Raw genomic sequence first — 57,671 nt, 5'->3', positions numbered from 1 at the left:
TAGCCTCGGCCATCTGAGGGCTGGTTGGCTCAGTCTGGAAAGGAGTGGGATAGACGGTGAGGCCCTGAGCCTGGAAATAGCCTTTGTCGAGAGCGACGAAGTCGGGCAGGAAGGAGCTGGAGAAGGCGTCGATGGCCACCTTCAGCTTCATATCGTCCTGGCTGTTTGTAGCAGAACTGGTGCCAGAGCTGGAGCCACATGCTGTAACGCTGAGCAAAAGCAGCGTAAGAAACAGCATGAGCAGAGAATTCCTCAGCAGCTTCTGCGATCTGGGTTGCATGACTTTCCTCCCAAATCTCATTGAGAGAAATAGAAAATTGTCAATCCACTAAGGAGTGCTGCCGCTACAAAGATAGCGCGTAGTTAGGGCCAGAATATTCTTGGAGCGGCAGCCTCCAGAAAGATCTTCTCTACCACCTCACTGCCATTGGCCCGTATAAATAGCCCTCACTCATTAGCCCAAGCCTGGCCAATGAGGCTAGACGACAGGCGTGAAGCCCTGCATCGCTTGAGCAGCTGTATCTGTATCAACGATCGCATTGAAGGGTGGAACAGCTGATAGCAGACCTGCCTTAATGTCAAAGGCTGCAGTCACGTTATACGCCTGTTGATCAACGATAGGAGAAGATGGGTAGGAGCTGCGAAGATCCTGCATGACAGCGGTAGCGGCCTGATCGCTGATATGGGTATACTTTTGCAAGATCTTGGCAGCCTGGTCGGGATATTTCTGAATAAAGGCCAGAGCCATCGCGATGGCCCGCACGAGGGCCTTGAAGGTATTGGGCTTAGCGCGGATGAGGCTGGCCTTGGCGTAGAAGACGGAATTGAGATGGCCGGTCAGCTGAGGGACATCGCCGCGCAAGGGGCTGATCAGCATACGGCCTACTTTCTGGAGCTGGACGGCCTCGCCCGTGGGCTTGAAGAAGCTGAGAGCATCGACGCGGCCCGACTTGAGAGCGGCGATGGCGGAGGAGACATTATTGCCGACAGGGACGAGGGTAGCATCCTTGCTGGCGTTGAGGCCGAAGAGATAGAAGAGGTAGCTGACGAAGGCGCCAGTCTGGCCGGTGGTAGAGACGACGCCGATTTTCTTGCCGACGAGGGCCTTGACCTTGGCCTCCAGGGGGCTGCTCTCGGAGAGGCCGGTCTGCTGCAGGAACTTATTGCTGACGATGATATCGTTGGGGAAAGCCACCTGCAGCTGACCAATGACCTTGAGGTCGGCATCGATGCGTGAAACGAGGAAGGCTTCGGTAACCAGGCCGCCGATGGCGACGTCGATGGCGCCGGAGTGGATAGCCTCGGCCATCTGAGGGCTGGTTGGCTCAGTCTGGAAGGGAACAGGATAGACGGTGAGGCCCTGAGCCTGGAAATAGCCTTTGTCGAGAGCGACGAAGTCGGGCAGGAAGGAGCTGGAGAAGGCGTCGATGGCCACCTTCAGCTTCATATCGTCGCTGGCGCTACTAGCTCCCAAATTCAGGTTGCAGCCACTGAGCATGACGCTTATCAAAATGAGCAGGCTCAAGACGGACCAGAAAAATCTGGTTCCAAGGGATTGCATAACTCTCTTTATCCTCCGGTATCAGGATTCCCGAGTTTGACCTCGGCTATGGGTTAATGAAGTGAGCAAAGTCTAGCCCAAGCCTATCTTGACCTGCCGGTCTAAGAAACCGACTTGTCCAGACCTTGCTCCCAGCCCTGGACTGTATGCTCACGGCCAGGTAACAGGCTGTTTCAGCTGCCTGCTCCAACTGGAAGACTCGCTCCGCTCGTCAAGCGGGCTGGCTGCCTGATTTGGAGCTAGTCTCCAGGTCTGCCTTACTCTCCGGTGCGAGTACCTTCTTTCCTCGCAGTAACAAATAGATGATAAAGGTTCAGCAGCTCGGGTGTCAGTTCTTCTTTGGGAATAAAAGGAAAGACAGGTCGATCGTACTCGAGCGCTTTGTAGACGCTATAGACGACGGTCGCCTGCCAGCCATAAGAGCCAAGCAGAGATACAGGGTCGTCGATAGCGCCGAGCCAGGGAGAGCCTAGGCTGGCGACCAGCTTCGTGCGTACCTCCAGCAAAGGAGACTTGAGCATAGCGCTGTGTACGGAATCGAAGCCAAGCCAGCTGCCGGGGGCTGCCAGATTGCTAACCTGGCTAAGGAAGTTCCTGATTTGTTCTTCTGAGAGGTAGAACAGTAACCCTTCTACCAGCCAAATCGCGGGGAGGCTGGGATCATAGCCGGCCTGCAGGAGAGCGTCCGGCCATTCTGAAGCTGCCAGATCAACGGCCAGGCTACGTCGATCGCACAGGGGGCGGGCACCGTGCCTCTGTAAGACCTCCTCTTTGTACTCAAGGACCATTGGCTGATCCAGCTCGAAGAAGCGTGTCCCCTCTGGCCATTCCATACGGAAGGCACGGGTATCCAGCCCTGCGGCAGGGAGGACGATCTGCTTGATGTCTTCTTCATGTACCAGCTGATCTAAGCAGTCGTCGAAGAAGCGTGTGCGGACAATAATGGGGGCCCCGTGATCCTTAATCAGGAGCCGACGTCTTTCCCCTTCCTCGGTAGCCAAGGCGGCAGCCCAGGGGTCATTGAAGAGGCGATCCGGTCGTCGGCTCTCGAAAGCGCGGACGGCGGCGGTCATAAAAGCGCTTGGACCAATAAGCTCCTTGGGCGTTGACGAATAAGCTGTCTCGGACATCAATGAGTCTCCTTTTCTCCTCAAGAAAAATTCAGGCGCTCGAACGCCGGCAGAGGACGATTGCCTACCATCCGATCAACCACTCAGCCGGACATAAGCAGCTCGCAAATAGATCCTCAACCCTTCATCTGCAGCCTTTGGTCATGGTGTCCTGCTCTGGCAGAAGAGCAACTTCTGGATGAGTGTTTCGCGCAAGACAGGCTGAAAGATGAAACTGAGTCACTTCAGATCGAACAGCAGAACCGTAGCGATGAGCGGTCAAGACCTGCTCCTCACGCTGGATCTGAAACCTTGCAGTGCCTGGACAGCAGTCTGAGTATCTACCAGCTGCTGATAAGGCGGAGCGCTAGTAATCAGACCTGCTTTGATATCGAAAGCTACCGCTACGTCATAGGCATGTTCATCTGCAACTGGCGTAGCTGGATAAGCATGTTGCAGAACCTCCTTGGCCGCTGCTATTGTCTTAGCATCAACCTGGGTATACTTTTGCAAAATCCGCATCGCCTGATCCGGGTACTTTTGCATAAAGGCCAGAGCCATTGCGATCGAGCGCACAAGCGCTCTGATAATCTTGGGCTTGGCGCGAATGAGACTGGTCTTAGCATAGAAGACAGGCTTCAGCTGGCCGGCCAGGCCAGCTCAGGAACTGCCCCTTTCAGCGGACTGATCCAGATATGTCCCGGGGCCTGAGACCCGATGGTTTCGCCAACAGGCTCGAAGAAACTCAGTGCATCGACGTCTCCAGCCTGCAGCGCGGTGACCGACCGCACTGGCCACCGTTGGGTCGAGTGTAACCAGCGTTGCCTCCTTTTTGAAATCGAGACCAAACTGGTGGAGAAGGTAGGCGACAAATGCCCCGGTGAGTCCCGTAGTGGAGACGACACCGATTTTCTTGCCGACGAGAGCTTTCGCCTTAGCCGCCAGCGGGCTACTTTCGGTTAAGCCTGTCTCCTGCTGCAGCTTGTTACTGCCAGTAATCGCGCCGGCCAAACCGACCTGGAGCTGACCGATCACCCTAATATCAGGATCAACCTGAGAGGCCAGAATGGCCGCGGTGAGTAGACGGCCGAGCCACCTCACCTCGATGGCCCCAGAACACACAGCCTCCGAGATCGCTTCATTGCCTCTCTCCGATCGGCAGGGAGGCGTGCTCAGCAGCTCCCGGGAGAAAAGCAACGTCTTCCTCCACGCTGTTTCTCAGGATTGATCAGCGCTGCTGAGCTTGAGGCCAGCCTTCCAATGGGAAGTCTTTCGATCGATAAGGTTCACGATCGCATTCAGCAATCCTGCAATGAGTGTCAGGACCAGCAGCGCGGCAAAGATGCCGGCGGCATTAAAGGATTCACCAGACGACTGGATCAGATAGCCGATGCCGTGGTTGGCCCCGATCTGCTCCGCCACAATAGCCCCGATCAAGGCATAGGGGATGGCCACATGCAGACCGGTCAGCACCGAACCAGTAGCCGAAGGAAGGATCACCTTGAAGATCACATCACGCTGCCGTCCTCCCATCAGGCGCACCGCATCGACCAGGTGCTGATCGACATTGCGCACGCCGTTGAGCGTATTCAGGAAAATCAGGAAAAAGACTGTCACAGCTGCCAGCACGACCTTCATCGGAATCTCGATCCCCAGCCAGAGAATAAAGAGCGGTGCCAGGGCAATCTTCGGGATGCTGTTCAAAGCAATGATGAACGGGTTAAAGATCCGCTCCAGTGTCGGCTGTAGACCGAAAAGAAATCCCAAGAGCAAACCACTCGCGACGCCGAAGAACAAGCCGAGCAGCGTTTCCTCCAGAGTCACCGCGGTATTAATGATGAGCGTACTCTCATACCAGGGGTCCCCGTCGCTGAGCCAGGTGATGGTCTGGCGGAGAATGGCTAACGGGTTGCTTAGAAAGGAAGAATCAAGAATCGTCCCCGAGGCGAATTGCCAGAAGAGCAGCACACCTACCACTAGCAGCAGGCGGGACCCGTAGATCAACCATTGCTGACGCTGCTTGCGCTGCTGGGCCTGTCTGACCAAAGCGGAGGGCCCAACAAGAACAGGCCTCGACGGCTCTGACCTGAACTGGTTCACCAGGCTCATAGCCTTACCTCCTGCCTCTGCACTTGCAGACGGGACTCCATGAGGGCATCCCAGAGACGCCGGTGCAGGTTGGTAAACTCCGGACGAAAGCGGATATGGAAGGCATCCCGTGGGCGCGGCAAGGCAATCGGCTCGTCTGCGATGATGTGGCCTCCTGTGCCGAGGACCACCACACGATCACCCAAGATAATGGCCTCCTCCAGATCATGCGTCACAAAAAGCACGCTGGAGCGCTGCCTGGACCAGAGCGAGAGCAGCTCATTCTGCAGCTCTAGACGCAACTGAGCATCGAGCGCGCCGAAAGGCTCATCCATCAGAAGCGTTTCAGGCAGGGTCACCAGCATCCGAGCCAGACTGGCCCGGCGCAACATGCCGCCCGAAAGCTCGTGAGGATAGAGCTTCTCGAAACCCTCCAGTCCGACCAGGCGAATGAACTCGGCAGCGCGCCGGCGTCGCTCCGAAGCAGCGATTCCCCTGATCTCCAGAGGCATCTCGACATTACGCTCGACCGTTCTCCAGGGCATCAGGGTGTCTTTCTGAGTCAAGTAACCGACTTCCAGTCGGGGCCCACTGATGGGAACCCCCTTGTAGTAGACCGTTCCGGAGTCGGGGGGCAGCAGGCCAGCGACGATATTGAGGAGCGTCGTCTTGCCGCAGCCGCTTGGGCCAGCGAGCACGACAAAGCTCCCGCTCTCGATTTCAAGGTTCACATTGTGCAAAACTACTATCTCTCGATCATTCCGAATGAATGACTTACTAATCTGTTCTATATGTATGACAGTGCTCATTGAGCTACTCCTTTAGAACCTGGAAGAGTGGCAAGTATTGTCAGCGTTCACTCTCCAGGCCAGGCACCCTTGTGCCCTTGCATGACCCTTGGCCACAACGGTCGACATCTAGGGCCAGCATCCTGATAAGTCGCTAAGCCTGCGACAGAGCAGACCGGTGGCTGTCGATCTCATCCTGTCTATCTGGTCTGGACTGATGGCATGGCACCCCTTGGCCAATGACAGGGCAAGCAGTAACGCGAGCTTTTCCTCATGAAGTGCAGTTCCAGTCTTCTGCTGGACCGTGTCCTCTGGCCACTCGTAGAGGCTAAGCAGAGGTTGGCGAGCGAGCTTACTACTCCTTCCTTGCGTATCCTTTCTTTATAGTCTTGGTGGCTCCTCTAAAGGCAAGCGTTTGGCGGTAACGAGCATGTGATACAGCTTCTCGGTCTCAGCGTTGAGGACCGCGGGGGCAATGAAAGGAAAGATCGCTCGTCCATACTCGTACCCTGTGCGTGCGTTGGGCACAAAGCTGGCCTGCCAGCCCAAGGAGGCCAGGAGTGCGACCGGGTCATCGATGGCGCCGATCCAGGGAGCCCCATTCTTCTTTGTGAGCTGGATGCGAGAGCTGGTCAGAGGAGAAGGGAGCATCGCGCTCTGGATCGCATCGAAGCCGAGCCAGCTCCCTGGGGCTGCCAGGCGGCTCAGGCGGGCGAGCAGCTGGCGAGTCTGCTCCAGGGGAAGGTAGAAGAAGAGTCCTTCCACGAGCCAGACCGAAGGAAGCGCCGGCTGGAAGCCAGCCTGCTGCAGCTGGTTTTCCCAATTGGAGGAGGTCAGGTCGACGGCCAGAATCGTGCGTTGGCAGCGTGGCTGAGCCTGATGGACCTGAAGCCGGGCCTCCTTATAAAGGACCACTGCGGGTAAGTCAAGCTCGAAGAAACGGGTAGCTGGGGGCCAGCTGAGGCGAAAAGCTCGCCTATCGAGTTCGGCGGCGGGGAGCACGATCTGGCGCAGACCCTCCTCGTGGGTCAAGCGTTGTAGCCACTCATCGAAATAGTGTGTACGTACAACGATCGAAGCGCCCCGATCTTCCCCTTTTTCGAGAATGCTGAATCCCTCACGGCTGGCCAACAAAGCGGCCCAAGGATCGTCGAAGAGACGATCTGGTCGCTGGCTCTCGACGGCGCGTGCTGCCGCTTTCAAGAAGGCGGTCACGCTGATGCGCTGGTGTGTCGAATCAAGCATATCTATCACAGGGTTCTCCCAGTGTGTCGTTTCTGTCACAATCTAGAGCTAATCGCCTCTATTGTCAGAAACAAGGAAAATTATATAGTGAGAAAGGCTTAATAAGCGCTGTCACATATTTAGCCGTTAGCATCACCGGGAGGCCCTCAATGGAAGAGCTTATTATGACTGAAGAGCTTGACTTATATCTTTCACTGGATCTATGATATAAAGCCCTGTCAATACCTCACTGGGTAGAAGGCCCTAAAGAACCGGGCATCTCTATCTATGAAAGGATAGTACCTTCTAAGGATTTATGCAATATTTGCCCGGCATTTTTATATAATCTTAATATTTGAGGATGCCATCATCTGTTAAAATAACTAAGCGAGGAGTCGGCTCTGTGGGAAGAACCCTATAAGCAGCACCAGGAAGCGGTTACCGTCTTTCCCCGAATTGTGGAGCTCTGTGAATCGAAGAAGGTCAGGAGCCTGATTGTGCCAGGCTCCTGGCTCCTTGTTTGCAACAGGAAGAGCCTTGATCGATGTATCGCCTGGACTTTGAGACGATGAAACAGGTCATGCGCGAACATCGCAAAACCGGACTCCTCTATGCCGATCTCCCCTCGGGAGTCCCGGGGATGCCGGAGCCATGCCGTGTTGAGATCATTCTACGTGCAGGGCAGATTGTTTCCTGCTTCTTCGTTGGCAAGAGTGGGCGGCGTCTGAAAGAGGAGGACGCTTCGCCAAAGCTCGCACGCCTGGGGAAGCTCGACTGGACTTTTATCCCTCAAGAGGAAGTTCCGATTGAGTCGCATGCTGTGCCCGGGCAGGTGAGAAACACGCCCACAGGGCCCTCAGCTTTCCCGCAGCGCCTGCTGCATCTGGAACAGTGGCAGATGGTTGGCTGGTCGCGCATGCATCGCATGGTCTTTGCTCTAGCTGACGGAACCCGTTCTGTCGAGAAAATCGCTGAGATTCTCTCGACCTCTCCCGAGGCGGTGCGTGCTGTTCTGCGTGATCTCCAGGCGATCGGCGTGATCCGTCTGTAGCGCCGTGAGAGGGAGATCTCGCGATCAGCTGAGCTGGCACTGCCAGGACAAAGACGCAGCTTCCTAAGCAGAGATGGCTTTCTGGGAGAAAGGTGTCTGATGCGCTTTTCTTTCCCAATGCATATTTCCTTGCTGGTTGCCCAGCTATTCAGTTCTACCTGTCTTGCGAAAACAAGGAAGGAAAGGCTTCCCTATGAAAAGGATCACCGTTGCTGATCTCGATACCCAGAGTACTGATGCGGAAGTGCCCAGTTATCTGGCCTCCGACCACCGTGAGAACCGCTGGCTGCGTTGGTGGTATCGGCTGGCCTCTCCTGCGACGCCGCCGGCCTCGGCCTCCTTCCAGCGTCGCGAACTCTTTCGGCGCGGGCGGACTGGCAGTCAGATCCTGCCTGCCCTCTACCTCCTGCTTATTGTAGCTCTTCCTGCCGGCTTTCTCGGCACCAATTTCTACCTGGTGCCCATTGTCATCGCCTGTTTCTTTATGCTGGTTATTGCGACGGTTCTGAACCGTCTCGGCTTTGTCAATGCTGCCGGCTTCATTGTGGTTTTGACCTTTATGTTCTTCCCCATCGCCGATATTGTGACCACCCCTGGCGGCATCAATATGATGGATCTGCCGGTTTTTGGCATGCTGATCCTGCCATTGGTCTGTGCCGTCTCCTTCCTGGCCCCCTGGTGGGTGTTCGTAGTCGCTCTGATCAACTGTCTCTTTACCTTCTTGGCCCTGACTCAGCTCCCCCAAACACCCGAGCTGATGGGTATGCTTGAAATCAACTTCACCGGCATCATTAGCCCTATCCTCATCAGCCAGATAATCATCTCGGTCGTGGCCTATGTCTGGGTTAGCAGCACAGTACACGCTCTAGCACGTGCCGACCGCGCGGAAGAGATCGCTCGTCTGGAGCATGATCTGGCTCTGCAGGCTGAGGCTGCTGCCCGGCAGAAGGAGCAGCTGGAAAACAGCATTCAGAAAATCGTGGAGACCCATACCCGGGTGGCCAACGGTGACTACAGCGCTCGCGTTCCGCTCACAGGCGACAATGTACTCTGGCAGATCTCTGGCTCACTCAATAACTTGCTGGCTCGCATGCAACGCTTGCATCAAGACTCTGCTGAACTACAGAAGATGAAGCAGGGCTTCTATCAGCTGCGCGAGGAAAACAGACGTTTGCGGGAGACCGTGCTGGCCCTTCAGCAGCTGCGCGAGGATGAGGGTCGCTCGCGGGGAACCTCGTCCCCTCTCTCGCAGTTTTCGCCTGACGATCCCAGAAAGCTGATGTGGAACACCGGCGAAGAGCGCTTCTGAAGACTGCCTTGCACCTGACCAGGACTGGATTCTCCTCCAGTTGCTTACCTGTTGTCTCTTGCGGCCCCTGGTCCAGTGCCACCTGAAGCGGCATGACGACCGGCTTGATAGCGCCTGCGCGGCTGATGCTCGTTGGACGCCACTGTGCTCAGATCCTCTCTGGGCCAGGTCGGTCTCCTGGAACTGAAACAAAGGCATGGCTCATGCGTATCTTCTCTGTGGTATCATACGTACCGTTAGAAAAAAACCGGGCGGCATGCTCCACGAGCTGGATGCTGAGATGGGCACCCGATGAGTTCTTTTGTCGACTACTATGCTGTGTTGGGGGTAGAGGCCGGCGCCTCTCCTGCTGAGATCAAGGCTGCTTTCAAAAAGTTGGCGCTTCGCTATCACCCTGATGTCTATAAGGGCGAGGATGCTGAGGAGCGCATGCGTCTGATTCTGGAGGCCTATCAGACGCTCAGCGATGCTGAACTAAGACGAGCCTACGATGAGCGTCGCCGGCAGCAGCTTGGCTTGGCAAGAGCCGATCACTCTCCGCATGCGGAGGGTAAAGGCTCCACCTCTACCAAAGCGACTAAAGCTGAGGTTTCTCCGCAGGCCCGTCGCGATCGCCAACGCCATTATGATTTCCCCGCGCTGGATGGCCCGGCGACCATCTATCTAGGCCAGATCATCTATAGTCTGGACGCTAAGCAGGCGGCCACCTTGAGAGAGCAGGGGCTGCTGCGCGGCAGCGTCAGCGGTGGCCAGGCTCGCAAAGATGGGGCGCTCCACTTGCGGCTCTCGACGGCTGTAGGGACACCAGAGGGTGATGTTTGCTATTGCCATCGCTGCCACCATCGCTGGTCTGCGCCCGCGGGAACAGTATTGGCTCCCACGCAGAGAGTGGCCTGCCCACGTTGTCAAGCCTATGACTGGACGGAATATCTGCTGTTGCGCTGTGTTCACTGTCGGGCTGTCTTCGAGAGTGAGCAGATTCGCTATGAGATCGGCGGCTATCGCTATGGTGGGGGCAGACTCTGTCAACCCTACGAGCTTTTTCCGCTCTGTCCTTATTGCGCCCGTCCTCAATGGTGCCCTGCTGAGGATGCGCGTCTTGAGCGGGAGCGCGCAGCGGCAGCGCGGCGGCGTGGTCTCTCTTTTCTCCTGGCGCTGGTCTTCCTTCTCGCGGTGGTTGCGGCACTGAGCTTCATGGCGCTGACCACTCTCATCCACTAAGGGAGGGAGGCCGACCTGGCTCTGGTGGCTGCACGCTCCGGGCCTCTTCCTCGCCGCCTCGCCGCCCAAGGGATTCGGCCAGTAGTGTATGTATGGCCTAGCAGAGGGAAAGAAGAGACATGTCTGCCTTGCATTTACAGGGGATTTATCCGCCGGTTCCGACGTTCTTCACTCCCGACGAAGAGCTTGACCTGGCGACGCTGGAGGACCACCTCCGCTGGCTGGCCGAGAGCGATATCGCCGGTTATGTGGTTCTTGGCTCGAATGGCGAAGCGCCCCATTTGACCAGCGAGGAGCGCGAACAGGTCATTCGCACGGCACGTCAAGTCATTGACCAGCTGGACCACCCAAAAGAGAAAGCACGTTTCCGACTTCAGTTGCTCGCCGGCTGTGGTGAGCAGTCGACGCGGGCTACTATCGCTGGCTGCGAGCGAGCGGCTCGCGCGGGGGCCGATGCTGTACTAGTGCTACCCCCCTTCTATTTCCGTGGGCGGATGACTGGGGCAGCGCTGCTGGCACATTATCGGGCAGTCGCTAACTATTCTCCTCTGCCCGTTGTGATTTACAATATGCCAGCCAATACGGCAGGTCTGGACATGGAGGCGTCGCTGATTTGCCGCCTGGCCGAGGAGCACCCCAATATCATCGGCCTCAAAGATAGCGCTGGCAACATTGCCAAGCTGGCCCAGATCGTGGGCCAGCTGGACGCCAGCCGTCCCGATTTCGCTGTGCTAGCTGGCAGTGCTGGCTTTCTGCTACCGGCGCTGGCGGTCGGAGCGCGGGGAGGAGTACCTGCCTTGGCCAACGTTCTGCCACAGCAGGTTTGTCGCGTCCAGACTCTTTTTGCCTCCGGCTGTCTCGAAGAGGCCCGCCGCCTACAAGCTCGCCTGGTAGCACTCAATACTCTACTGACCACGACCTACAGTGTAGCCGGGCTCAAGGCCGCCCTGCAGCTGCTCCGAGGCTATGGAGGGCCGCCGCGCTCGCCGGTCTTGCCCTTGGACGGACAGGAACTCGCCCAGCTGAGGGCCGCCCTGGCTCCTTTTGTCAGCGAAGGCCTATCCAACGACTAGCCCTCCTCCTCTCCGGGCTCAGGTTGAGGAGAGGAGCCACAAGCATACACTCCTCCACTGCTGCTGATTGGCTGAACAGAGCTGCCAGGCTCACGGGCGTGAGGTGCGCTACTCGCTCGGCAGATCGAGCGCTGTAGTGGCCCACGCCCGTCTGAGCCCGGGTTAGCTGCTCTCCTCGACAGTGAAGGTGGCCACCTGGGCTAGTTGAGCGTCGCTGCAGTCAGAGGTAGTGCACCAGTAGATCTCGACCGCTCCCTGACCAGCCAGGTTGTAATAGCCGGCGAAGTAACCTGCGTCGTAGCCTGGTTTCACCTGCAATACTTTGTTATCAAATGCATGTACATTGTTAAGATACCATTTGGCTACCATATATCCACTGTTGCCACTCTTTATCTCAAAAGTGGCATAAATGGTTTGGTGCGTTTTAAAGGTTGAGGTTAGATGGGTTGGCGTCACATCGTTCACCTGATCGGCCATCTGTACCTTAGTGACGATGGCACTTGCCGAAGTAGCAATGGGCGAACCGGATGGTGAGGGGCCTTGCTGGTTAGAGGGGGCCGAGGTGGTAGGAGCCACGGTGGTCGTTGGGGTCAGCAGGCTACTGGCTGTGCCCTCCTCTGCCGAAGCTGTCGCGGCAATAGCGGTGGCAGTCGCATTAATGCTGCTAACTACATTATTAGAGGCATTGCGTGCTATAATGAAGAAACCGCCACAGCAGGCTGCGACGATAACCAGCAGCACTGCGCCGACGATGAGCAGCACCTTGCCGAGGTTGCTCTTGCGTGGTGGGGTAGGGGGTGGGCCGTAGGGGCCTGGGCCGCCAGGTACATAGGGTCCTACGGGGGAGGGGCTATAGGGATCGGTAGGCATGCTTGGCGGGCCATAGGGAGAACTCCCCTGGGGGCCGTAGTTAGTAGCCGGCGGCGGAGGGGGAGTCCCCTGGGATGGAATAGCGGCCACAGTAGGGTCATAGGGGGTCTGGCTAGCAAGGTTATAGGGTGTAGGATTGCCGCAGACCGGGCACGAGGCGGCTCCTGTAGGGAGCGCTGCCCCGCAACGATTGCATTGCATGGGAAAACCTCCTCACTCAAGTAGACCAGCAGCCGGTGGGCGTTCGTCAGAACCAAAGCTGTGCCGTGGTCCAGAACCTTCTGAGACGCTGGAGACGCCCGCCTGGGGCATTCCTTCTACCGACTTAGCTTGACCCTAGCCTGCTTCTCTGCTAACCCCCCTGCCACTTTCCCTTTTCAGCTCACCCCCGGCCTGGCTTGCTGCTCTCTCAATATAGCACGCGTCATCGCGGCTGCCAGGTGGCTGCTTCTAGCCACCTTTAGAGAAAACGCTGGCAAGGGGATCATTTTGCGACAGATTTACTCCTTGCCGAATCAGAAGCGGGTGAGAGACCGGCCACCACACCAGGTTACCGGGGCAAGGCTTCCGAGCAAAGCAACCAGTCATCCAGCCACAACCGTAAAGGTAACGTGCTGGGCCAGGACGCGGTCCGTACATTGCGTTGTGCTTGCCCAGTAGAGATCGACGCTTCCTGTCCCGGGCTGACCATAAATGGCATAGGAGTAGCCAGTTTGGCTGTAGGGCCTGACAGGGAAAGCAAAGTTAGTCACACTATTGCCGTTGAGATACCAGTAAACGCAGACAGCACCTGCCTGCCCATGTGGATGGAGAGCAAAAGTGACGTAGATGGCTTGATTGGTCTTAAAAGTTGTTGTCACCTGGCTAGGCTGGCCTGTCTGTGTATTGACGGCGCTGGCCAGCTGGGGCTGATCAATATAAGCCTGGCCGGGCAGCGCTGTCGTGGAAGGGGAGGCGGTAGCGCTAGCCAGCGGTGTAGCCGGGCCGTTATGGCTTGCCGTGGCGGTCACTGCGTTCTGCAAGCTGGCGCTGCCCCCGGTGGGGTTTACCACCATATTGGTGGCCATGAACCAGACAAAGAGCAGGATAATGGCAGCCGTCACCAGGCAAGCGGCTGAAGTGAAGAAGCCCAGGCGCACATGGCTGGGACGATAAGAAGGAGCAGTGAAGGCTGTGCCCGCAGTGGCTGGAGTAGCAGGCGAGAACTCCTGCGGGGACGCACCTGGCTGAGGTGGAGACCCGGGGAGCCAGAGCGGCGTTTGTGGTTGGGGCGGTTGTTGTACCAGCTGGGGCTGGAAGACAGTGGTTGGGCTGGCGGGATCGACGTCGTTCCAGTCTCCACCTCCTAGCGGCAGCGGAGTTGGCTGAGGAGCCGGCCCGGACTGAGGCCAGCTCGGGAAAGGCATTTGTTGAACAGAAGTTGGGACTGACCCTGCGCTGCCAGGCTGGGCCTGGGGCATAGGGGTCGGGACGGCTCCCCATTGGTATTCAAAAGGCGCTGCCCAATCAGGGGCCAGGGACGGTGATGATGGGGGGACCTGGCCCAGGACAGAGCCACAGCGGGGGCAGCGGCTATCTGTCCAGGTTGGCGAGAGCGACAGGCCGCAGTGCGAGCACCTTCTCATCGGTTGTTTCTCCCATACATGCTCACGAGTGATCTCAGCGTTATTTCCCGTTACTTTTTTAGTAACGGTCGAAGGATGAACCAGCGGGCGGCTCTTCCCCTGAAAAGGCTATCAAAGACAGGCCGTGGGAAGGCCCGCTGGAGGGAAAAGCCTGGAGAAGACCAGACAGCTATATACTGGCCGCTATCTATGATATAATGTGGTTCAAGTTCGTAGCGGTCGCTGCTGAAGTACCACGGGCAGAGGATAGCACATCTCTCTGAAGCAGAAAGGTCGGATAAGACATCTGGCCTGGTTGACCTGAGAATATCTGGTCCTCGCCCTCAGAGGAAAAGGCGCATCTTCCATCCGTGGCTTGCAAGAGAGGCAGTAACCAGAACAGGGTGACAGGACGTGTCGCAACAGTGTGAAGTGGAGCAGGTGCTTGGCCAACACCTCTCACGGTTACAGATATGCTTACAACGGGCCTCCGGCGCAAGCTCTGGTCCCGAAGAAGGGAGCGATGCCTGGCTGTTCTTGCAGGCGCTAGTAGGAGAAGATGAGGCCGGGCTGCAGAGTCGCTTTGAGCGCTCGGGGCGCTGGCTGGCGGAGCAGGGGGGGAGATTAGACGCCCGCCTGGAAGCCATGCAGGTCTATATCGATGCCCTCAGCGAGGAGTTGCAGGCTATTTTTACTGACCAGCCCCAGTGGCTGGCCGCAGCGCTTGCTCGCCTCTACCGGCTCCAGTCGGCCTGCTCGCTGGCGCTGACTCACGGCTATCAGGAGGCGGTGAGCCGGATCGCTGATGAACAGCGGCGCGCGTTGGAACGCAACAGCCGGCGTCTCCTGGCTCTGCAGCGCATCAACGGCATTAACAACTCCAGCATGGACCTTGATCAGACGCTGGAAGTGACGGCGCGCATTGTGGCGGAGGAGCTGCAGGTCTCGCTGTGCGCGATCTTCTTTTACGACGAGTTGCAGCGCTTGCTAACGCTGCGGGCGACCAATGGCCCGCGCCCGCTTGGGGGCATGCATTTCACCTTACGTCTGGGTGAGGGATACAGTGGCTGGGTGGCTGATAAAGGCCATCCCCTGTTGGTTCGCGACGTCATGGGCGACCCGAACTTTGCAGCTGAGGCCACCACCTACGATACAGAGTATCACGGCTTGATGGCGCTCCCGATCATCTTCTTTGGCTCAGTCGAGCGCCTGATTGGGGTCATCAGCGTGCAGTCGGAGGAGCCGCGCGACTTCACGCCCGACGAGATCAACTTTCTAGAGGTGGTAGCGGGGATCATTGCCATCAATGTCGAAAACGGGCGCCTCTACGAGCAAACCGATGAGCAGCTGCGGCGCAAGGTTCACGAGCTGGCGACTATTCACCGTGTCACCACTGTCATTGCGCGCACCTTGAATCTCGACGAAGTGTTGCAAATGATCACCACTCAGGCGGTGCATCTCAGCGGCGCCGAGCGCTCATGTATCTTTGAGCTGGATGCCGAGACGCAGACGCTGCACATCCTGGCCCACTATGGCTTTGGCGGCAGCCAGATCCAGCAGGCACGTGTCAAAGTAGGCGAGTGCTGCGCAGGGCGCGCCGTCCAGACGGGGCGCCCGATTATGCTCGTCGACTGTTTCCAGCAGGATGAGAAATGTTTTCTGCGCGCTGATCCCTTCATTTCATCTGAGATCCACTCGGTTCTTTGTGTGCCGCTGGAAGTAAAAAGAAAAGTTTTGGGATGTATCTGTATCTATAGTAGCCACAGGCATCTGCTAAGTCCTGAGCAGATGCAGCTGGTGGTGACCTTTGCGAATGAGGCCGCCATTGCTATTGAGAATGCGCGCCTCTATGAGGAGACGCGGCGCGGTCTGGAGCTGAAGTCGATGCTCTTGCGCGAGCTGCACCACCGGGTCAAGAACAACCTGGCCACAGTGGCCGGCATTCTCTCACTACAGCGCCGGCGGACACGCTCGCCCGAGGTTGGCAATACCCTGGCCGAGAGCGTCAATCGGGTTCAGGGGCTAGCGGCCACCCACGATCTGCTGGCGCATGAGGATCTTAGTGAGGCGCGAGTTGATGATATTGCACGCAAGATAGTCGGTGTGGCCAGCGCGAATCTCAGTCCACCGGATGCTCATATTACCTTTAAGGTTGAGCCATGTCCGATCGTGATTCCCTCTCGGGCGGTCACGATTCTGGCCCTGGTGCTCAATGAGATGGTCTCGAATGCCATTAAGCATGGTATGGCTGATTTGACCGAGGGAACGGTGTTGGTGAGGGGACGTGAGGAGGAAGGCATGGTTGTGGTCGAGGTCATTGATACGGGGAGAGGGCCGAAGAAGCCCCTGGAGGAAGAAGAAAGCGGTGAGGGGCTGGGCCTCTCGCTGATTCGCAATTTGCTTGCTGATCTGCGTGGGCGTTTCAGTCTACGGCGTGTGACCGAGCTGGAACCACCGGCTAACACGCCTGGCCTCAAGCCGATCTGTGGAGGCTATACGGTGGCGGAGGTGCGCTTCCCCTTGACACGCACGCATGCTCTCGCCTCGTAAGTCGCGTAAGCCGCGCAGGTAAGCTGGCTTATTGTCTTGTCTTGTGCCAGGCTGGTCTTTCCATCAGAGGATGCTGGCCGTGGCTCCTCGTGGGCCTTTTCTGGCTGCCCCGCGGTTGGGAGAAGGTGATGACATGTCTGTTCAAGAGCGAAAGCCAAAAATTCTCATTGTTGAGGATGACGAAGCTATTCTTCATGTCCTCAGTCTTTTTCTGTCCTATGCTCACTTTGAGGTACGTGGGGCGCGCAGTGGGAAGGAGGCAATGGAGCTGGTGCCCAGCTTTGGTCCTCAGCTCATCGTTCTCGATCTGAACATGCGGCCTATCTCTGGCTGGGAGGTACTGCATTGGCTGCGAGCCAACAAGTTTAGTCCCCCCATTCGTGTCCTGGTATTGACCGCCTCGACTCGCCTGAGCGAGCAGGTGCGCGGCTTGGAGGAGGGGGCGGTCGACTATTTGACCAAGCCGACACAGCCAAGTGTTCTGGTTGAGCGCATTCGCAGTATTCTGGCTATGAGCGATGAAGCGCTGCTTTCGCTGCTCCAGAAGCGTCTGCTGCAGCAGCGGCGTATTCTGGAGCAGCTTGTTCAGCCTGGCAAAGATGAAAAGATGAATGTTTCTATCAAAGTGCATTAAACAGGGACAGGAGAAAGAGCGTGTCCACAGGCGGTACAGAAGCGGGTACTGGCCAGGTGGATACGCCCGCAGCCGGGGCACTGGTTGATCGGGCAGCCGCAGCGAGTACAGTAGCGCATGTGGGGTTTATTGAGATGCTGGCAATTTGGGCAGAGATAGCCAGTTGTACGTGGTTGGGCAGTTCCGGGTGCGACAGACAGGCCCGGTGAAGCGGCTGGGGCTGCCTGAGCAAGCTGAGGAGCCGCTGAGGCGAAGCGCTCCCTTGGATAGGCTGGTTGATAAGCTGGCAACCGACCAGTGGCGTGGAGAGCCAGGTCGAGAGCATCGGCCAGCTCGCTGGCTCGTTGGTAGCGCTGAGCAGGGTCCTTCATCAGGGCCGTCAAGATCACTCGTTCCACCGGAGGGGGAAGAGTGGGATTAAAGCGACTTGGTGGAGATGGTGGTTCGTAGAGGTGGCTGTGGGCCAGAGCTGGATAGTTATCGCCGATGAAGGGCGTGCGTCCGGTCAGGGCCTCATAGAGCATCACGCCCAGCGCATAGATATCGGCTCGTCCGTCGATCTGCCCGCCCATACATTGTTCTGGGGACATGTATTCAGGGGTGCCGACGCCGGCGCCCGGGCGTGTCAGCTGCTCATGGCTGCTTGCCAGGACCTTGGCGATGCCGAAGTCTGAGAGGATAGGGCGGCCTGAGCGGTCCATCAGCACATTGACAGGTTTGACATCGCGATGAATAATGCCCTGGTCGTGGGCATAGCTGAGGGCATCGGCGAGCTGGCGAAAGATGTGCGCTGCCTCAGCCAAGTCCATCGTCTTCCCCTGGGCGCGGAGCTGGTCGAGCCGCTGCTTCAACGTTCCCCCGTCGACCAATTGCATGACGATGTAGAGCAGCCCGTTATACTCGCTGGCGTCGTGGACTGTCACGATATTGGGATGAGAGAGGCGAGCGACCAGACGGGCTTCGAGGTTAAAACGCTCGACGAAGCTGCGATCTGCAGCGTACCAGGGCGGGAGCACCTTGATGGCGACCTCGCGGTCCAGATTTTCCTGTCGGGCGCGGTAGACGCGGGCCATGCCGCCCTGGCCCAGTGGGGCCAGAATTCGATAGTTTCCGAGTGTTGCTCCGATCAGCTCATCGTGTTGTGGCTGCACAACTCACCCCATTGAAGAGGGCACCCTGGCTGAGGCTGCCGGGCCGAGAGGCCAGCAACCAGCCGCGGCATCCGAAGTGATGCGGCGCGGCGGGTGCCCGACCGATGTGACACACGTTCCGGGCCTGCCTGACCTAGCGAGAGGGAGGCAAACCCGGGGCCGAAGAACCGAACCAACAAGCCAAACCCAAGAATACCGAGCCAGACCGAACGAAGCCAGCCAGGCCAGGTGACAGTACGCTGAGCCACAGATCTGTCATCAACGTTTGGCGAAGACAAGCACGGTTTGCCCAAGCTGGATCTTATCCCCTTCCTGGAGAGGATAGGGCTGGTACTTGGTGATCATCTGGCCGTTCAGCCGGGTCCCGTTGGCACTCCCCTCATCCTTAAGGGCATAATTGCCATTGCCCATATTGATGATCGAGGCATGCAAGCGAGAGACGGCCAGATCCTCCAGAAAGATATCACTTTCGCGACTGCGCCCGATGCTGAGCGAGTCCTTACGGATCTCGTAGACGCGACCGGCCTCTTTCCCTTCTTCAACGCGCAAGATGCCGATCCGAGCCTGCGGTCCCGTCGTGCGCAGCATCGTCTTATCGGCTTCGGAGAAGGCGGCGGGAGCGACCTCCGGGGGTTGGCCGAACTGGCCGGGCTGGCCAGTGGGGCCGGAAGGAGCAAAGCCGGGCAGAGAGACGGGCTGTTGAGCCTGCTGGGGTTGCTGCCAGGGGTTGCTGGCGGGCGAGGCTGGGGCTGGTGTGGCAGGGACCTGCCCCATCATGCCAGCGCCCTGCGGAGGCTGTAGCCCCTGGCCCCAGGGCTGAGCGGGAGACGCGCTTTGGGCCTGCGCCTGGGCCCAGGGATCGGCAGCAGCGGGTTGTCCTGTTGGCCCGCTCTGACCCCAGGCCGGCATCGCTGTTGGGCCAGAAGGCGGCTGTGGCTGCTGTGACAGACCCCAAGGTGCGGTGTTACCGCTCTGAGGAGCGGTCTGACCCCATGGGTTTTGTGCCCCTGCTGGCTGCTGGCTCTCCCAAGGCGGGACTGGGCCACCGGGTGGGACATTATCCCAGCTGGCACCCGAAGAAGAAGGTGTGCCCTGGGGCTGAGCCTGCCCGGGGGGCATTCCCCAGGGAGCGCTTTGCGCTTGCGCTTGCGCTTGGGCGCCCCAGGGAGACATCGGCTGAGCTGGTTGCTGGGCCTGGGGCTGTGCGGACCAGGGCGCTGCCTGGGGCTGCGCTCCAGCGGCTCCTGCGCCACCCCATCCGCCTGGCTGCTGAGCCGGGCCCTGGGCGCCCCAGGGCGAGAACGGAGACTGCTGCTGAGGCTGGGCCATGCCCGGGCCAGGGCTTCCCCATCCGCCCGGCTGCTGTGACTGGGCTGGCTGGCCCCAGAGCTGATCGGGAGCGTTCCCCATCGCTTGCTGGCCCCATCCTCCTGGGGCGGCCTGGCGCTGCCACTCTGGCGCCTGAGCCTGGGCGGCGCTCGTCTCCTCATCGCGCTTCTTGCCGCTGCTGCGTATCAGCAAGATGGCCCCCACGATCAGGATGATAACGACGACCGCTGCAATGACGAGGATGAGCGGACTCGATAGTAGATTATGCATACTGGTTCACCCCTCCGAGTTGTAGGAGCTGCCTGGCCGATCCACATGTCCTGGCGGAGAAAGCGACCGCGTGGGCCGTCCCTACAACTGCAAAATAGCGTAATAGCTCAGCGCAGTTCAAAGCGAACCTCAACGCTGCCGAAGCGAAGAATATCTCCATCCTTGAGTACATGCTCCTCATGCGGTGCAAGAACCACTCCATTTAAGCGGGTTTTATTCAGAGCGTTCAAGTCTTCAACGGTAAAAGTACCATGCTGATTGCGGATATAGGCATGCCGTCTGCCAACTGTCTTATCCATGAGATTAATTTCGGGGTAAATCCCCAGAATTGGATCGTGGCGACCGACGACCATTTGCTCACCGGTAAGAGGAAAGACCTGGCCCGTGGCGATGACGACCAGGCGAGCCTGTTTTTGAGGAGGTATGCGAGGAGGAGCGGCGCGCTCTCCCTCGGGAGGCTCGGCACGCTCATCAGCGCCTACCTCATGAACGCGCTGCTGTAGCTGCTCTAAGGCGGCCAGGAACTCCTGAGGAGTCTGATAACGTTCTGCGGGCGCCTTGGCCATCGCCTTCTGGAAAAACTGATCCATCTCCGGCGGCAGCTCTGGCCGCTGCCGGCAAATCGAGGGCACTTTCTCATTCATGTGCTTGATGACGATGTCGACTGCTGTCTCACCCTCAAACGGCGGATGGCCGGTTAGCATTTCAAACAGGACGGTGGCGACCGAATAGAGATCCGAGCGGGTGTCTGCCGAGCGACCGCTCTCGGCTTGCTCGGGCGCAATATAGTAAGGAGTGCCCATGAACATGTTGGAGCGGGTCAGGGTGACCGTCTCGCTGCTGCGTGCTAGCCCGAAGTCCGTGATTTTGACGACATCCTTCGTGTTAATGAGGATGTTCTGCGGCTTGATATCACGATGGACTACACCATGTCGGTAGGCGACGTCCAGGCCCTCGACAATCTGATGCGCGTAGTTGAGCGCTCGCGAGGGCTTCAGCGGCCCATAGGTGATCGTATGGTACTTGAGATTCTGCCCATCGATGTAGTCCATCACGATAAAGTGCATGTTGTGGTCTTCCCCATAGTCGATGATACGCACAATATGGGGATCACTCAGGTGCAACAGGATGCGGGCCTCACGCTGAAAGCGGGCCAGCAACTCGCTGTCTCCCGCCAGCTCGACATGCAGCACCTTGATGGCATAAATATGGTTGTTTTCGAGGTCACGAGCAACATAGACGGTGGCGAAGTTGCCCCGCCCTCTTTCGTCAATCAGTTTGTAGCGACCCTTGATGACACGCCCGATCATGTCACCGTCCATGGCGCAATCTCCTACTTAAAGGCTATTCCTCGCGGCTATTATAGCATCATTCCCTGTCTCGTGTCATTGGTACGTGGCTTTTTTCATTGCTCCCATCTCGGGGAACCTCTGCTGACAGGCCGGGCAAGATACGATAACAGGTTACTCTTCGAGTAAACGCGCCAGCACTTCTTGCTTCGCAGGCCAGAAACGCATATAGTGATAACGAATGCTCTCCGGCGTTGCAGAGCCTCATGCTCGGGCGATCTGTGGCGAAGGGGCCATTTTCGAGGAAGAGAGTGTCGGCACTCTCTACTGTCAAGAACGTCTGTTTTCTGATCAGTAGGGAGACTTCTTCAGTAGGGAGACTTCTATAGTGTCTGGCTTTATTTGATCAATCCTGATGAGAAGGAGACGCCTGATGAGAACTGTCCGCGGTGTGCTGCTGGATATCGATGGTGTGCTACATGTGAGTATGCGGCCAGTTGAAGGCGCTGCCGAGGCGCTGCGCTGGCTGGAGCAGCATGGTTATCGCTATGCCTTTGTAACCAATACGACGACAATGGCTCGCTCAACGCTGGCCCAGCGTCTCCAGGAGATCGGACTACCGGTCTCCGCTGAGCAGCTGATCACGGCTCCGATGGCCACCGCCGCCTATTTGCGCCGCGTCTATCCTGGCAAACGCTGCTGGCTGCTCAGCAAAGGCGATACTGCAGCTGATTTCGCTGGCATTGAACTAGTTGATCCACTCAGGCCGGACGACGTGGAGAGGGAGGATATCGCTGCGGTGGTAATCGGTGGAGCTGAGGAGTTGCTTTCCTACGAGAATATGAATCGTGCCTTTCGTCTACTGATGGCCGGCGCCGATCTGGTAGCCATGCACAAAAATCTCTACTGGCGCGTGAGCGATGGGCTGCGCCTCGATAGCGGGCCGTTCGTCTTCGCCCTGGAGCTGGCCTCTGGCAAACAGGCTGTGGTCATTGGGAAGCCAGAGCGGGCCTTCTTTGAGGAGGCCGTGCGCTTGCTGGGAACGGCGCCGGAGGAGACGCTGATGGTAGGCGACGATCTGGTCAACGATGTCCAGGGGGCCAGGCGAGCTGGCCTGCGGGCACTGTTGGTCTGCACTGGCAAGCACGGGCCAGATACACCTCTGCTCAAGGAAGGCCGGCCTGAAGAGCGTCCCGAGGTGCTGCTGCCCTCGGTGGCGGCCTTGCCTGACTATCTTGCTGGCCAGGGCTGAAGCAGACAGGGCAGGACAGGTGAGCGAATGGGCCGATGAGCGAGCTAGCTCGCTGCCTCCTCTCCCTCCTTGTCCTCTGTTGGAGCCTGGTGGCCATTGACCAGCTCGAAGCGCATCTCAATATTGCCGAAACGCAGGATGTCGCCGTGGTTGAGTGCTCGCTCTTCACCAGGTGGCAGAAAGCGGCCATTGAGACGAGTGCGGTTGCGTGAGTGAAGGTCCTCAACGGTAAAGGTGCCCTGACGATTGCGGATGCAGGCGTGGCGCCTTCCCACCATCTTGTCAGCCAGGCTGATATCGGGATAGAGATTGCGCACGGGATCACGTCGCCCGATAATCATCTCCTGGCTGGCCAGTGGGAAGGCTTCCCCCGTGGCCAGGTGGACGAGCCGGGCGGCGGCTCGGGGCGCTGCGGCCTCGATCACTGTGCTTTGCTCGGGGAGGGTCAGCGGACCAGCTGAGAAGGTGGGCAGGCTGGCCGGCTGGGAATGGCTGGCCATGACGCGGCGCAGGTTCTGCAGTGCCTCGATAAATTCCTGGGGCGTTTGATAGCGCTGCTCGGGTCGCTTGGCCAGGCCTTTTTGGAAAAACTGATCAACGATAGGCGGAAGATCGGGACGCAGCGGTCGTAGCGCTGGAATAGGCTCGTTTTTATGCTTGATAATGAGCTCCATCACGTTGTTGCCCCGATAGGGCGGTTTCCCCGCCAGCATCTCGAAAAGAATGGCCGCCAGCGAGTAAAGGTCAGAGCGAATGTCTGCCGCGTGGCCACTGTCGATCTGCTCAGGAGAAATGTAGTAGGCCGTGCCCATGAATTCATCGGTCTCAGTGATCGTTGGGGTGTCCTTGGCGCGAGCCAGACCAAAATCAGTAATTTTTACTTCGCCCCGGTTATTCACCAGGATATTCTGTGGTTTGAGATCACGGTGCACAATACCACGACAGTTAGCCGCCTCTAGTCCAAGAGCAACCTGCTCAGCGTAGGCCAGGGCTGTTTCCAGGGGGAATGGACCGCGGCGCTGCATAATGGCGCGCAGGTTGTGACCATCGACATAATCCATAACAATAAAATGGACCTGCCCATCCCAGCCATAGTCGATGACATGGACGATATGGGGATCATCGATACCTAGCGGCAGCGAGGCTTCACGCTGGAAACGCTGTAAGATCTCCGTATTACGCAGGAATTTCTCATGAAGCAGTTTCACCGCGTACAGATAGTTAGTTTCTAAATCACGAGCAATGTAGACTGAGCCAAAAGCTCCCTCTGCGATCTGGTCAATCAGCTTGTATCTTCCTTTGACTAAATAGCCGAGAAATGCGTCATCCATAGAAACAACTCCTCCGCCTGACTGGCCTAACCACTCGATCGAAGCGACCATCGCTGCGTCTGTTTCACTATATCATAACGCCCGGTGGAGACCGAAGCCAAACTGACCAAGGGTGGCCGCGAGCACAAAGGCATTGCGCAGCAGAATAATCGCGAAGAAACCGGGCAGCGTCAGCGCGATCTGGGGCGCGCTAGACGGGTCGGCCAGGTGAGGATAGTAGAGAACATAGATTGAGCTTGTCAGCAGGCAGATGGCAATCCAGATCAGCTGCCAGGAGCGAGCGCGGGCTGGGGTGGTGCGACTCAGGGTAGAGCTGACTACCAGGGGAATGACCCAGAGGAGATATTGTGGGCTAAAGACCTTCCCGGTGGTGATGAGCAGCAGCAAGAGAGCGAGCATACTCTCCCAGAGGTCGAAGGCACCTTTGTATTGCAACCAGAGCGTAAGCAAAAGGCCAATACAGAGCAGGCCCGTCAGGAGGAGACTCACGGCGGGCGCCAGGGGACTGGCAACGTTGAGGGAGCCGTAGCTGAAGAGGAGCTGCAGCGGTTGGCCGACGCCAACCAGGTTGCTCAGCCAGAGCAGACTCGCGACTAGCGATTCGATCTGGGGAGGGCGCTGACTGAAGTAACGCAGCGGCTCCAGTAGCGCCCCCTCGGGATTGAGCAAGGCGAAGAAAGTGCTGACCATTACCACGGTTGCCGCGAAGAGCAGCAGATGGCGCCAGCGCCAGGAGGCAATCTTCTTCAGTGGCTGCTGACCAGCGTTGAGATGCTGCTGCTCGGCCAGAAAGAGCGCTGGCAGGCCCAGCAGGGGATAGAGCTTGAGGAGCGTGCCGCTTGCCAGGGCGAGATAGGCCAGTGTCCACCGCTCGCGCTGGGCTGCCAGCAGACAGACCAGAACGCAGAGGGAAGGCAGTAGATCATAGCGTACCTGGAGGAGCGGCCCTCCTCCCAGGAGGAGAAGCAATGCCCCGCCCAGGGCTGCCTCCCGTGAGACGAAGCGATACAGCAGCCATAGCAAGATGGCGGAGATAGCGAGCATCAGCAGGGCAAAAGTCAGGGTATAGTACGGCGGTGGGACAAGCAATGGAAGAGAGAAAGGAATAATTGTCAGAGGAGGATATTCTTGGGGTAAAATATGAAAGGGGGGCTGGACTCCATGGAGCGAGAGAAAGGTGCACTGCTGCGCCGGAAGCCAATGCAGGGCTGTGCTGCCGAACCAGAACAGCAGGGCGTAGCACTGGTAACGTAGCAGGTCGGTTGGTGCCAGGAAGACCTGCCAGGCACTCTCGACGAAGAGCGCAGTGCCAAGCAAGAAGAGCAGCCAGGGAGCTGGCCGCCGGCGCAGGACACGTGTCCAGAGGAGAGCGGAGCGTCGCATAGCCATCGAGCCACTCAAGAGGCAGAGGTCGGCGTTGAGGTGGCGGCGTCGCGTTCGGCCAGCATCTCCAGAAAAACCTCGTACGTCTTGCGGGCGATTGCCTCCTGCGTATAATTTTGCAAGATATGCTGGCGGGCCTGGCGCGCCAGACGCTGATAGAGGTCCTGATCTTCAAGCAGGCGTCGCACGCACTCAGCCATGGCGCGAGCATCGCCCTCGGGGAAGATCAGGCCGCCGTCGCCTACTGTCACAGGGATCTCGCCCGAACTGGAGCCTACCACGGGGACCTCACAGCACATAGCCTCGGCCATCGAACGTCCGAACTGCTCCATCCAATTAGGGCGTGTCAGTGAAGGCTGCAGCAGCACATGCATCTTGCGCATTTCGTCGGGCACCTTATAGCTTGGCAAGCTACCCAGGAAGGTCACGCGTTCGGCCACGCCCAGGCGCTGGGCCATGCGCTCCAACTCATCGCGCAAGGGTCCGTAGCCAATGAAGACCACGCGGCAGCACTCTGGCAGCATTGCCAGGGCCTCGATAATCAGTGGTACTCCCTTTTCCTCCTTCAGGCGGCCCACGTAGCCCAGGATAAACGGCTCTCCCGGCTGGTAGGGCCGGCGTTGAGGATCGGGATAGTGCAGGCTTGGCTCCGCTCCGAACTGGGCGATCAAATGAATCTTGCCCTTATAGCCCTTGCGGCGCAGCACCTCGCCTGCTGCCTTGTTACAGGCCTGAGCGTGTTGGGCTTGGTGGTAGCAATACAGCTCAAATTGCCGGAACGGAGGAGGATAGCGGCGATAAAGGTTTTGGAACGTCGAGAAAATGGGCAGCGCCCCATAGCGTCGAGCCAGGCGGATTGCCTGGTAGGTCGCGAAATTATACGGCTCCTCATCGATATGCACAATATCGGGGCGCACGCGGCGCATAATACTGCTGAGCTGAGGATAATAGTGAATATGGAAATGGCCATTGAGCGCCATTGGCGTCACGATCAGCTCATAGCCCTCCAGGTAGACCCGTTCCAGCTCCTGCTTGCTGCCATCATCAGCCAGCCAATAGGGAGGGGTCACAGCGATCAGCTCGACGCCGGGGCACTTAGCCAGCTCCTCCAGCTTACGGTGAGAAGTGCCGGCGACATAGGCCTTAGAGATCGTCAGAACGCGCATTGCACTAAGCTCTCTCCAGCGATAAAGCTGCTTCATAGGCGGCCAGCGTCTCGCTTGCAGTCCGCTGCCAGCTAAACTGCGTAGCGCGGCGCAGCGAACGAGCGCGCAGGTCTGCCTCAAGTCTCATATCACTGAGAACAGCATACATTGCATCCACGAGGGAGTCCAGATCGGTAGGATCAACGCATAGAGCTGCGTCGCCCACTACCTCGGGCAGCGAAGTCCGATTCGAGCAGACCACGGGGGCGCCGCAGGCCATTGCCTCCAGGGGATCGAGGCCGAAGCCCTCATAGAGCGAGGGGAACACGAACAGGCCGGCGCCACTATAGAGAGCGGCCTTATCCTCATCGTGCACAAAACGTACAATCACCTTATCGGCGATGCCCAGCTCGGCGGCCACCGGACGGGGATCGGGGAAGCGTGGGCCACGCTGGCGGTCGGGATCGCCCGAAATCAAGAGGCGCAAATCTGGCTCGCCCAGGCGCTCGTAGACGTGGGCAAAGGCGCGCACCAGCTGCGGAACATTCTTACGGACATCCAATCCCCCGAGGTAGAAGACGTAGCGTTGATGCTCGGCCAGGCCGTAACGTGCGCGCGCTCTGGCCAGTTGCTCGGGGTCATGCACGGGGCGATACTCCTCGCCGGCGGCCTCGTAGATCACGCGGATGCGCTCAGGAGGCAGCTTCAGTGTTTCGACAATATCGCGCTTTGCATGCTCGGAGACCGTAATAATCAGGGTAGCGCGCCGCACTGTGTAGGAGATGAGCCGCATATAGGCCTCGATCTTGGCCCCAGCACGGTAAATGGACATATGCCAGGGAATCACATCGTGCACCGTGACGATGACTGGCATGGAGGCCCGCAGCGGCGGCGCGAAGTAGGGAATATGGAGCAGATCAACACCCTGGCGCCGGGCTGCGCGTGGTGAGGTCATCTGTTCCCAGAGCAGTTTTTCAATATTCTCGCTCCGGGCCAATAGAGAAGGGACAGGAGCCGTGACGTAGCGCATGTGGGAAGGAGGAGTGAACGGCAAAGGCCCGGGACGGGGTCCCAGAAGGACATACTCATGGCGCTGATCAAGCGTGGCCAGGGCCTTGAGCAGGTGCAGCAGATATTGGCCACTCCCGCTGGCGGGATGGCGAAAGAAGAGCGCATTAATGCCGATCCGCATAGGAAGCCTCCAGCGTAGTGAAGTCCGTGAGGCCCTCGTGGAGCTTCTGATAGACCAGGAGCATTTTACGTGCCGAGGCTTCCCAGGTATAGCGTTTCGCCTGCTCAAAGCCCTTCTGCCGCAGCTCCTCACAGAGCTGCTGGTCTGCGAGCAAGCGCGTGATCGCGGAAGCCAGGGCCTCGACGTCATAAGGATCGACCTTGAGGGCGGCCTCGCCAACCACCTCGGGCAGCGAAGAGGTGTTCGAGGTAACCACGGGGGCGCCGCAGGCCAAAGCCTCCAGGGCGGGCATACCGAAGCCTTCATAGAAGGAAGGATAGGCAAAGACATCGGCCATGCTATAGAGCATCACCAGGTCGAGTGTGCTCACATGCCCCAGAAAACGCACCTTCTCCGTCAGACCCAGGCGGACCACTTCCTGCTCGGTCTCCTCATAAAGCCAGCCCGGGCCGCCGACAATGACCAACATTTTCGGGCGCGGCTTGTGTTTCAGGGCCTGATGGAAAGCGCGGATCAGACCCAGGTGGTTCTTGCGCGGCTCCTTGGTTCCCACCGTCAAGACGAAAGGGTGTTTCAGGCCATACTTATAGCGTGTGGCCTCCAGCAGCACAGGGTCGGTCACGCGCCGGAAGGCCCGACCTACCCCAGGAGAGATAATGGCCATCTTTTCGGGAGGGGTTCCCAGATACTTCGTGAGCGTATGAGCCGAAGCCTGAGAGACCGTGGCGACCACATCGGCGGTGCGTGCCGCGCGAGGGACCACCTCGCGCAGGTAGGCGGCCAGTGAAGGAACAGCGTACTGGGGATACTCCAGGAACGCCAGGTCATGGATAGTCACCACAGTTCTTGGACGGCGGCCAAAGCGGCTAAAAGGCGGCAGGACAAAGTCCGGGCCGTGGTAGAGATCGACAGGGCCGGTGAACCAATTCGCGTAGGGAGGGAGCTGCCAGCGATACCAGATAATGTTGAGGTAGCGCTCAGGAATAGGAATACGCCGAATCGTCACATGCTCAGCTTGAGGGAAAGTACGTCCCTCCTGGGGGGGCTGGCTGCTCAACAGGACATAATGGTTCACCTGATCCTGAGCGAGCAGGGCCTCAACCAGGCAGCGGATATAGGTCCCGATGCCTGCCCCCTGCCTGATAGCCGTCGTGTAGTCAATAGCAATGCGCATAAAGACATCCCTGGCCTTTGTAGAAATCTTACCGATGGATTCAGCGCTGCTCGGCCCGTGTGCCAGCCTTCGCTCAGACCCGGCAGTTGCTTAGGCGCTTGCCTGCTCCTTTTACTCAGCTTGGCTCATCTGGGCGATTCATTCACGGCTTTTCTTGCCTCTCTATTGGCTGATGAAAGAGGAGCTAGAGACAAGGCACGCGAGAGGAGGCCAGAGAGCGAGACCGGCTTGCCAAAGGCCGGCGATCCTACCGCGGGGCCGTAGAGACCCAACCCGAAGCAACCCACCTGTTTCCACCAGCTCGCGGAACAGTAACGACTCGGATTGGCTCAGTCAAACCATGCCGAAATGACGAGAGGGGCGAGAGGCCGCGGTGATGCGGAGCCAGGCCGGGAAGCGCTGGCGATTCTCGCCCCAGGGTAAGCCGGACCAGGCCGGCGCGCAGGGCTAGCCGGGCGGCCAGCCGAACGGGCGCCCGCCCAAGAGATGGAAGTGCAGATGAAAGACCGATTGTCCGGCGTCGGGTCCGACGTTGGTCACAAAGCGGAACCCGCGCTCGGAGAGGCCGAAATCCTGAGCGAGCTTGTTGGCGACGACAAAGAGGTGGGCGAGTAAGGCCCCATCCTGCTCCGTCACCTCCTTCATCGAAGCCAGGTGGCGCCGCGGAATCAGCAGCACGTGATGGGGTGCCTGTGGATTGATGTCCGCAAATGCGACGACCTCAGCATCCTGGTAAAGGATCTTGCTCGGGATCTCGCCGTTGGCGATCTTGCAGAACAGACAGTCTTGCATAGTTGCCTTCCTCAAGCCAAGAGCGGGCCGGGGCTGTCTGGCTCAACCGTGCAGGCAGAAGAGCAAGCCAGGAGCCAGCCCGGCTCTAGCCGATTACTCCTCCGAGGTTGGCTGGCTCTCGGTGGCGTGCGGTATAGATTCGCCGCTTCCCGAGCCAGCGCTCTCCCGAGGGAGAGAGACGGCCTCGGGAGTGGGCGAGGTGACCATCATAGTACCTGCCGGCAAGGCTGGCACTGCTTGCTTATTGTCCCCGGCCTGTAGGCCCGTTGTCAATTCCTGAGTATGCAGGCTAGGATCATTGTACTGCGGCAGCTTCAGCTCCTGGCGGATGAGGCGGATCGCCTGGTAAACCAGAGCGGGTTTGAGCGAAAGCTGCTGCGCGATGGTACGATGGACGCCGATTGGAGGTACAGGGAGAAACGGCTCATACAGGGACCGGATCTTCGCCAGTTCTTCGCTGTTCCCTCGATAGGGCTGGACCTCCCACCAGCTTGGCAGCCCCTCGCGCTCGCGCAGGGCCTTAACGATCTTCTTCACTGCCGATTTAGGGATATTCAGCTCGTGGGCAATCCGCGTTCGGATGCCGTCAAACTCAACGGGCTGGGCCAGCTCCTTGTAGCGTGCTTCGACCAGCGCTACCTGCTCTGGAGTAGGCACGAACGGGGCCGGCGGAGGAGTTTTTTCGCGCTTGGGCTTGACCGACTGTGGGAGAGGCTTCGCTGCTTTTGCGGGCTCCTTTGCCTGTCGATGATGATGATGGTGGGCGGCCTGGCTCGACCCTGGTCGAGCGCTCCCTTTCCCGCTGGGGCCGAAGCTGGCGCCAGAGCCAGCGCCGACGGGTTTGGAGAAAGGACCGGTCTGACGGGGGCCGCGTGCCGGAACGCTTTCCACAGGAGAACGTGGACGCTGACCCAACGAAGAGTAACCGCCGCGGAAGAGAGGACCCCGGCGCTCCGCTTCCCAGTACTGGGCGGGCCCACGTGGCCCTGTCCACTCCCGTTCTCGCTCTCGCTCCCGCTCCCGCTCTGCGCGTAGAGGGCGCTCCGCAGGTCGTGGCCGTGAACCTTCTCGTCCCGGGTGACGCGCGTCGGCAGGAAGGCGGGAGGCTGGCCCCTGTGGTGATCTGGAACGCGCAGGTGGCTCTGGCTCACTGACCTTAATATCCTGCAGATGATCAAGCCAGTGGTTCGTCCCTCCCGGAGAGCTGGGGGGCCGCGGGGGTGGGGGCACTGGGCGAGGCGCGCTCACCGGTCGCTGCGGTCCTGTTTTAGTGACCTGCTTCTCCCTCCGCGATTTCTGATTACACTCAGGGCAAAGGGCTTCTTTAGCATTAACCGACTGGAATCGCTTGCCGCAGTTGATGCAGCGCATCTTGACTTTGCTCATGCAGTTCTCCCTGTACCGCTGGATACAAGAACTTCTCTCACTCGCGTCGGAATGCACTTCCTAGTATAGCAGCTTTACCCGGAGCGTCAATTGTCTTAGAAAAAGATCCTGTTTCCCCATTGATATTGCCGAGTGCGCAATAATGCCTAGTACCGGAACATCTGTCAATTGTCCGCTCCCAAGGAAGGCTGACGTCCATTCTGGAAAAAACGGTAAACCTCTTCCAGCCGATCGGTGCGGCGAGCGGGAGGTAGGGCGTTCAAAATCTGCCGGCCATAGCTCTTGGTGTAGATACGGCTATCGAGAATGGCCATCACGCCGCGGTCCTCGCGTGTGCGCAACAAACGGCCCAGACCCTGTTTGAGGCGCAGTACGGCCTGGGGGAGAACATAGGAACCAAACCAGTTCTCGCCGGCCTCTTTCATGAGCGCAACGCGGGCGGCGTGGACCGGGTCGTCAGGCGGGTCGAATGGCAGCTTGTCGATGACCACGAGCGAGAGGGTTTCGCCGGGGATATCGACCCCTTCCCAGAAACTCTTGAGACCGAAAAGAACCGCAGGCTCCGCTTTAAACTGGCGCAGCAACTCGTTGCGTGGCCAATCGCCCTGGCGTAGCAAGCGGAAAGGCAGGGCGCTCGTCTGCAGCAGCTCGTAGACTGCATCCAGCATGCGCTGACTGGAGAAGAGCAAGAAGGCGCGGCCCTGAGAGGCGTTGACCAGGTGCAGCATTTCGCCGGCGATAGCCTCGGTATAGCGTCGCACGGCTTCGCCCCCACCGTAAGCTGGTTCGGGCAAATGGCGCGGCAGGTAAAGCAGAGCATTCCGCTCGTAGTCAAAGGTCAGGGGAAGAATCCGTTCCTCTACCTCCGGCATATCCTCGTAGCTGAGGCCGATGCGCTGTCGGAAATAAGCAAAGTGGGGTCCCTTCTCCTCGGGCCGCAGCGGGTGTGGTCCTGTAGTAGCCAGTGTGGCCGAAGTGAAGATGAGGACCGGCGTCTTGAGCAGCTTCTCGCGCAGCCAGGAGGTCACGTCGAGCGGAGCCGCCGAAACCTCAATATGGTTGCCACGCTGTCCTGGTTGTGACACACGTTCCAGGTAATAGACATAGCGCTCGGGTTGATTGACGGAGAACACGGTGCGGATGTGCTCGGCCAGATTCTGCGTGCGCTTGAGCAGCCGATCGTAGAGCGTGCTCTCCTTTTCCGGCAGATCGCGGGGGCGCTCCTGTCGCAAAGAATCGGCGAGCTGGGCGATGACGGTCGCCAGCTGCAAGCCCTCCTCCAGTGGTTCCTGCAAGTTCAGGCGTGAGCCGGATCCACAGGAACGAGCCAGCTGCTCCAGGCGGTGCCAGGTTGTGAGCCAGGCGCGCTCGGCCTCATCCTGGAGGCTCAAGCGGCTATGCTCCTTCAGCATGCGCTGGGCGAGCAGCGTGCGAATCTGGTTGGGACTGATGGTGATCGTGAAGGCGCGTGTGGCCTCCTCTTCAAGGTGGTGGGCTTCGTCCAGCACGATGACATCCCGCTCGGGGAGCAGGTGGCCCTCCAGGGCCGCATCGAGCAGCAGCAGCGTATGGTTGACCACAATAATCTGAGCTTGCTCGGCGCGCAGACGCATCTGTCGAACATAGCAGTCGAAGAAGAAAGGGCATTTGCTCCAGGCGCACTGATCACGCTCGGCCACGATACGGCTGCGCAGGTCGGCAGAGAGAGGGAAATCAAGGCTCTCGATATCGCCGTTGAAATCGGCATCGGGGTCTTGGGTCAGCTCGTAGAGGCGGCGGAACTCGCGATTCTTGGTGTAAAGCTGCAGGCCAAGGCGCTCGTTCTCGAGGCGATCCAGACAAATGTAGTTCCCCATGCCTTTGACCAGAGCCGCCTCGAAAGGCTTGATGTGCTGCTGGACGAAAGGAATATCCTTGTAAAAGAGCTGCTCTTGCAGCGCTTTGTTGGCGGTGCTGATGATGGCTACGCGGCCAGAGCGGACAATGGGAACGAGGTAAGCCAGCGATTTACCGGTCCCGGTTGACGCTTCGAGAATGGCATGGCGTTCTTGTTCCAGGACGCGGGCCACAACCTCGGCCATAGCGATTTGGGCGGGCCGCTCCTCGTAGCCGGGCAGGCTGCGCGAGAGAATACCGCCCTGGCGCAGATCGGCTCGTACGATGGCCAGGAGACCTTCCGCTTCTTCCCCCTCTACAGGCCTCTCTCCCTTCGGCAGGACTGTACCAGCAGGCGCAGTCTCCTGGGCCGGTGTCCTGGAGGGGGCAGCTGGGGCTGAGTGAGCGGGAACAGCGCTGGTCGGTAACGGTAGCGCTGAGGCCGCCCGCTGCATGGCAACGGGGCTGATCTCGCTGGGCGATGCCATCAGCGCCGGGGAGGGAGATTGAATGATTGGACGCTCGGCCGGGCTCTCGCGCTCTTGCACCGGGTAGAGGTGAGGCAGGCCCTTGATGGCGGCCAGACAGGCATCGGCGAAAGCGCGCACATGAGGGAAACGCTCGGCGGGATCAAGAGCCAGTGCCTGCAGGAGAACCGCCTCTAGCTCTGCTGAAATGCTCGGGTTCAGGTCGCGCGGTCTGATCAGCAGCTGGCGTTCCTGTTGAGATAGCAGTTCTGAGGCCGTCCCTCCCTCGTAGGGAGGGCGTCCGCAGAGCCAGTGATAGACCAGGGCCGCCAGGGCGTACTGATCGCTGGCCAGCGACGGAGTGCCGCGCAAATGCTCCGGGGCTTTATATGGCAAGGCCGCGGGCTCGTCGTCATAGGTCAGGCTCCCATCGCGGCAGGCCAGGGCAAAGTCGGTCAGCACAGCATTAGCAGGCTCGCCAAGGATGCAGCCGGCGTAGAGATTACCGTGCAGCACCTTGCGCTGGTGAGCCACATGGAGAGCATCGCCAATAGACAGCAGTGCCGGCAAAATTTGATCAGGGGACAGGCAGCGCTGTTCTTGGAAATAGTGTTCGATACTCTTGCTGGGCAGGTCGTGCAACACGAGATAACCGTAGAGCCGATCGCTAGCGGGCTGACTAAAGAAGCCGTAGTCTCTCACCGAAGCGATGGTGCGGTTGCCAGAGAGCCTCTTGAGCTGGCGCGCCCGTTCCTGAAAAAGCTGCTGGTCGGCCTCGGTAAGCAAGGGGAGAGCACTGACCTTGATAAAGATCTCAGCACGAGAGCGTTTCGTCGACTGACAGCGGTAAAGGGTGCCACTGGCGTTCTCCTTGATTTTCTCGGCGATGGTGTAGGAATCAATCTGGTGCAAGTCTAGACCTGCCATCAATGGCTCTCCCCCACAACTGAACAGATGTTTGTACTGCCTGTGCCAGTATATCACAGCCGTCGTCAGGGGACAATGGCAGCCCGACCGGCGGCGATGGGGCCTGGGGCTTTCCTCTCGAACTGGGAGAGCCAGCCACTCTAAGCGTTCCCACTTGACAGAAGTGCCAGAGTCAGCTATTTTAGCGTAAACGAGACACGCATTGTGAGGAGCGTGGCACAACACGCAATGGATGAGCGAGCGGGCACCGGGGAAAGGTGCACGCTTCTCGCAGCGGCTACCTGACCCAAAGACCGACGCATCTTGCTCTCGCACCGCCATCCTGAGTGTGGCCTCTTTTCACCACTGAGCTGTCTCCTGGCTTTCTTACCTTATTCCTGACAACAACTATGGGTGAGCAGAACGAGCAGATGAGCAGTGGGCAAAGCCAGAAACCGAGTGCAGAGGCTCAGGCCCATCATTATGACCCCTCGAAGTATGAGCGGCCATCGGTGACCGTTGATGTGGTGATGATGAGCATTCGCCAGTCAGATCTGCAAGTGCTGCTGGTCAAACGGCGCTCCTGGCCTTATGAGGGCATGTGGGCTATCCCAGGGGGCTTCGTGCGCATCGATGAGTCGCTGGAGGATGCGGCCAAGCGTGAGCTGCATGAGGAGACTGGTGTCCAGGACGTCTATCTAGAGCAGCTCTATACCTTTGGTGACCCTGGCCGTGATCCGCGCATGCGCGTGATTACAGTGGTCTATTATGCCCTTCTGGACTCGGAGCGCTTGCAGGTGCGGGCGGCGGATGATGCCAGTGATGTTGGCTGGTTTTCAATGTACAATCTGCCGGAACTAGCTTTTGATCACGCCAAGATCCTGGCCTATACGCTCCAGCGTATTCGAGGCAAGCTGGAGTATACGACCATCGCCTTTAACTTGCTGCCAGAGCAGTTCACGCTGCGTGAGCTGCAGCGCGTCTACGAAATCATCCTTCACCGCAAGTTGGATAAGCGTAATTTCCGCAAGAAGATTCTCTCCACCGGTATTCTAGAGGATACCGGAGCCAAGAAAATGGAAGGAACCCACCGACCCGCCCGTCTCTACCGTTTTAACCCGGCGGCTGTTGCACGCCAGTAGGGCGGGACGGCGGGAACTAGCTGAGGAGGCGCTTGCATTTTGCCTTGTCGTTGCAGCGCTTCCTTCCCCGCTCTGGAGAAAAAGTGAGATCTACCCCTGCCGGCAGGGCCTGTCTGGCTGTTGCTGTGCTCCGTCCTGGTCCTTCGTCGCGGTGTGTAAAGCAAGCGGGGCCTCTTCATCGCCCTGGCCTGGCTGAGAGTAGCCTGGCAGCTCAAGCAGGGTCAGCAGCTCTGTCAGCGAGTGAACGAGGAGACAGTCGACATCCTGGTTGCGCAGGCGGTGGGAACGATCCAGCAGCACGGGTGTAATGCCGGCTGAGCGCGCGCCGAGCACATCATGGATGTAGGAGTCACCGATGTGCAGCGTGTAGTCAGCAATAGCATTAGCGCGCTGGAGGGCCGTTTCATAGAGAAGTGTCGATGGCTTGGCGTAGCGCGCGATTGCCGAGACAATCACGCAGTCGAAGAAGCGTGTCAGGCGGTGACGGTGCAGGATGGAGTTGAGGCTGATACCCCAGTCTGAGATCACGCCCAGGGTATAGTGATGTTGTTGCAGCACTTCCAGTGTGGGCACGACGTCAGGAAAGACCTCCCAGCGCGTATGTGTCGCGAACTCCTCTGTGATGGCTCGGGCCAACTCGTAGAGGCGCTGCTCGCTGCGCTCATCGACGGCTTGACGCAGCATACTGACGTAGTAACCCAGCCATAGCTCATTGATAGCCTGCTCGCTGGCCCAGATATGGCGGTTCAGGCGAACCTGGCGATAGAAGAAATCTTCCGCCTCGATCAGGCCCTGCTTGAGGCGTGTCAGGTCGACGCCCAGGCCAGCGCGTTGGCAGACCTGCTGACAGATCTCAACAACCGAAGGGTAGGGCTGCAAGAGAGTCTGACCAGCATCAAAGAAAATAGTGCGAATTGCCTGGGGTTGCTCAAGGCGCATAGTTACCTCTTTTCCAGTCTGCTCGCGAGCAAGTTGGCGTTATCATGCTGACTGCCGGCAAGCCCAGGCAAGAGCCTGCCCACTCACCGCACGCTGTGACTGCGAAATCGACCATCTTCGCCGCCGGATTGGCTCCTTCCTGTCAGTCTCCTTGTTCCCCAATCTGTGGGAGGCTACTACTGGTGGAACTGGACGGCGAAGATTGATGCACTGCTGTGCCATAAGCGGCTCACAAGCGATCTGACCCCAGTCTTCGGCCAGGGACTGCAGGGTGATGCAGTAGAGCAGGCTCTCTCTCCTCTAGCTTGCTCACTGGCATGCTGATCAGTCTATCCGATCAGCTTCCCACTCTCAAGCCTGCTCGGAAGCCTGGTCTGCTTGGCTGTAGACTGTGGCCGCGGCGCTCAGGGCTGCCCCAGCCTGAACTGGCCATCCATGCGAGGGCAGGAGCTGCTCAAGGGCTGCCAGAACTGTCTCGACGTTCTTCCGGCAGGCATTGTAGCCCATTAGTCCGATGCGGAGCAGATGGCCTTTCAGAGATCCGAGGCCGCCGCCGACCTCGATGCCGTAAGCCGTCAGCAGTTGCTGGCGCAGTTGATTCTCGGAAACCGAAGGGGGGAGGTTGACAGCAGTCAGCACGGGCAGCTCGTAGCCGGGGCGCGGCAGCAGGGTCAGGCCCAGAGCTTGCAGACCGGCACGTAGCGCCTGCCCGTGAAGACGGTGACGCTGCCAGCGGGTCTCCAGCCCCTCTTCCAATACAATACGCAGGGCCTCGTGCATGGCAAAGAGCAGGTTGCTGCAAGCCGTATGATGATAGGCGTGATCGCCGTTCCAGTAGCGTTGGAGAGCCAGTAGATCAAGATAATAGCTCTGCACCGGCCTGCGACGTCGCTTGATCACCTCAACGGCGTGCGCATTGAGGGTCACGGGCGCCAGGCCAGGAAAGGCTCCAAGGCACTTCTGGCTGCCTGCATAGCAGGCATCGATCTTCATCTGCTCAATATTGATGGGAATGCCGCCCAGACCAGAAACCGCGTCAACAACGAAGAGTGCCTCGTGTGCGTGGGTGATCTGCTCCAGTTCTTCCAGCGGCTGTAGCAGACCCGTCGAGGTCTCCGCGATGGCCGTGGCGAAAAGCTTCGCTTCGGGATGCCTGGCAAAGGCTGCAGCCACCTGCTGCGGATCGAGTGGCTGCCCCGGCTCGCTCTCTACCAGAATGACATGAGCCCCGATCCGCTGGGCAATTTCAGCAATCTTCCCGCTGAAGAAGCCCAGGCTCCCGGCAATGAGCGTATCGCCCTCCTCTAGGAGATTGCAGAGCACGGCCTCAGCTCCCGCGAAGCCTGAACCGGAGACGCAGAGCGTCAGCTCATCCTGCGTCTGAAAAACCTGGCGCAGCTGGTCAGCGATCGCACCGAGCGTGTCAAGCAGAAAAGGATCAAGATGCCCGAGCTGCGGAGCGGAGGCTGCGCGCAAGACTCGCGGATCAACGTTGCAGGGTCCTGGACCGAGTAGCAAGCGATAGGGAGGATTAAGTTCAGAGAAAGTTCCCTGGGCTAGAGAAGTTTGACCCGACAGTGGTGGAGTCATCGAAGAAAAAGCCTACCTTTCACTCAGAGAAGTAGCATGACCATACCCTTACCATCCTCGTCGCCCTTCGCTCTTCACGGAAGTAGGATAGCACATCGTGGCCATCCTTGCTGGAGGGCTGGAATGATGCCCAAGCCCGAAGAGAGGGCTGAAGCAGGCAGAGTAGCAGGGGCAGAGAGGCGTGCGTGCCTGAGACAATCAGCCCCCTACTTCCGCGGTTTACTGGACGGTGGCAGGCTCTTCAGCAAAGAGGCGCTGCAGGCGATCGGCCTGGTCGGCGGCGATCAAGTTATCGATGAACTCGTCCAGCTCGCCGTCGAGCACGCCCTGCAGATTATAGCGAGTCAGACCGATGCGGTGGTCGGTCACGCGATCCTGGGGGAAGTTATAGGTACGAATCTTCTCGCTGCGATCGCCCATCTGTACCTGTGAGCGGCGCGCTTTCCCCAGTTCCTCCTGGCGACGAGCCTCCTCCAGGTCCCAAAGGCGCGCTTTCAAGACCGAGAGCGCTCGCTCCTTATTCTTCAGCTGCGACTTCTCATCCTGGCAGGTTACCACCAGGCCGGTAGGCAGATGGGTAATGCGCACCGCCGAATCGGTCGTATTCACGCTCTGGCCGCCGTGGCCCGTCGAGCGGAAGACATCGATACGGATATCGCTCTCCTTGATCTCGATATTAATTTCCTCGTCGGCCTCGGGGAGCACGATCACCTTAGCGGTAGAGGTATGGATGCGCCCGTTGGCCTCGGTCACGGGGACGCGCTGGACGCGATGGGTGCCTCCCTCGTATTTCAAGCGGCGATAGGCCCCTTTGCCCCGGACCAGGAAAGTGATATCTTTGATCCCTCCCTGATCGGTCTCGTTCAAATCGAGAACCTCGATCTTCCAGCGGCGCTGCTCGGCATAGCGGCTATACATGCGGAAGAGGTCGGCGGCAAAGAGGGCGGCCTCCTCACCACCGGCGCCACCCTGGATCGTCACGATGGCGTTCTTCTCATCCATCGCATCCTTGGGCAACAAGGCCAGCTTGACATCCTCGGTCAGCTGCTCGCGGCGCTCTTTCAGGCGTGCAATCTCCTCGCGCGCCAGCTCGCGCAGTGCGGGGTCGTCGCTTTCGCGCTCCAGCTCCTCGGCCTCCTCCAGCTCTTTGAGCGTTGTGCGCAGCTGGTAGTATTTCTCAACGACTTCTTCTAACTCGGCCTGCTCACGCCCGTAGCGTTGGAGCAGAGGGACATTGCTCAGAACCTCGGGCTGGGCCATGAGCGTATTCAGTTCCTCGTAGCGATTGGCCAAACTTTCAAGCTTCTGCATTAAATCCATAGGTGATCCCTCGCTGACTGGCTGGTACTAATCTCGCGGCAGGGCTGCCCTGGCGGGCCAGGTGTTGGCCTGGCAGCTTTGCCGCTCCGCGTCTCTGGGCCTCTTGCCCCTGCAGAGTGACCAGCCTGACCGGTGATCATGCCTGGCAGGTAGCCATGCTTGCTATCATGCCGCTATGCATGCGCGCCCGGCATCGCGTTGCTAGGACCAACCTGGCGCGCTATGCAGAGGATCTCGGCAGGAGAGCAGTTCAAGTCAAGCAGCTTGTCACGCTGACACATGCAGAGCAGGCATGGCCCTGTTCTGTTCTGAGCAGAGAAGGAAGTTGCTACCCGGCAGCGAGCAGGTAGCTCTCAGCGCCAGTAAGACTGGCGCGATGGGCAACGGATGATAGACGCGGAAGATCGCGCATGATGACAGACAGGAACAAGCCCTTTTCATTGTATTATAACACAGCGGCGCCGACCTTTCTGACAGCCCTTGAGTGGTTGCTGCTATTGGCAAGCATCTCTATACTCAAAAGTGTAAAGCCTGGGTCGGACCGGGGTCAGGCGAGGGGGAACAAGATTCCTGGTCGAGCTGGGCCTGGCCTAGTGAGCGGAACCAGAGGAGGTGAGAGCAGCTCTCTGCTTGGCTGAGAGCGATATCGGATATCGTGGCCAACGAGAGTGTGGCCTCAGCTAAGTAAGGGAGGAGAGAAGCTGAAACGCTGGCGAGACGGCTCTCCCCCTAGACAGGCATCTTTTGCCCGAAGGGGATGAAACTTGCCGTCCTATCGGATCGTGCCAGGAGCAGGTTCTCTACTCGTGCCAGTGGGCGCGCCGAACGAGGTGGGCGCATGAGGGGCGCGTGAGATGAGCGGGGACAGTGAGCAGCATGGCCGGCCTGCCCGCTCATTTGCGGCGCAGGCAGCGCGGCCTTCAGTGAGGGACCACTTGCTTCCTGCCGACGACAGAGTAGGCATAAACAGCGCGAAAGAAAGAAAAGAAGGGCCTGTCTACAGCGAAAGGATGTGATGAATAGCGATGGCGAAAGGTAATGGCTTTGCGCCAGTAACAGAAACTCTCAAAGAGGTCCGTGCGCGTACAGCGGACATGGCGCGCACCGGTCTCTCAACTGTCCAGGACAACGTGCAGACCGTGCTAGAGCCGCGCCGTCGGCGCCTTCTCCTAAAGCGCCTGCGCGGGGGGCTGCGTAGCAGCTCGGGGCGTGTTGAAGATCGGCTTCAGCAAAGGCGTCAGGCCCTGCAGCGTGTCTGGCGCGGCAGCCGCAAACCGGTTAAACGTTCGCTAGAAGAAGCCCAGCGAGAGAGTGGTCGTCTCAAGAACCTGCTCAGCGAGCAGCTCAGCCTGCTGCTGGGAGCGCTGGCGGCAGGGCTTGGTCTTCTCCAGGTGGCCGTCGAGCGCAGTATGCGCGGTGCTCGTGGCAGGCTAGAGCGCGCGCGAGGCAATCTGGCAGAAGCGCGCATCGTCTGGCAGCAAGAGCGCGAACGACGAGCCCGCCGCCGCCGCCGTGCTCGCCTGCTCTTCCGCATCGGCTTGCTGGTCGGCATCGTCCTCGCTCTCCTCTTTGCGCCGCGTCCTGGCCAAGAAACGCGGCGCCGTCTAGGTGGCTATCTCCGCAATGTAATTGCCTTTTTCCAGTCGCGGCCATTTGTGCGCTCCGAGTCGGAGACCGCCGAGCACGTGCCGCTCAACGTCCGTTAAGGCTCTTCAGTGGAAGTTCCTGCGCGAACGGAATGGAACGAAACTGCCAGCGTGGCGAACAGAAGGGGCCAGCATCTGCCAGGCGGACCTTCTTTCTGTCCGCCACGTCTGCCTGCTACTCGTCAGCGCTTCCTTCCTATCTAGTGAGTGGCTCAGCGCCGCTGCAGGTGGCAGATATCGTTCAACGCAAAGAGCACGCGTTGGGTGCCAGCCACACGGACCACTGTGATCGAAGTATTGGCTGCCGGGAAGAAGAAGTCGCGCTCCAGGCCTAAGACCTCGGCTACATAGGCATTGATTACTCCGCCATGCGCAAAGGCGATCACCCGTCTTCCAAGATGGGCGTTAGCGATCGCATCCAGCGCCTGAACCACACGCGCCCGGAAGACCTTGGACGGCTCGCTGCCCTTGATGGCATCCCAGCTGCCAGCGGCTCCAGCCAGGCGGATGATATCCCTCTGGCGCTCTTGTAGCGTGCGGGCCACCAGCTCTAGATTATCTTCCTCAGCGGGTAGCGGACGCACCATACCGAGCCGGATCTCTTGCAGGTCGGGGACCACGATGGGTGTTAAACCCAGACGCTCGGCCAGAGGAGCTGCGGTCTCGCGGCAGCGGCGCAGGGGGCTACTATAAATAGCCGCGAACTCCAGACCGGCCAGGCGCGCGGCCAGAGCCAGGGCCTGCTCCTGGCCTTTACGAGACAGAGGAAGATCATCGTAGAGGCCGCCCGGGATCAGCTCGTCTGCGGGAGGGAGCGCATCGCCATGTCGAACCAGGAACAACTCGGCGGCGTGAGAGCGCCGCAAGAGGAAAGGATCATCTAGCAACAAGGGAATCTCCTCACCAGCATTCACTGTCAGCGTCCTCCGCTGCTGCTGCGGTGACAGACCTCCAGCGCCCGTCGAGCCAGGGCTGGAATACCCGCCTCCAGCTGCTCAAAGAAGGGGTCGTCGGTTGTGCCGGCCCGATAGCGGGCGTAGCTGCCTTCCAGCAGAATGGCCAGCTTCCAGATTGCCAGCGCCTCATAGAAGTCCATCTCGCGCACAGAGCGCCCGCTGCGCTCAGCGTAGTACTCCTTCAGCTCGGCACGCGTCATAAAACCTGGTTGCTCCATAACGCGCCAGGTCTCGGTATCGAGGGCCGGCGGTGGGTCGCCAGGCTCGCGCCAGAAAGAGAGCAAGTAGCCGAGATCGGCCAGCGGATCACCGATCGTAGCCATCTCCCAATCGAAGATCGCCACCACCCGCGGCTCATGCTCCGCATACATCACGTTATCGAGGCGATAGTCGCCGTGGACAATGGTCGACGGTCCAGAGACGGGCAGATGGGCCTTGAGCCACTCCGTCACCATATCCAGCTCGGGCAGTGGGCGTTGGCGTGAGCGCTCTAGTTGGCCGATCCAGCGGCGCAGCTGGCGCTCCAGATAGCCAGTAGGCCGGCCAAAGTCCCCCAAGCCCACAGCTTGCCAGTCGACCGCGTGTAGCTCGACCAGCGCCTCGATTAAGGCCCGACTGATTGCCTGGCGGCCCGCCTCATCGGCGCCATAGGGAGGGAGCGTATCGCGGATAATGTAGCCGTGGACCCGCTCCATAAGGTAGAAAGGGGCTCCGATCACGCTCGTATCCTCACAGGCCAGAAGCACGCGCGGCGTTGGCACCGGGCTGTTGTTGAGCGCCTTCAGGACGCGGTACTCGCGCAGCACATCATGGGCAGTTGGCAACAGTGGACCGCGCGGGGGCCGGCGCAGCACCCATTGCTGGTCTCCGCGTGTGATGTAGAACGTCTCGTTGGAGTGTCCTCCGCGGATACGCTCGATCTGCAAGGGCAGGTCCTCGCCCGGCAGCTGCTCGGCCAGGTAACGGCGGAGTTTTTCCTCGTCTATGAGAGGGGGGAGTGTGGTCATACTTCCTCCTTTGTCTACGAGCCTGGGATTCCCTGCAGGGAGCTGCATACAGGAACATCGCTATATATGATAGCGCGCACGCTCGCGTTTTGGCCAGGCAAGCGTGCGCAGGCACGGAGCAAGCCGGGTAGCGGTGGGAATATTTGAAGCTGAAACCTCCGTTCTAGATGGTGACGAGAACGAGACAAGAGGATTGCCAGGCTGTCTAGTCTCGTTCCGCTCGTGGAGAGATGCGAGAGGGGAGGAAGTTGGGAATAAAAGGGCTGGGCCTGGTGTTATTCTGGGTAGTTAGCAGTCAAGAGTGGCGAGTGCTAGACAGCAGTGGAAAACCTGTGCTATAATGCTGGCAATCACCCGCGCAGATTGCTAAAATTCCCGGGGATGAGAGAGAGCGGAGCGCCAGAGACCGGAGCTGCCGCTCCCCCGGTTGAGTGAGGAGCCTGGAATGAAGTGTGAGCGATGTCATAAAAATAACGCCAGCATCAGCGTCGATCTGCTCGTGGAAGGACGCCATGAGCGGCATTATCTCTGCCAGCAGTGTGTCGATGAGCTGATGCGCTCATCGATGAACCAGGCGGGTAACTTCTTCGGGCAGGGCTTCCCGGCGGCGGCCTTTGGCTTCTTCAACGGCCATGAGGCGGCTAACGGGCGCGGGACCAGGACTGCTGAGCGTCAGGCCAACAGCAACAGCAAGACGCCGACGCTGGACCAGTATGGGCGCGACATCACGGCGGAGGCGGCGCAGGGGAAGCTTGATCCAGCGGTTGGGCGTGAGCGCGAGCTGCGTCGCTTGATCACCGTCCTGGGTCGCCGGCAGAAGAACAACCCGGTGCTGATTGGCGAGCCAGGTGTGGGTAAGACCGCCATTGTCGAGGATCTGGCGCGGCGTATCCACGCGGGTAACGTGCCTGCCCCATTGCGCAACAAGCGCATTGTGGCGCTCAACATCGGCGGCATGATTGCCGGCGCGATGTTCCGCGGGCAGTTTGAGCAGCGCATGAAGGCGATCCTTGATGAGCTGCGGCAGGCGCCGGATGTCATCCTCTTTATCGATGAGCTACATACCGTTGTCGGAGCGGGTGCGGCGGAGGGCGCGGTTGGTGCGTCGGATATGCTGAAGCCGGCACTGGCGCGCGGTGAGATCCGTTGTATCGGTGCGACGACACTTGATGAATATCGCAAGTACATCGAGAAGGATGCGGCTCTGGAGCGCCGCTTCCAGCCGATCATGGTCGATGAGCCGACGGTGGAGGAGGCTATCGCGATGCTGCGCGCCGTGCGGCCCAACTACGAGGCCCATCACGGCGTGACGATCCCGGATGAGGCGATCGAGGCGGCTGTCAAGCTCGCTGATCGCTACATCAATGATCGCTTCCTGCCCGATAAGGCCATCGACGTCATGGATGAGGCGGCTTCGGCTCTGCGCCTGGAGGCCCTGGAGAAGGGCATCGTGAGCCCGGCGATGATTACGGAGCTGGAGCAGCAGCTGGCCGATATCCAGGCCAAGAAGGAGGCGGCGGCTAACGCCGAGGACTATGAGCGCGCGGCTCTCTTGCGCCAGCAGGAGCTGCTGACGCTGCAGAAGTTGGAGAAGGCCCGCTCTGAGGCGGATGCCTCGTTCCAGTTGATCGTGACGCCGGAACTGATCGCTCAGGTGGTCGAGAACTGGACGGGCGTACCAGTGACGCAGATGATGGAGAGTGAGCGCCAGAATCTGCGCGATCTGGAGGAGCGCCTGCGCAGGCATGTCATTGGCCAGGACGAGGCCATTAACGCGGTGGCGCGCGCCATCCGCCGCTCACGGGCGGGATTGAAAGATCCGAAGAGGCCAATTGGTTCCTTCCTCTTCCTTGGCCCGACGGGCGTTGGTAAGACCGAGCTGGCCCGTGCTCTGGCGCGCGAGCTGTTCGGTGGCGAGGAGAATATGATCCGCCTCGACATGTCGGAGTACATGGAGCCGCATACGGTCTCGCGTCTCTTCGGGAGCCCGCCCGGCTATGTGGGCTATGAGGAAGGGGGCCAGTTGACCGAGCAAGTGCGGCGTCGCCCCTACAGTGTGATCCTGCTGGACGAGGTGGAGAAGGCCCATCCCGAGGTCTTCAATGCCTTGCTCCAGATCCTGGACGATGGTCGCCTGACCGACGGTCAGGGTCGCACCGTGGACTTCAAGAATACGGTGCTGATCATGACCAGCAACGCTGGCACCAATGAGCTGAGGAAGGCGGCGCGTATCGGCTTCATGCCGATCACTGGCGGCAGCGAGCGCGCGGAGCAGTATGAGACGATGCGCGAGAAGGCTCTTGAGGGCCTGAAGCAGATGTTCCGGCCCGAGTTCCTCAACCGTATCGACCAGATCGTTGTCTTCCATTCGCTGGGCAAGGACGAGTTGTACCGCATCGTCGATCTGCTGCTGGGTCAGGTGCGCGAGCGCCTGCGCGAGCAGAAGATCGAGCTGGTGATCAGCGATGAGGTGCGCGAGTTCTTGTTGCGCGAAGGCTACGACGAGGAATACGGTGCGCGTCCTCTGCGCCGCGCTATTCAGACGCACATCGATGATACGCTGGCCGATGCCCTGCTGAACGGTGAGATCGCCTCGGGCCAGACGGTGCGCCTGGTGCTGCGCGATGGCCGCGTGGTGGCCGAGACGGTAGTTCCTGAGCCTGAGCCAGCTGCCTGAGAAAAGGCTTGGCATCTCTGCTCAAGGCGTCCATCGATCCCCTCAGGGGATCGATGGACGTTTTTTTATGCTTGTGCCTGAGCCGTTGGCTGATCGTTTGGGGGACGTTGCAGCAAGAAATGCTGATAGCCGTCGCCGATCCTTTCCTCCAGGAGGATCAGGTCAGCAGCTTCAAGCCAGATCCGCACTTGCTCCAGTGTGGGGTAGTAGTGATAGCCGCCGTGATGGGCGTATTCACCAGAGACGACGGGCAGGCCCTGCTCTCGACCCAGAAGAAAGGCCCGCTCGCGCTCATCGCTCTCAATCAGCTCGACGGTCAAATAGAGCAAGCCGCCGGGCTTGGCAGCTCGGCGCAGATTGGCAAGCACCAGCGGCCAGTCCTCCGGTGGGACCATCTCCATAGCGTCGATACAGAGCACGGCCTCAAAGGCCTCGCTCTCGTTCAGCTCCTGGAGTCCTTGCTGTCGGGTTGGTACGGCTGGGAATTTCTCATACGCGCGCCGCAGCATGCCCGTCGACTGGTCGATGCCGACGAGAGCGTAGCCACGCTCCAGTATTAGCCCCCAGTATTTGCCAGTGCCGCAGGCCGCGTCGAGCAGGCAGCTCCCCTGGGGGAGTCGTGCCAGCAGCAGGAGCAGCATTGTAGTGTGTGTCTCGTCGAGGGTGCCCCAATCGCGATCATAATCGGGCGCCAGTTGATCGTAGCGCTCGGCGGTCAGGCGTCGCCGTTCCTGCAGCCAGACGGTGCGCTCTCGGGTCATTGCTCTGCCTCCCTCTCGCTGCTCTGATAGACTGCTACAGCAGGTTGGACCACGAAAAGTGCCTGAGCTGATCGAGGTGGCGAAGGTGTCTGATGAGAGCCTCGCGCCTGGCATCTTCCTCGATGACGGCGGCGGCCAGCTCATGGAAGCGGTCGGCCAGTTGATCCTCGCTTAAGGGATTTTCAGGATCGCCAAGCGGATAGCGCACGCTGGCGCGGAAAACCTGGCCATCGTCCATCTCCACACTGGCCGTGGCGCGCCACTCGGTAGGGTAATAGCGGTCTAGCTCGGGATCGCTCTCGCAATCGACACGCTGCATCAGGGCGCGGATCTCAGGGTGCTGCAACCAGGTTTCGCTGAAGGCACTCAGGCCGGCCTGACCGGTGATCAGGGCTACGGCGGCCCCGAAAGGCATGCTGAACTGGGCGTCGACGACGTTGCCAGGCCGCCGCTTAGCCTCGATGGGGTCGGCGACCAGGCCACGCCCGGCGCTCAGCACACCGCAGCGTACGCGGCGGATATGGTGCGGATCGGGGGCGTGCTGGCGGCGGATGGCCAGCAGACAATCGATGGGGCCATGCATATAGCGACAGCAGGCGTAGGGCTTGAGCGAGACGCGCAGAATAGCGAAGTCCTCTGTGCCGACGGGTGGCTGCAGCTCCTCTGGCAAGCCGGCGTCAGAGTAGGCATGCAGGAAGCCATAGCGTCCACTGAAAATCTCCTGCGGCCCGCGAAAGCCAGCCGCGGCCAGGCGCGCGGCGGTGATGCCGGCGTGGGCGCTCCAGCCGGGGTGCAGGCGTTTGGTCCAGGCACCGTCATCGAGGTAGGCTAACGAACCAGCCGCCATGCTACCGGCAATGCCCAGGGCCTCTGCCGTCTGTTCTGCTGAGAGGCCCAGCAGGCGGGCGCTGGCGGCGGTGGCGCCGAAGGTGCCGCAGAGAGCAGTTGGATGGAAGCCGCGGGCGTAGGCTGAGGCGGGATTGAGGGCGGCGCCAATACGTAGGGTCAGCTCATAGCCGGCCACGACGGCGGCATAGAAATCGTCGATGGGAGCGGCCAGTTGTTCAGCCAGGGCCAGGGCTGCCGGCAAGACCGCCACGCCCGGATGCAGCGACGAGCGGTTCTCAACGTCGTCCATCTCCAGGCCGTGGGCGGCCACACCGTTGACCAGGGAGGCCCAGGCGGCTTCGGCGCGCTCACCGCGTCCTAGTAGTGTGGCCCCAGGTCTGTCAGACGATCGACCGGTCCGCGGGGACTGCACGACTCCCATCGTCACCAGCAGTTGATAGGCTGCCTCACTGGATGGGAGTCGTGCGCCGCCCAGGGCGACAGCCACATGGTCAAGCAAAAGATCGCGAACTTTGATGCGCACTCGCTCAGGTAGGGCCGTCCCTTCCAGCGAAGCGCAGAAGCGTGCCAGCGCTTGCGTTGCGCTCATAGAGCACCTCGTCTCTTTCTGTGGGAGGTCCCTCGTGTAATAGAAGAGGTGACTTCCACTCCCTCACCTGCTATGCAGATCAACACTCGATTCTGATAATATCCCATCTGAAGTAGAGGTGTATAGATGTGTGCTCGTAGATCGGAGGGATCGTCGTCTGAGGAACCGCTGGAGGAACTGCCAGAAGACGTCGAAGCCTTCATTGACTACTTTCTTGGCACGATGTGCGACCCCAGCCGTCGCCAGATTCTGGCCTTGCTGGCCGCGCCGGCTGTGGAGCGCGAGAGGCCGGTCGAGATGCGCTCGGGAGAGCTTGCCAAAGCGCTGGGGTTAGCCCATGCCACGGTCTCTGGCCATCTCCGTCAGCTTGCGCGCACGGGACTGCTCGGCTCGCGGCGCAGTGGTAACGAGGTCTATTACAGCGTGCGCAATCACTTGCTAGTGCGTGCCTTTCACGATCTTGTCGAAGCTCTCTATAAAGAGCATCAGGAACGCTTCAAAGGAAAACAGAAGACTTCTGAAGACGATAGAAGTGCTTGAAAAAGATCTGATGAAAGACTTCCAGGCTGGCTTGTAGAACAAACGGACGAATGAAAGGATCAGGCGCTCGCCTTCTCTTTGAGGGGGCGGGCGTATCTGCTTTGCCCAGACTATCGGGGAATGCTATACTGCACAATGAATGACAATGAACCTGGGCAGGAGAGACCGACGGCCATGCAAGCCACACGTGTCAAGGAAGGTCGCAGACCACTGATTCTCATGCGTCTTCGCCAGAGCGCGGAAGTGCGCAAACTATATGCCGCGCGGGTGCCCTGGTGGCGGCGCGCCCCGATTGGTTACCTCCTTTGTATTCCTATTGTGGCCTGTGGATTAGGAATCGTCTATCTGGAGCATCTCTTGGCGCTCCACATCTATGTGCCAGACCTGCCGCTGGTCCTGCCGGTGCTTCTTGTAGCCTTACTATGGGGAGTGGGGCCGGCCCTTTGTGCTGCTCTGCTCTGCACCCTGGCGCTCATCTATATTTATGTTCCCCCGCAAGGGGCCTTGATGGTGTTGCCGCGCGTCCAGTGGGCGGCGGACAACATCGACAAACTTGCCGAGATCATGCCTTTCTTTCTGATCGAGGTAGGTATCGCCATTATCGCCGGCCAGCGCGAGTCGGCGCGGCGTCGTGCTCTGCTGGCCGAGCTAGAGGCCCAGACCCGGGCCCAGGATCTAGAGCAGCTCAACGAAGAATTGAAGCGAGCCGATTTACTCAAGGACCATTTTATCTCGGTGGCCTCACATGAGCTGAAAACCCCCATCACCACCATTCGTGGTCAGGCGCAGATTGCCCTGCGGCGTCTCACACGTGTGGCCGAGCTACCACCCGAACTGGAGAATGTACGCCTGGCCTTGCAGAAGATCGACGAGCAGACCTATCGTCTCAGTGCGCTTATCGATGACATGCTGGCCCTCAGCAGCATTCAGACTGGCAAGCTCAAGCTGCGTCCTCGTCGCTGTGACCTGGTAGAGATCTGCCGCGAAGCCGTCGAGGATCAGCGTCTCGTCTCAGGTCGTACGATTACCCTCTCAACTCCTGTAGAGAGCCTCATAGTCGAGGTTGACTCCGATCGCCTCCATCAAGTGCTGACCAACCTCCTCAGCAATGCCATCAAATACTCGCCCGAACAAACCCCTGTGGAGGTCAGTCTGGTCTGTCGAGATGGTCAGGTAGAGATCCGCGTTCGTGATCATGGTCGCGGCATCCCTGAAGATCAGCGGGAGCAGATCTTTCAAGCCTTCTACCGGACGCCCGAGGCTCAGGCCTCGCCCAAAGATGGCTGGGGCTTGGGTCTGGCCATCTGTAAGGATATTGTGGAGAGGCATGGCGGGCGCATCTGGTGCGAGCCGGCTCCTGACGAAGGTACGGTCTTCGTCGTGGTTTTGCCCCTGAGTCAGGGCTGACCCTGCTCGTCTGGTGTCTGTCTGCTACCTGCGGTCAGCCCAATGGTCCAGGGGGGGCTGGAGGACAGGGCTGGCCTCCGCTGAACAGGAGCGAGGCCTATATCGCTGCGCTGTGCTCGCCGGCGATGCGCTGAGGTGCCTGCTCCTGTCCGCTCGATCTCAGGGTGGCGAGGTAACGAATGGCTAGCGGGCGGCGACGCCGGCACTGGCCCGGCGGTAGCGCGCGGTGCCCATCTCGCCAATGCCGATGGCCAACAGGGCGACCAGTAGGTGCACGACCTGGATAATCCAGTGTGAAGAGTTCAGTAGCCAGGAATTCTGCATCAGCCCAATGATTGGCAAGAGCAGGCCGACAATAACAGCCAGCACTGCGATCACCGGACTGCCACCACGCACCACAGCTTGCCCGATACCGACCACCCACAGCGCGAGCACGACCACAAAGCCAAGCAACATGTGCAGCGGAACCAGCTGGGCAGCGTTACCTGTCCAGAAGAGCACCCCAAGAATGAGGGCTAGCAGTCCGGCAATGCGCAGAACGAAGGAAGCAATCTTAATAGCCATGCAATTCTCCTGCAAACGGCGAAAGTAGTAGCAGAGGCTTCCCTGTTACGCTGAGTGGGCGCAGCTGATGTGGGCATCAGTCCAGTCGCCCACTCAGCGGACCGTGGGGAAGGCACTCTCACTGTGTGGCAGGGGTAGCCGGGCCGGATGCGTCCATTGAGGAGGGGCAAAGGCGGCTTGCTCCTCGCCACAACTAGAATCATAGCATTTCCCAGAACGGGAAGAGCAATGCATCAGGGGCAGACAGCCGCCGTCGGGGAGCTTCAGGCCGGCAGCAGCGGGCCCGGAGCCGTCCAGGCAAGGCAAAGGGAGGCACTCACTAGTGCGGAATGAAGGCTTGCCAGAAGCGACTCAAGTGTTCCCGCAGCGGCGCGTGCTCTGGACGCCGCAGGTAGGGATCACTGGCCCAGAGACGCGCCGCCAGGGTGCGTGTCTCCTCGATCAGGCGTGTATCGTTGAAATCGGCGATACGCAGTTCGGGCATCCCGCTCTGGCGTACTCCAATGAAATCGCCCGGACCACGCAGGCGCAGATCGTGCTCGGCCAGCTTGAAGCCATCATCGGTCTCCTGGAAGATTGCCAGGCGCTCGCGGGCCTGTGGTCCTGCATCGGCGCTCAACACATAGCAATAGGATTGATAGGCGCCGCGTCCGACACGACCACGGAACTGGTGGAGCTGCGAGAGGCCGAAGCGATCGGCATCTTCGATCACCATGACGGTTGCATTAGGCACATCGATGCCCACTTCCACCACTGAAGTGGCCACCAGAATATCCAGCTCATGATCGCGGAAGCGTCGCATGACGGCATCCTTCTCCGCGGGCTTCATTCCGCCGTGCAGCAGGCCCAGCCGGCGATGGGGGAATACCTCGCGGCTCAGCCGTTCATATTCGGCAGTGACTGCTCTAGCGCTCAGGCTCTCGGACTCGTCGACCAGCGGGCAGATAATGAAGGCTTGGCGGCCCTCAGCGAGCTGTTGCTCGATCAGCCGATAGGCCTCCTCGCGGCGGGCGCCGGTGCGCCAGCGCGTAATCACCTTCTGGCGGCCCGGCGGAAGCTGATCGATAACCGAGAGGTCCAGGTCTCCATAGAGCGTCAGTGCCAGTGTTCGGGGGATCGGGGTGGCCGTCATCACCAGCATATGGGGGTGGTAGCCTTTCTGGCGCAGGGCCTCGCGCTGCTCCACGCCAAAGCGATGCTGCTCATCGATAATCACCAGGCCCAGGCGCTGGAAGGTTACATCTTCCTGGATCAGGGCATGGGTACCGATAGCCACTGTTGCCTCGCCGCTCTCGATCGCCGCTCGTCCAAGGGCGCGCTCGCGGGGACGCAGCCCGCCGGTCAGCAGCACGGTACGGATGCCGAAGGGGGCGAGCATCGCGCCAATGCTGCGCGCATGTTGCTCGGCCAGAATCTCGGTCGGGGCCATAATCGCGCCTTGATAGCCGTTGAGAGCGGCCACAAAGAGGGCCGCCGCGGCTACCGCCGTTTTGCCAGAGCCGACGTCGCCTTGCAGCAGACGACACATCGGCTGACTGCGACTGAGGTCGCCCAGGATCTCGCAGAGCACGCGGCGCTGGGCTGCTGTGAAGCGGAAGGGTAGTGTGGCCTCGAAAGGGCGCTGGTCCGCCAATGGGGCCCACAGGGTTGTGCCTGACTGAGGATTCTGAGAATCCTGGAGTACCTGGGAATCAGCGTTGTGGGCGGCGGCAGTAGCCTGGGCCTGGAGCGCCTCGCGCTCAGCGGCTGTTGGCTCGACGAAGACGCGCTCCAGGTCGACCTTGAACGCCTGGCCGTTGGGTAGCTCGCGCTGCCAGCGCGTTCGACGCTCCTGCATGCCGAGCTGGATCAGGAACAGCTCATCGAAAGCCAGACGGCGCCGGGCGGCGGCGAGCAGCTCCTCATTGGTTGGGTAGTGCATCTGGGCGACGGCCTCCGACAAAGGCAGCAGGCCCGCGGCCTGACGAATCATGGCAGGCAGGTGGTCTGGAAGCAGGGCCGCATAGCGATCAACAACCCAACGCGTCAGGCGGCGCATGGTACGAGCTGTCAGGCCCTCAGTGAGCGAATAGATGGGGACAAGAATGCCCGTATTGAGCAGCTCGCCTTTCTCGGGCAGCTCATGGCTGCGCACCGTGAAGGTAACCTTGTTGCCGAAACGCTGCTTGATTCCGGTGACGACCAGCCACTCGCCGCGCGCCTCGGAAAGCTGCTTTTGCAGGTAGGGCTGGTTAAACCAGACTGCGCTGAGCCGCCCGGTGCCATCGCTGAGAGTGGCCACCGTGCGTGTACGCCCGCTACCCGTGCGGCTCGTCTTGACCTCCCAGATCAGGCCACGAGTGGTGACCAGCTCGTCGAAGGGTAGCTCGGCAATACTGAGCAGCTTGCTATAGTCGCGGTGCTCGCGTGGGAAATAGAAGAGCAGGTCACCAACTGTGCGGATACCCAGGCTACGCAAGCGGGCGGCGACCGTGGGGCCAACGCCATGAATGGCAGAAACGTCTGTCGTCAGCAGCGTCAAGGCAGCGTGGCCCGGCGAGCTGCTGCTGTCCAGGGCGATGCGGTCCAGTTCGCCTTCCTGGCGCTCGCGTCCTCCGCGACTCCCTCCCGATGGCTTGCTAGAGCGTACTGCCGCTGTGGAGGTTGTTGCTGTCGCTAAACGCACCGACTCTCCGAGCGCCTCGCTGGGGCGCGCTGGCGCTACAGGCTCTGAAGAAGGTGGCCGGCTGGGGGCGGTGATCTGCTCTCTCTCCAGCTCGTTCAGGAGGGCTAAAGCGGCCCGCAAATTGGCTGCACGTTGTATCGGGTCCTGCTGACGATAGCCCTCTAAACAGGAGGCCAGGCGGTAGAAAGGGCGCAAGTCGCGTCCTGACGCATGGCAGACAGGCCCGATCTCATCCAGCCAGCGTTTCACAAAGGCTTCCAGCCCACCGGGCTTGACCGCCTGGTCTTGATGATTGGTATGCTGTTCGTGCTGAAGCACTTTGCGGGCGCGCTCGATATATGGCTTGAGTGCGATGCTGGCTCCTGTTGTCATACGTTGACGCTACTGCTTGTTTCTTGAGAATACTGCTGCTCACCTACTATAGTCGCCGCTGCCCTGGAGTGTCAAGGCCTCCGGTCTAAGGCGATCTCGTATGGCTCAGTCGGTCCTGGCCTGATGAGGAGGCAGGCGTCGGTGAGCATTGTGTGTCGAGTAAAGTGATGCTGACCCTCTGACTCTGGCGGGTCTATCTACTAAAGGTGTTGCATAAATAGTACCTATTGATCCTCGGGGCCGAATGGGCATAATATAGGAGCTATGAGCCTGCAAGATGCTTCTGGAGGGAAAGAAAGAGAGATGGCACTGATCGGACCTGCTGCTGTGGTGGGTATTTTCGAAGAGCGGAGTCAGGCGGAGCAGGCAGTCGGAGAGCTGAAAGCCGCTGGTTTCCGAGACGACCAGATTACCAGGCTATCGCGTGAGCCACTCAAGCTGCAGGAAGCCGGTCCGGCGGAGCGGCTACTGGAGCGAGTGAGGGCCAGATATAACCTGCCGGTGCTTGGGGCTATTGTGGGAGCCATTGGAGGAGGGCTATTCAGTTTCATCGCGTCCTTTGCCCTTCCCCTGGCTGGCGTACAGATCAGCGGGGGGCCGGTGATCGCCTTGCTCGAAGGTCTTGCCCTTGGAGCCTTGGGAGGGGGTTTTCTTGGGACCGTCGTCGGTCCCTCTTTAGTGGGAGTGGAGCCGGGGCCGCGTTACGCGGAAGCTGAGGCGCTGCCGGGGCGCACCATCATCATGGTCAGAACCCTGGAACGTCAGGCCGAAGCGGCCTCCATTCTGTGCAAGTATGGAGCGCGCAATGCTCTGGTGCCACGGGCCACTGAGACCGCCGCTATGGCAGCTCTGCGCCTTGCCGGCCCTGGCGGCGAGGCGGAAGGTACGGCCAATCCTGGCAGCGAGGGGGAGAGGACCGGACTGAAAGGAGAGGGCATAACAGGCCGTGGGACGGAAGTGGAAGCGCAACGAGGCGAGTAAGAACCTGCCCTCTCGCTGCAGTCTATTAGCTCAGCGAGAGTGATTCTGGCAGAGTCCGGGGCAGGACAGGGGCAGCTGTGAGGCGGCGAACTGCAGGCGGCCACTGCCAGAGTCGCTGCTCCTGGCCTGGCTCCTGGCGCTCGGTTGGCCTTCTTCTGTCCTGCCCGGGCGGTTCGGCTCAAGTGTACAAAGCGGGAGGTCAGGCTGTGCTCTATGAAGGTCCTCGTCTTGCCTTGCAGCCTGGCGGGCGCCTCTCACTGCTGAGCTGGAACCACATCCTCGTAGATATCGTGTACTGGCTGCCAGCCGAGCACACTGCGGGCGGCCTCATTGCTACAGCGAAACGACGGGGGACAGGGCATTGAAAGATCACGTGGAGGCGGGGGCACCCGCAGCAGAGCGGCGATGTGGTCTACATACTCCCCATAGCGGACCGGCGTCGACACGATATTAAAGATGCGTCCCACTGCCGCCGGCTGTAAGGCAGCGATGATAGCCGTAGCCATATCGGCCACGTGAATCGGCGAAATAAAATTGCTCCCGTCGCAGATCACCACGAGCTGCCCCTCGCGCAAACGAGCGACCAGCGTATCCTGGGCGGTTCCACGACCGACGAAGCTGCCACCGCGCAAGATACACCATCCCAGCTCGGCGGGATCGACGGCCTGCACCATCTCCTCCATTGTGATCACTGGTTTGCAGACCGTAGCGCGCTGCGGCGAGCGATCGAGCGGCGTTGTCTCGTCAAGCCAGCGCTCGCCGCCATCGGGGTAGGCGATTGCGATGCTCTGCTGGATATAGTAGCGGGCCTCCGCCGCGCGTGCTGCTTCCAGCAGCAGCCGGGTGCCCTCGGTGCGCAGCCGGGTGGTAGGCTCCCAGGCTGAGGCTTCGGTGGGATTGCGTGGGATCGCCGTAGCGATATGCACAACGGCGTTACAACCGCGGACCAGGGTGGGGAGCTGCTGCGCTGTGGCCTCGGTCAGGAGGTCGCCGCTGACTAACTCAACTCCGGGGGCCCGGATCTGCTGCCCCCGCTCGGGCGAACGCACAAGCGCGCGCACTGTATGTCCCTGCTGGAGTAAGCGAGGGATAAGCGCGCGCCCCAGAACTCCTGTTGCACCGGCAACAAAGACCTGCATTGTCCTTTCACCTTTCTCTGGTGGCTTGGCTTCAAGCCTTGCTGCTCTAGCCAGCCGTTAGCGCCGGGTAGGTACGAGTAGATTGTTCGCAATGAGCAACGCTTGTGTCGCTGGTAGGTCGGAGTGGAAGGCAGCCCGCTGCCGAAGAGCAAGCGGGCGCGCATAAGTGACCAAAGCAGGGGCCAGCCGACCCGCTGTAACCTTGACCTGGCAGGCCGGGCTTGGCCTGAGCGGGCGAGAGAACGAACGAAGATGATGACTCCACTCAGGCCGATTTCTCGTGCTCCGACTCCGGCTGGCTGACGGGCGGTGCAAAGTGGATCTCCAGGGCCTTATCGACAAAGCGTGCCACCGTTGCCTCCTGGCTAGCCAGAACAGCGGGCAGGGGGATATCGCGCTTGAAATTGCCGATCTCGATGATCATCTCATCTCCTTTTTTCGTCATCAGCACCTTCTCCAGCTCGACGTGAGGAAGAGGAAGGCGCAGGACGTAATGGCCATCCTGTTCAATAACCTCCTGAACAGGCCCGCGATAAAAGACCTGCGTCGGGTCCTGTTCACCGAAGATAGCCTGGGCCAGCTCGGCCAGACGCTCGATACCGAGGGGTTCCTGGGCGTAGTAAGGGGCCTCCCAGACAGGTAAGGGGGCGAAGGTCTGCTGGATGTGGCGGCGAAGCTTCTCCTGACTCTGATACATCTGCTGCATAAACTGATCCTGGTAGGGACCGGGTGGTAAGACGCGATTACAGACCACGCCGTCGATGGGATAGCCGAAGAGAGCGAGATAGGTTTCTGCGCGCAGCGCCTCCTTGATCACCATACGTTCTGGGTTCACGACTGGGCGATAAGAGCTAACAGAGGGATCGCTCAGCACATTGCGGAGGGCGTTGACGCGCTCGCTGAGCAACTGGATGGCATCCAAGACCTCTGCCGATGGAAGGAAAGCTTTAATCAAGGGGCGGGCCAGATTAAGCGTAGTGCTTTGCAGGCCGGCGATGCGCCCGGCATACCACTGGAAGGTATCGGGCATGCTCAGCAGGCGTACCGTCTCGCCAGTGGGGGCGGCATCGATCACCACCACCTCAAAAGCGCCGTCGCGGGCATTGCGGTAGATATTAAGCAAGCTAACAATTTCATCCATGCCGGGGATCAGAGCCAGCTCCTCGGCCATGATACTGTTCAGGCCCTGAGCGCGCAGGAGAGTGCTCAGCGTGCTCTGCAGTTTCCCCCAACTGCGTCGCATCTCGTCGAGCACATTCACCTCCTGGGCCCACAATTGGGGAGCTAGCTCGCTCGGTTCCGAGGTCAGAGGCTGTTTCAGGCAATCGGCGAGGCTATGGGCCAGGTCGGTACTCACCACTAGCGTCCGTTTGCCGAGCTGGGCTGAGCGTACAGCGGTAGCGGCAGCCACCGTCGTTTTCCCCACGCCACCTTTGCCGAGATAGAGAATCATTCGCATAGGAGAAAACCTTATCTTCCCTCGTCGGATGTGCTGTCCTTATTATATGCTCTCAAAGGCACAGTCTGGCGGCGCGAGGTATCTATTCTAGAAGGCGGCGCCTGGTCAGACGGCCTTTTTTCTGTTTCAGCAATTACTACGTTAGGCGGCGGGGCCAAGTTAGAAGGAGATACGGGAGAAGGAAGTAAGACGGCGAGCAGGCAGCCGCAAAAACAAACAGGCAGCCAACTCGCCGGAAAAAAGGCCTCTATCGTCACGCGCCTGCCCTTCCCTCTGACGCGGTCACCGCATCGCTACCCTCGTACCCTCGGGCCTGCCTGCCGGGAGGGGAAGGTGGCAGCGAGGCGCGTCTGAGCGCGTCTCGGGTGGACAGGCGGACGAAATAAGCTACTACAACTCGATTTTGCCCTGGAGGAACAGCATTCTGATAAACTCCAGGCGACGGACGATCTCCATACGATCGCTTCCCCCGCTCTGATACCACTGGCGCAGCCAGAGCAGGGACGTGACCTCATCCTCAGTAAAGCCCTGGCGCATCAGCACTTCGCCCTCGTCGGTCAGCTGGCTGAGCGTCGTGTCGCACGGTGTTTCAGGTTGCCGTTCCTCATCGATCCGTGGATTCATCATGCTCTCTCTGTCCTCACGTTCAATCGCTCGCTCGCTCACTCACTCACTTGCCGGGCCTCTATCCCACTTTGCCCATGTTGTGCAGGTGCGGTGACTGCTGTTACTCATCAATTATAGCGAGAGAAGAGCAGCAGACAGTCAACGTTCAAATAAGGCGAGACCTGGGCCTCTGCACAAGTCCTCTCATTTTATAGTAACGCTTTCCATCCCTCACTTTGGCATTTCCTCCGCAGCAAGGGAGAGCGGAGATAGCAGGCGCGGCTCTCTGTCCCTTGGCCCGGGAGCGCCCAAGCGGCGCGCCGGGTGACCTCTGGCGGTTCTCGCTCTTATTACGATTGAGGCCCCGCACAGGTTCCATCTCTGGCGGCGCTCTGTGCAGCGAATGGGTCCAGCAGGGGCACTTCTCCCGCCTGGCTG

The 57,671-nt window shown here is 59.7% G+C and carries 44 protein-coding genes (1 of these 44 only partly in view); 13 read left to right on the top strand and 31 right to left on the bottom strand.

Going from position 1 to position 57,671, the window contains the following annotated elements:
• The 6 genes from KTAU_RS04715 to KTAU_RS04690 form a co-directional block, all read right to left on the bottom strand.
• Positions 1-151, bottom strand: part of the annotated coding region (locus KTAU_RS04715; protein ID WP_170293062.1) for an ABC transporter substrate-binding protein (this coding region is incomplete at its 3' end). The annotated region extends 710 nt beyond the left edge of the window; 151 of its 861 annotated nt are in view.
• Positions 152-478: 327 nt separating this feature from the next.
• Positions 479-1,561: an ABC transporter substrate-binding protein gene (locus KTAU_RS04710; RefSeq protein ID WP_151727251.1), complete on the bottom strand. Its 1,083-nt coding sequence runs from the start codon at positions 1,559-1,561 to the stop codon at positions 479-481.
• Between the two features lie 257 nt (positions 1,562-1,818).
• Positions 1,819-2,691: an SAM-dependent methyltransferase gene (locus tag KTAU_RS04705; RefSeq protein WP_151727250.1), complete on the bottom strand. Its 873-nt coding sequence runs from the start codon at positions 2,689-2,691 to the stop codon at positions 1,819-1,821.
• 1,197 nt (positions 2,692-3,888) lie between these two features.
• The gene (locus KTAU_RS04700) at positions 3,889-4,674 is read right to left on the bottom strand and encodes an ABC transporter permease (RefSeq protein WP_170293061.1); all 786 of its coding nucleotides are present in this window, start codon (positions 4,672-4,674) and stop codon (positions 3,889-3,891) included.
• A gap of 101 nt (positions 4,675-4,775) precedes the next feature.
• On the bottom strand, positions 4,776-5,567 hold the full coding sequence (locus KTAU_RS04695; protein ID WP_151727248.1) for an ABC transporter ATP-binding protein: 792 nt from the start codon (positions 5,565-5,567) through the stop codon (positions 4,776-4,778).
• A 360-nt stretch (positions 5,568-5,927) separates the two neighbouring features.
• On the bottom strand, positions 5,928-6,791 hold the full coding sequence (locus KTAU_RS04690; protein ID WP_151727247.1) for a class I SAM-dependent methyltransferase: 864 nt from the start codon (positions 6,789-6,791) through the stop codon (positions 5,928-5,930).
• 523 nt (positions 6,792-7,314) lie between these two features.
• Between KTAU_RS04690 and KTAU_RS04685 the strand changes: the two genes are divergently transcribed.
• The 4 genes from KTAU_RS04685 to KTAU_RS04670 all read left to right on the top strand — a co-directional run bounded on the left by KTAU_RS04685 (position 7,315) and on the right by KTAU_RS04670 (position 11,424).
• On the top strand, positions 7,315-7,821 hold the full coding sequence (locus KTAU_RS04685; protein WP_151727246.1) for a hypothetical protein: 507 nt from the start codon (positions 7,315-7,317) through the stop codon (positions 7,819-7,821).
• A 193-nt stretch (positions 7,822-8,014) separates the two neighbouring features.
• Positions 8,015-9,130, top strand: coding sequence for a methyl-accepting chemotaxis protein (locus KTAU_RS04680; RefSeq protein WP_151727245.1), 1,116 nt, complete (start codon positions 8,015-8,017; stop codon positions 9,128-9,130).
• A 291-nt stretch (positions 9,131-9,421) separates the two neighbouring features.
• A complete protein-coding gene (locus KTAU_RS04675) occupies positions 9,422-10,351 on the top strand; it encodes a J domain-containing protein (protein ID WP_151727244.1) in 930 nt (309 codons plus the stop codon).
• A 119-nt stretch (positions 10,352-10,470) separates the two neighbouring features.
• Complete coding sequence (locus KTAU_RS04670; protein ID WP_151727243.1) at positions 10,471-11,424, top strand: dihydrodipicolinate synthase family protein; 954 nt, start codon at positions 10,471-10,473, stop codon at positions 11,422-11,424.
• Between the two features lie 162 nt (positions 11,425-11,586).
• Here the strand turns inward: KTAU_RS04670 and KTAU_RS04665 are convergent, their stop codons facing one another.
• A complete protein-coding gene (locus KTAU_RS04665; protein ID WP_151727242.1) occupies positions 11,587-12,495 on the bottom strand; it encodes a zinc ribbon domain-containing protein in 909 nt (302 codons plus the stop codon).
• 383 nt (positions 12,496-12,878) lie between these two features.
• Positions 12,879-13,754 (bottom strand): hypothetical protein, encoded by an 876-nt coding sequence (locus tag KTAU_RS04660; RefSeq protein WP_151727241.1) that lies wholly within the window; start codon positions 13,752-13,754, stop codon positions 12,879-12,881.
• Between the two features lie 558 nt (positions 13,755-14,312).
• On the opposite strand from KTAU_RS04660, the gene KTAU_RS04655 reads away from it, so the two are divergent.
• Both KTAU_RS04655 and KTAU_RS04650 read left to right on the top strand, forming a co-directional pair.
• Positions 14,313-16,448, top strand: a complete 2,136-nt coding sequence (locus tag KTAU_RS04655) for a GAF domain-containing protein (RefSeq protein WP_151727240.1) — start codon at positions 14,313-14,315, stop codon at positions 16,446-16,448.
• A 133-nt stretch (positions 16,449-16,581) separates the two neighbouring features.
• Positions 16,582-17,082 (top strand): response regulator transcription factor, encoded by a 501-nt coding sequence (locus KTAU_RS04650; protein ID WP_170293060.1) that lies wholly within the window; start codon positions 16,582-16,584, stop codon positions 17,080-17,082.
• Here KTAU_RS04650 and KTAU_RS04645 read toward each other — a convergent pair.
• From KTAU_RS04645 to KTAU_RS04635, 3 genes are all read right to left on the bottom strand, one after another.
• Positions 17,079-18,233, bottom strand: a complete 1,155-nt coding sequence (locus KTAU_RS04645) for a serine/threonine-protein kinase (RefSeq protein ID WP_151727238.1) — start codon at positions 18,231-18,233, stop codon at positions 17,079-17,081. The two genes, KTAU_RS04650 and KTAU_RS04645, sit on opposite strands and share 4 nt — an antisense overlap.
• 258 nt (positions 18,234-18,491) lie before the next feature.
• Positions 18,492-19,832, bottom strand: a complete 1,341-nt coding sequence (locus KTAU_RS04640) for an FHA domain-containing protein (protein WP_151727237.1) — start codon at positions 19,830-19,832, stop codon at positions 18,492-18,494.
• A gap of 107 nt (positions 19,833-19,939) precedes the next feature.
• Positions 19,940-21,154, bottom strand: coding sequence for a protein kinase domain-containing protein (locus KTAU_RS04635; protein WP_151727236.1), 1,215 nt, complete (start codon positions 21,152-21,154; stop codon positions 19,940-19,942).
• A 400-nt stretch (positions 21,155-21,554) separates the two neighbouring features.
• On the opposite strand from KTAU_RS04635, the gene KTAU_RS04630 reads away from it, so the two are divergent.
• A complete protein-coding gene (locus KTAU_RS04630) occupies positions 21,555-22,373 on the top strand; it encodes a TIGR01458 family HAD-type hydrolase (RefSeq protein WP_170293059.1) in 819 nt (272 codons plus the stop codon).
• A 44-nt stretch (positions 22,374-22,417) separates the two neighbouring features.
• On the opposite strand, the gene KTAU_RS04625 is transcribed toward KTAU_RS04630, so the two are convergent.
• From KTAU_RS04625 to KTAU_RS04590, 8 genes are all read right to left on the bottom strand, one after another.
• Positions 22,418-23,704 (bottom strand): FHA domain-containing serine/threonine-protein kinase, encoded by a 1,287-nt coding sequence (locus tag KTAU_RS04625; protein WP_170293058.1) that lies wholly within the window; start codon positions 23,702-23,704, stop codon positions 22,418-22,420.
• 72 nt (positions 23,705-23,776) lie between these two features.
• Positions 23,777-25,093: a glycosyltransferase 87 family protein gene (locus tag KTAU_RS04620; protein ID WP_151727233.1), complete on the bottom strand. Its 1,317-nt coding sequence runs from the start codon at positions 25,091-25,093 to the stop codon at positions 23,777-23,779.
• 8 nt (positions 25,094-25,101) lie between these two features.
• Positions 25,102-26,253, bottom strand: coding sequence for a glycosyltransferase family 4 protein (locus tag KTAU_RS04615; protein ID WP_151727232.1), 1,152 nt, complete (start codon positions 26,251-26,253; stop codon positions 25,102-25,104).
• A gap of 4 nt (positions 26,254-26,257) precedes the next feature.
• Positions 26,258-27,424, bottom strand: a complete 1,167-nt coding sequence (locus KTAU_RS04610; protein WP_151727231.1) for a glycosyltransferase family 4 protein — start codon at positions 27,422-27,424, stop codon at positions 26,258-26,260.
• Positions 27,408-28,598 (bottom strand): glycosyltransferase family 4 protein, encoded by a 1,191-nt coding sequence (locus tag KTAU_RS04605; RefSeq protein ID WP_151727230.1) that lies wholly within the window; start codon positions 28,596-28,598, stop codon positions 27,408-27,410. Before KTAU_RS04605 ends, KTAU_RS04610 begins: the two co-directional genes overlap by 17 nt.
• 447 nt (positions 28,599-29,045) lie before the next feature.
• Positions 29,046-29,390 (bottom strand): histidine triad nucleotide-binding protein, encoded by a 345-nt coding sequence (locus tag KTAU_RS04600; RefSeq protein ID WP_112429333.1) that lies wholly within the window; start codon positions 29,388-29,390, stop codon positions 29,046-29,048.
• Between the two features lie 93 nt (positions 29,391-29,483).
• Positions 29,484-30,776, bottom strand: a complete 1,293-nt coding sequence (locus KTAU_RS04595) for an FmdB family zinc ribbon protein (RefSeq protein ID WP_151727229.1) — start codon at positions 30,774-30,776, stop codon at positions 29,484-29,486.
• Between the two features lie 164 nt (positions 30,777-30,940).
• Positions 30,941-34,045 (bottom strand): helicase C-terminal domain-containing protein, encoded by a 3,105-nt coding sequence (locus KTAU_RS04590; RefSeq protein ID WP_170293057.1) that lies wholly within the window; start codon positions 34,043-34,045, stop codon positions 30,941-30,943.
• A 410-nt stretch (positions 34,046-34,455) separates the two neighbouring features.
• Here KTAU_RS04590 and KTAU_RS04585 point away from each other — a divergent pair, with 410 nt between their 5' ends.
• Positions 34,456-35,166, top strand: coding sequence for an NUDIX hydrolase (locus KTAU_RS04585; protein WP_170293056.1), 711 nt, complete (start codon positions 34,456-34,458; stop codon positions 35,164-35,166).
• Positions 35,167-35,256: 90 nt separating this feature from the next.
• Here the strand turns inward: KTAU_RS04585 and KTAU_RS04580 are convergent, their stop codons facing one another.
• From KTAU_RS04580 to prfA, 3 genes are all read right to left on the bottom strand, one after another.
• Entirely contained in the window at positions 35,257-36,105 is an 849-nt protein-coding gene (locus tag KTAU_RS04580; protein ID WP_151727226.1) for an HAD family hydrolase, read from the bottom strand.
• 351 nt (positions 36,106-36,456) lie between these two features.
• Entirely contained in the window at positions 36,457-37,695 is a 1,239-nt protein-coding gene (locus tag KTAU_RS04575) for a pyridoxal-phosphate-dependent aminotransferase family protein (protein ID WP_151727225.1), read from the bottom strand.
• A 219-nt stretch (positions 37,696-37,914) separates the two neighbouring features.
• Entirely contained in the window at positions 37,915-39,015 is a 1,101-nt protein-coding gene (gene prfA / locus KTAU_RS04570) for a peptide chain release factor 1 (RefSeq protein WP_112429319.1), read from the bottom strand.
• A gap of 1,025 nt (positions 39,016-40,040) precedes the next feature.
• Here prfA and KTAU_RS04565 point away from each other — a divergent pair.
• Entirely contained in the window at positions 40,041-40,721 is a 681-nt protein-coding gene (locus KTAU_RS04565) for a YtxH domain-containing protein (RefSeq protein WP_151727224.1), read from the top strand.
• 152 nt (positions 40,722-40,873) lie between these two features.
• Here KTAU_RS04565 and KTAU_RS04560 read toward each other — a convergent pair whose 3' ends face one another.
• On the bottom strand, positions 40,874-41,575 hold the full coding sequence (locus KTAU_RS04560; protein WP_170293055.1) for a histidine phosphatase family protein: 702 nt from the start codon (positions 41,573-41,575) through the stop codon (positions 40,874-40,876).
• A gap of 2 nt (positions 41,576-41,577) precedes the next feature.
• Positions 41,578-42,624, bottom strand: a complete 1,047-nt coding sequence (locus KTAU_RS04555) for a phosphotransferase family protein (RefSeq protein ID WP_170293054.1) — start codon at positions 42,622-42,624, stop codon at positions 41,578-41,580.
• Positions 42,625-43,069: 445 nt separating this feature from the next.
• Between KTAU_RS04555 and KTAU_RS04550 the strand changes: the two genes are divergently transcribed.
• Positions 43,070-45,301, top strand: a complete 2,232-nt coding sequence (locus KTAU_RS04550; protein ID WP_151727221.1) for an ATP-dependent Clp protease ATP-binding subunit — start codon at positions 43,070-43,072, stop codon at positions 45,299-45,301.
• Positions 45,302-45,366: 65 nt separating this feature from the next.
• On the opposite strand, the gene KTAU_RS04545 is transcribed toward KTAU_RS04550, so the two are convergent.
• Positions 45,367-46,062 carry a class I SAM-dependent DNA methyltransferase gene (locus KTAU_RS04545; RefSeq protein WP_170293053.1) on the bottom strand — a complete coding sequence of 232 codons (696 nt, stop codon included), beginning with the start codon at positions 46,060-46,062 and terminating at the stop codon, positions 45,367-45,369.
• Positions 46,063-46,096: 34 nt separating this feature from the next.
• Positions 46,097-47,500: an MmgE/PrpD family protein gene (locus KTAU_RS04540; protein ID WP_151727219.1), complete on the bottom strand. Its 1,404-nt coding sequence runs from the start codon at positions 47,498-47,500 to the stop codon at positions 46,097-46,099.
• Positions 47,501-47,626: 126 nt separating this feature from the next.
• Here KTAU_RS04540 and KTAU_RS04535 point away from each other — a divergent pair, with 126 nt between their 5' ends.
• On the top strand, positions 47,627-48,040 hold the full coding sequence (locus KTAU_RS04535) for an ArsR/SmtB family transcription factor (RefSeq protein WP_228026316.1): 414 nt from the start codon (positions 47,627-47,629) through the stop codon (positions 48,038-48,040).
• 174 nt (positions 48,041-48,214) lie between these two features.
• The gene (locus KTAU_RS04530; protein ID WP_170293052.1) at positions 48,215-49,447 is read left to right on the top strand and encodes a sensor histidine kinase; all 1,233 of its coding nucleotides are present in this window, start codon (positions 48,215-48,217) and stop codon (positions 49,445-49,447) included.
• 183 nt (positions 49,448-49,630) lie between these two features.
• On the opposite strand, the gene KTAU_RS04525 is transcribed toward KTAU_RS04530, so the two are convergent.
• Positions 49,631-50,011 (bottom strand): hypothetical protein, encoded by a 381-nt coding sequence (locus tag KTAU_RS04525; RefSeq protein ID WP_151727217.1) that lies wholly within the window; start codon positions 50,009-50,011, stop codon positions 49,631-49,633.
• A gap of 319 nt (positions 50,012-50,330) precedes the next feature.
• Positions 50,331-53,048, bottom strand: a complete 2,718-nt coding sequence (gene recG / locus KTAU_RS04520; protein WP_151727216.1) for an ATP-dependent DNA helicase RecG — start codon at positions 53,046-53,048, stop codon at positions 50,331-50,333.
• 303 nt (positions 53,049-53,351) lie between these two features.
• Between recG and KTAU_RS04515 the strand changes: the two genes are divergently transcribed.
• On the top strand, positions 53,352-54,029 hold the full coding sequence (locus KTAU_RS04515; RefSeq protein ID WP_151727215.1) for a hypothetical protein: 678 nt from the start codon (positions 53,352-53,354) through the stop codon (positions 54,027-54,029).
• Between the two features lie 254 nt (positions 54,030-54,283).
• Here KTAU_RS04515 and KTAU_RS04510 read toward each other — a convergent pair whose 3' ends face one another.
• The 3 genes from KTAU_RS04510 to KTAU_RS04500 all read right to left on the bottom strand — a co-directional run bounded on the left by KTAU_RS04510 (position 54,284) and on the right by KTAU_RS04500 (position 57,254).
• Entirely contained in the window at positions 54,284-55,168 is an 885-nt protein-coding gene (locus KTAU_RS04510) for an NAD-dependent epimerase/dehydratase family protein (protein WP_151727214.1), read from the bottom strand.
• Positions 55,169-55,433: 265 nt separating this feature from the next.
• Positions 55,434-56,627 (bottom strand): ArsA family ATPase, encoded by a 1,194-nt coding sequence (locus tag KTAU_RS04505; RefSeq protein ID WP_151727213.1) that lies wholly within the window; start codon positions 56,625-56,627, stop codon positions 55,434-55,436.
• A 390-nt stretch (positions 56,628-57,017) separates the two neighbouring features.
• The gene (locus KTAU_RS04500; protein WP_146747185.1) at positions 57,018-57,254 is read right to left on the bottom strand and encodes a hypothetical protein; all 237 of its coding nucleotides are present in this window, start codon (positions 57,252-57,254) and stop codon (positions 57,018-57,020) included.
• Between the last annotated feature and the right edge of the window lie 417 nt (positions 57,255-57,671).

Source organism: Thermogemmatispora aurantia (genome assembly GCF_008974285.1).
Taxonomy (GTDB): domain Bacteria; phylum Chloroflexota; class Ktedonobacteria; order Ktedonobacterales; family Ktedonobacteraceae; genus Thermogemmatispora; species Thermogemmatispora aurantia.
The sequence above is the reverse complement of the archived record's forward strand: the minus strand, read 5'-3'. Positions and strand labels throughout refer to the sequence as shown.

Coding starts and splice junctions, on each gene's coding strand:
- KTAU_RS04710 (WP_151727251.1), bottom strand. CDS start 1,561: ATGCAATCCCTTGGAACCAGATTTTTCTGGTCCGTCTTGAGCCTGCTC.
- KTAU_RS04705 (WP_151727250.1), bottom strand. CDS start 2,691: ATGTCCGAGACAGCTTATTCGTCAACGCCCAAGGAGCTTATTGGTCCA.
- KTAU_RS04695 (WP_151727248.1), bottom strand. CDS start 5,567: ATGAGCACTGTCATACATATAGAACAGATTAGTAAGTCATTCATTCGG.
- KTAU_RS04690 (WP_151727247.1), bottom strand. CDS start 6,791: ATGCTTGATTCGACACACCAGCGCATCAGCGTGACCGCCTTCTTGAAA.
- KTAU_RS04685 (WP_151727246.1), top strand. CDS start 7,315: ATGTATCGCCTGGACTTTGAGACGATGAAACAGGTCATGCGCGAACAT.
- KTAU_RS04680 (WP_151727245.1), top strand. CDS start 8,015: ATGAAAAGGATCACCGTTGCTGATCTCGATACCCAGAGTACTGATGCG.
- KTAU_RS04675 (WP_151727244.1), top strand. CDS start 9,422: ATGAGTTCTTTTGTCGACTACTATGCTGTGTTGGGGGTAGAGGCCGGC.
- KTAU_RS04670 (WP_151727243.1), top strand. CDS start 10,471: ATGTCTGCCTTGCATTTACAGGGGATTTATCCGCCGGTTCCGACGTTC.
- KTAU_RS04665 (WP_151727242.1), bottom strand. CDS start 12,495: ATGCAATGCAATCGTTGCGGGGCAGCGCTCCCTACAGGAGCCGCCTCG.
- KTAU_RS04660 (WP_151727241.1), bottom strand. CDS start 13,754: ATGCCCCAGGCCCAGCCTGGCAGCGCAGGGTCAGTCCCAACTTCTGTT.
- KTAU_RS04650 (WP_170293060.1), top strand. CDS start 16,582: ATGTCTGTTCAAGAGCGAAAGCCAAAAATTCTCATTGTTGAGGATGAC.
- KTAU_RS04640 (WP_151727237.1), bottom strand. CDS start 19,832: ATGCATAATCTACTATCGAGTCCGCTCATCCTCGTCATTGCAGCGGTC.
- KTAU_RS04635 (WP_151727236.1), bottom strand. CDS start 21,154: ATGGACGGTGACATGATCGGGCGTGTCATCAAGGGTCGCTACAAACTG.
- KTAU_RS04630 (WP_170293059.1), top strand. CDS start 21,555: ATGAGAACTGTCCGCGGTGTGCTGCTGGATATCGATGGTGTGCTACAT.
- KTAU_RS04625 (WP_170293058.1), bottom strand. CDS start 23,704: ATGGATGACGCATTTCTCGGCTATTTAGTCAAAGGAAGATACAAGCTG.
- KTAU_RS04620 (WP_151727233.1), bottom strand. CDS start 25,093: ATGGCTATGCGACGCTCCGCTCTCCTCTGGACACGTGTCCTGCGCCGG.
- KTAU_RS04615 (WP_151727232.1), bottom strand. CDS start 26,253: ATGCGCGTTCTGACGATCTCTAAGGCCTATGTCGCCGGCACTTCTCAC.
- KTAU_RS04610 (WP_151727231.1), bottom strand. CDS start 27,424: ATGCGGATCGGCATTAATGCGCTCTTCTTTCGCCATCCCGCCAGCGGG.
- KTAU_RS04605 (WP_151727230.1), bottom strand. CDS start 28,598: ATGCGCATTGCTATTGACTACACGACGGCTATCAGGCAGGGGGCAGGC.
- KTAU_RS04600 (WP_112429333.1), bottom strand. CDS start 29,390: ATGCAAGACTGTCTGTTCTGCAAGATCGCCAACGGCGAGATCCCGAGC.
- KTAU_RS04595 (WP_151727229.1), bottom strand. CDS start 30,776: ATGAGCAAAGTCAAGATGCGCTGCATCAACTGCGGCAAGCGATTCCAG.
- KTAU_RS04590 (WP_170293057.1), bottom strand. CDS start 34,045: ATGGCAGGTCTAGACTTGCACCAGATTGATTCCTACACCATCGCCGAG.
- KTAU_RS04585 (WP_170293056.1), top strand. CDS start 34,456: ATGAGCAGTGGGCAAAGCCAGAAACCGAGTGCAGAGGCTCAGGCCCAT.
- KTAU_RS04580 (WP_151727226.1), bottom strand. CDS start 36,105: ATGCGCCTTGAGCAACCCCAGGCAATTCGCACTATTTTCTTTGATGCT.
- KTAU_RS04575 (WP_151727225.1), bottom strand. CDS start 37,695: ATGACTCCACCACTGTCGGGTCAAACTTCTCTAGCCCAGGGAACTTTC.
- prfA (WP_112429319.1), bottom strand. CDS start 39,015: ATGGATTTAATGCAGAAGCTTGAAAGTTTGGCCAATCGCTACGAGGAA.
- KTAU_RS04565 (WP_151727224.1), top strand. CDS start 40,041: ATGGCGAAAGGTAATGGCTTTGCGCCAGTAACAGAAACTCTCAAAGAG.
- KTAU_RS04555 (WP_170293054.1), bottom strand. CDS start 42,624: ATGACCACACTCCCCCCTCTCATAGACGAGGAAAAACTCCGCCGTTAC.
- KTAU_RS04550 (WP_151727221.1), top strand. CDS start 43,070: ATGAAGTGTGAGCGATGTCATAAAAATAACGCCAGCATCAGCGTCGAT.
- KTAU_RS04545 (WP_170293053.1), bottom strand. CDS start 46,062: ATGACCCGAGAGCGCACCGTCTGGCTGCAGGAACGGCGACGCCTGACC.
- KTAU_RS04540 (WP_151727219.1), bottom strand. CDS start 47,500: ATGAGCGCAACGCAAGCGCTGGCACGCTTCTGCGCTTCGCTGGAAGGG.
- KTAU_RS04535 (WP_228026316.1), top strand. CDS start 47,627: ATGTGTGCTCGTAGATCGGAGGGATCGTCGTCTGAGGAACCGCTGGAG.
- KTAU_RS04530 (WP_170293052.1), top strand. CDS start 48,215: ATGCAAGCCACACGTGTCAAGGAAGGTCGCAGACCACTGATTCTCATG.
- KTAU_RS04525 (WP_151727217.1), bottom strand. CDS start 50,011: ATGGCTATTAAGATTGCTTCCTTCGTTCTGCGCATTGCCGGACTGCTA.
- recG (WP_151727216.1), bottom strand. CDS start 53,048: ATGACAACAGGAGCCAGCATCGCACTCAAGCCATATATCGAGCGCGCC.
- KTAU_RS04515 (WP_151727215.1), top strand. CDS start 53,352: ATGGCACTGATCGGACCTGCTGCTGTGGTGGGTATTTTCGAAGAGCGG.
- KTAU_RS04510 (WP_151727214.1), bottom strand. CDS start 55,168: ATGCAGGTCTTTGTTGCCGGTGCAACAGGAGTTCTGGGGCGCGCGCTT.
- KTAU_RS04505 (WP_151727213.1), bottom strand. CDS start 56,627: ATGCGAATGATTCTCTATCTCGGCAAAGGTGGCGTGGGGAAAACGACG.
- KTAU_RS04500 (WP_146747185.1), bottom strand. CDS start 57,254: ATGATGAATCCACGGATCGATGAGGAACGGCAACCTGAAACACCGTGC.